The sequence below is a fragment of the Cognatiluteimonas profundi genome (assembly GCF_009792795.1).
GTDB classification, from domain to species: domain Bacteria; phylum Pseudomonadota; class Gammaproteobacteria; order Xanthomonadales; family Xanthomonadaceae; genus Cognatiluteimonas; species Cognatiluteimonas profundi.
In genome coordinates this window covers 288,003-345,673 of the sequence record NZ_VKHQ01000003.1, presented here as the reverse complement: position 1 = coordinate 345,673, position 57,671 = coordinate 288,003, and the positions used below count along the sequence as shown (strand labels likewise).

At 65.6% G+C, this 57,671-nt stretch carries 50 protein-coding genes and 2 tRNA genes (2 of these 52 cut by a window edge); 30 read left to right on the top strand and 22 right to left on the bottom strand.

What is annotated here, in order from left to right:
• Positions 1-2,606 carry the 3' portion of an efflux RND transporter permease subunit gene (locus tag GST15_RS03550; RefSeq protein ID WP_159016431.1) on the top strand. 871 nt of this gene lie to the left of the window's left edge, so 2,606 of the gene's 3,477 nt are visible here — the last part of the coding sequence; its start codon lies off the left edge, out of view; its stop codon occupies positions 2,604-2,606.
• A gap of 37 nt (positions 2,607-2,643) precedes the next feature.
• Positions 2,644-5,757, top strand: coding sequence for an efflux RND transporter permease subunit (locus tag GST15_RS03545; RefSeq protein ID WP_159015876.1), 3,114 nt, complete (start codon positions 2,644-2,646; stop codon positions 5,755-5,757).
• A gap of 50 nt (positions 5,758-5,807) precedes the next feature.
• On the opposite strand, the gene GST15_RS03540 is transcribed toward GST15_RS03545, so the two are convergent.
• From GST15_RS03540 to ykgO, 5 genes are all read right to left on the bottom strand, one after another.
• Positions 5,808-7,031 (bottom strand): TraB/GumN family protein, encoded by a 1,224-nt coding sequence (locus GST15_RS03540; RefSeq protein ID WP_159015875.1) that lies wholly within the window; start codon positions 7,029-7,031, stop codon positions 5,808-5,810.
• Positions 7,032-7,142: 111 nt separating this feature from the next.
• Positions 7,143-8,033 carry a carbon-nitrogen hydrolase gene (locus tag GST15_RS03535; protein WP_159015874.1) on the bottom strand — a complete coding sequence of 297 codons (891 nt, stop codon included), beginning with the start codon at positions 8,031-8,033 and terminating at the stop codon, positions 7,143-7,145.
• On the bottom strand, positions 8,033-9,061 hold the full coding sequence (locus tag GST15_RS03530) for an agmatine deiminase family protein (protein ID WP_159015873.1): 1,029 nt from the start codon (positions 9,059-9,061) through the stop codon (positions 8,033-8,035). Before GST15_RS03530 ends, GST15_RS03535 begins: the two co-directional genes overlap by 1 nt.
• A 19-nt stretch (positions 9,062-9,080) precedes the next feature.
• Positions 9,081-9,407, bottom strand: coding sequence for a hypothetical protein (locus GST15_RS03525; protein WP_159015872.1), 327 nt, complete (start codon positions 9,405-9,407; stop codon positions 9,081-9,083).
• A gap of 151 nt (positions 9,408-9,558) precedes the next feature.
• Positions 9,559-9,684, bottom strand: coding sequence for a type B 50S ribosomal protein L36 (ykgO, locus tag GST15_RS03520; protein ID WP_005913193.1), 126 nt, complete (start codon positions 9,682-9,684; stop codon positions 9,559-9,561).
• 143 nt (positions 9,685-9,827) lie between these two features.
• Here ykgO and cmk point away from each other — a divergent pair, with 143 nt between their 5' ends.
• The 8 genes from cmk to galU all read left to right on the top strand — a co-directional run bounded on the left by cmk (position 9,828) and on the right by galU (position 18,145).
• A complete protein-coding gene (gene cmk, locus GST15_RS03515; RefSeq protein ID WP_159015871.1) occupies positions 9,828-10,532 on the top strand; it encodes a (d)CMP kinase in 705 nt (234 codons plus the stop codon).
• 156 nt (positions 10,533-10,688) lie between these two features.
• Positions 10,689-12,377 carry a 30S ribosomal protein S1 gene (rpsA, locus tag GST15_RS03510; RefSeq protein ID WP_159015870.1) on the top strand — a complete coding sequence of 563 codons (1,689 nt, stop codon included), beginning with the start codon at positions 10,689-10,691 and terminating at the stop codon, positions 12,375-12,377.
• A gap of 65 nt (positions 12,378-12,442) precedes the next feature.
• A complete protein-coding gene (locus tag GST15_RS03505; RefSeq protein WP_159015869.1) occupies positions 12,443-12,745 on the top strand; it encodes an integration host factor subunit beta in 303 nt (100 codons plus the stop codon).
• 75 nt (positions 12,746-12,820) lie between these two features.
• Complete coding sequence (locus GST15_RS03500) at positions 12,821-13,090, top strand: lipopolysaccharide assembly protein LapA domain-containing protein (protein WP_159015868.1); 270 nt, start codon at positions 12,821-12,823, stop codon at positions 13,088-13,090.
• Positions 13,091-13,092: 2 nt separating this feature from the next.
• On the top strand, positions 13,093-14,271 hold the full coding sequence (lapB, locus tag GST15_RS03495; RefSeq protein ID WP_159015867.1) for a lipopolysaccharide assembly protein LapB: 1,179 nt from the start codon (positions 13,093-13,095) through the stop codon (positions 14,269-14,271).
• Positions 14,272-14,309: 38 nt separating this feature from the next.
• On the top strand, positions 14,310-15,302 hold the full coding sequence (locus GST15_RS03490; RefSeq protein WP_159016430.1) for an MraY family glycosyltransferase: 993 nt from the start codon (positions 14,310-14,312) through the stop codon (positions 15,300-15,302).
• Between the two features lie 6 nt (positions 15,303-15,308).
• Positions 15,309-17,216, top strand: coding sequence for a polysaccharide biosynthesis protein (locus GST15_RS03485; protein ID WP_159015866.1), 1,908 nt, complete (start codon positions 15,309-15,311; stop codon positions 17,214-17,216).
• Positions 17,216-18,145 (top strand): UTP--glucose-1-phosphate uridylyltransferase GalU, encoded by a 930-nt coding sequence (galU, locus tag GST15_RS03480; RefSeq protein WP_159015865.1) that lies wholly within the window; start codon positions 17,216-17,218, stop codon positions 18,143-18,145. Before GST15_RS03485 ends, galU begins: the two co-directional genes overlap by 1 nt.
• 245 nt (positions 18,146-18,390) lie before the next feature.
• Here galU and GST15_RS03475 read toward each other — a convergent pair whose 3' ends face one another.
• The 3 genes from GST15_RS03475 to GST15_RS03465 form a co-directional block, all read right to left on the bottom strand.
• Entirely contained in the window at positions 18,391-19,593 is a 1,203-nt protein-coding gene (locus tag GST15_RS03475) for an acetyl-CoA C-acyltransferase (RefSeq protein WP_159015864.1), read from the bottom strand.
• Between the two features lie 68 nt (positions 19,594-19,661).
• Positions 19,662-22,034, bottom strand: coding sequence for a 3-hydroxyacyl-CoA dehydrogenase/enoyl-CoA hydratase family protein (locus GST15_RS03470; protein WP_159015863.1), 2,373 nt, complete (start codon positions 22,032-22,034; stop codon positions 19,662-19,664).
• Positions 22,035-22,053: 19 nt separating this feature from the next.
• Complete coding sequence (locus GST15_RS03465; protein WP_159015862.1) at positions 22,054-22,683, bottom strand: TetR/AcrR family transcriptional regulator; 630 nt, start codon at positions 22,681-22,683, stop codon at positions 22,054-22,056.
• Between the two features lie 215 nt (positions 22,684-22,898).
• Here GST15_RS03465 and ndk point away from each other — a divergent pair, with 215 nt between their 5' ends.
• From ndk to moeB, 10 genes are all read left to right on the top strand, one after another.
• The gene (gene ndk, locus GST15_RS03460) at positions 22,899-23,324 is read left to right on the top strand and encodes a nucleoside-diphosphate kinase (protein WP_159015861.1); all 426 of its coding nucleotides are present in this window, start codon (positions 22,899-22,901) and stop codon (positions 23,322-23,324) included.
• A 13-nt stretch (positions 23,325-23,337) separates the two neighbouring features.
• Entirely contained in the window at positions 23,338-24,573 is a 1,236-nt protein-coding gene (rlmN, locus tag GST15_RS03455) for a dual-specificity RNA methyltransferase RlmN (RefSeq protein ID WP_159015860.1), read from the top strand.
• Positions 24,560-25,378, top strand: a complete 819-nt coding sequence (pilW, locus tag GST15_RS03450; protein ID WP_159015859.1) for a type IV pilus biogenesis/stability protein PilW — start codon at positions 24,560-24,562, stop codon at positions 25,376-25,378. The genes rlmN and pilW overlap by 14 nt, the downstream gene beginning before the upstream one ends.
• Entirely contained in the window at positions 25,375-26,202 is an 828-nt protein-coding gene (locus tag GST15_RS03445) for a helix-turn-helix domain-containing protein (protein ID WP_233263036.1), read from the top strand. The genes pilW and GST15_RS03445 overlap by 4 nt, the downstream gene beginning before the upstream one ends.
• 83 nt (positions 26,203-26,285) lie before the next feature.
• Positions 26,286-26,921 (top strand): YfgM family protein, encoded by a 636-nt coding sequence (locus GST15_RS03440; RefSeq protein ID WP_159015858.1) that lies wholly within the window; start codon positions 26,286-26,288, stop codon positions 26,919-26,921.
• 74 nt (positions 26,922-26,995) lie between these two features.
• On the top strand, positions 26,996-28,171 hold the full coding sequence (bamB, locus tag GST15_RS03435) for an outer membrane protein assembly factor BamB (RefSeq protein ID WP_159015857.1): 1,176 nt from the start codon (positions 26,996-26,998) through the stop codon (positions 28,169-28,171).
• Between the two features lie 130 nt (positions 28,172-28,301).
• Positions 28,302-29,702, top strand: a complete 1,401-nt coding sequence (gene der, locus GST15_RS03430; RefSeq protein ID WP_159015856.1) for a ribosome biogenesis GTPase Der — start codon at positions 28,302-28,304, stop codon at positions 29,700-29,702.
• On the top strand, positions 29,699-30,277 hold the full coding sequence (gene mobA, locus GST15_RS03425; protein ID WP_159015855.1) for a molybdenum cofactor guanylyltransferase: 579 nt from the start codon (positions 29,699-29,701) through the stop codon (positions 30,275-30,277). Before der ends, mobA begins: the two co-directional genes overlap by 4 nt.
• Positions 30,274-31,491 (top strand): molybdopterin molybdotransferase MoeA, encoded by a 1,218-nt coding sequence (locus tag GST15_RS03420; protein WP_159015854.1) that lies wholly within the window; start codon positions 30,274-30,276, stop codon positions 31,489-31,491. Before mobA ends, GST15_RS03420 begins: the two co-directional genes overlap by 4 nt.
• A 23-nt stretch (positions 31,492-31,514) precedes the next feature.
• Positions 31,515-32,642, top strand: a complete 1,128-nt coding sequence (gene moeB, locus GST15_RS03415; protein ID WP_159015853.1) for a molybdopterin-synthase adenylyltransferase MoeB — start codon at positions 31,515-31,517, stop codon at positions 32,640-32,642.
• Positions 32,643-32,651: 9 nt separating this feature from the next.
• On the opposite strand, the gene GST15_RS03410 is transcribed toward moeB, so the two are convergent.
• Positions 32,652-32,966 carry a DUF1244 domain-containing protein gene (locus GST15_RS03410; RefSeq protein WP_159015852.1) on the bottom strand — a complete coding sequence of 105 codons (315 nt, stop codon included), beginning with the start codon at positions 32,964-32,966 and terminating at the stop codon, positions 32,652-32,654.
• Between the two features lie 70 nt (positions 32,967-33,036).
• On the opposite strand from GST15_RS03410, the gene folD reads away from it, so the two are divergent.
• The 5 genes from folD to orn all read left to right on the top strand — a co-directional run bounded on the left by folD (position 33,037) and on the right by orn (position 38,299).
• Positions 33,037-33,921: a bifunctional methylenetetrahydrofolate dehydrogenase/methenyltetrahydrofolate cyclohydrolase FolD gene (gene folD, locus GST15_RS03405; RefSeq protein WP_159015851.1), complete on the top strand. Its 885-nt coding sequence runs from the start codon at positions 33,037-33,039 to the stop codon at positions 33,919-33,921.
• Positions 33,922-34,087: 166 nt separating this feature from the next.
• Positions 34,088-35,548 (top strand): IMP dehydrogenase, encoded by a 1,461-nt coding sequence (gene guaB, locus GST15_RS03400; RefSeq protein WP_159015850.1) that lies wholly within the window; start codon positions 34,088-34,090, stop codon positions 35,546-35,548.
• Between the two features lie 41 nt (positions 35,549-35,589).
• A complete protein-coding gene (gene guaA, locus GST15_RS03395) occupies positions 35,590-37,188 on the top strand; it encodes a glutamine-hydrolyzing GMP synthase (RefSeq protein ID WP_159015849.1) in 1,599 nt (532 codons plus the stop codon).
• Positions 37,185-37,658 (top strand): tRNA adenosine(34) deaminase TadA, encoded by a 474-nt coding sequence (gene tadA, locus GST15_RS03390; protein ID WP_159015848.1) that lies wholly within the window; start codon positions 37,185-37,187, stop codon positions 37,656-37,658. Before guaA ends, tadA begins: the two co-directional genes overlap by 4 nt.
• A 74-nt stretch (positions 37,659-37,732) precedes the next feature.
• Positions 37,733-38,299: an oligoribonuclease gene (gene orn, locus GST15_RS03385; RefSeq protein WP_159015847.1), complete on the top strand. Its 567-nt coding sequence runs from the start codon at positions 37,733-37,735 to the stop codon at positions 38,297-38,299.
• A gap of 66 nt (positions 38,300-38,365) precedes the next feature.
• Here the strand turns inward: orn and ppsA are convergent, their stop codons facing one another.
• Positions 38,366-40,735, bottom strand: coding sequence for a phosphoenolpyruvate synthase (gene ppsA, locus GST15_RS03380; RefSeq protein ID WP_159015846.1), 2,370 nt, complete (start codon positions 40,733-40,735; stop codon positions 38,366-38,368).
• Positions 40,736-40,846: 111 nt separating this feature from the next.
• Between ppsA and ppsR the strand changes: the two genes are divergently transcribed.
• The gene (gene ppsR / locus GST15_RS03375) at positions 40,847-41,668 is read left to right on the top strand and encodes a posphoenolpyruvate synthetase regulatory kinase/phosphorylase PpsR (RefSeq protein ID WP_159015845.1); all 822 of its coding nucleotides are present in this window, start codon (positions 40,847-40,849) and stop codon (positions 41,666-41,668) included.
• 119 nt (positions 41,669-41,787) lie between these two features.
• A complete protein-coding gene (locus tag GST15_RS03370; protein ID WP_159015844.1) occupies positions 41,788-42,288 on the top strand; it encodes a DUF1249 domain-containing protein in 501 nt (166 codons plus the stop codon).
• Positions 42,289-42,408: 120 nt separating this feature from the next.
• On the opposite strand, the gene GST15_RS03365 is transcribed toward GST15_RS03370, so the two are convergent.
• Both GST15_RS03365 and GST15_RS03360 read right to left on the bottom strand, forming a co-directional pair.
• Positions 42,409-42,484, bottom strand: a tRNA-Glu gene (locus GST15_RS03365).
• A 23-nt stretch (positions 42,485-42,507) separates the two neighbouring features.
• Positions 42,508-42,583 (bottom strand) — tRNA-Ala (locus GST15_RS03360).
• A gap of 240 nt (positions 42,584-42,823) precedes the next feature.
• On the opposite strand from GST15_RS03360, the gene GST15_RS03355 reads away from it, so the two are divergent.
• Positions 42,824-44,776 carry an LTA synthase family protein gene (locus tag GST15_RS03355; protein ID WP_159015843.1) on the top strand — a complete coding sequence of 651 codons (1,953 nt, stop codon included), beginning with the start codon at positions 42,824-42,826 and terminating at the stop codon, positions 44,774-44,776.
• 96 nt (positions 44,777-44,872) lie between these two features.
• Here GST15_RS03355 and GST15_RS03350 read toward each other — a convergent pair whose 3' ends face one another.
• The 9 genes from GST15_RS03350 to GST15_RS03310 form a co-directional block, all read right to left on the bottom strand.
• Positions 44,873-45,322 carry a hypothetical protein gene (locus GST15_RS03350; protein ID WP_159015842.1) on the bottom strand — a complete coding sequence of 150 codons (450 nt, stop codon included), beginning with the start codon at positions 45,320-45,322 and terminating at the stop codon, positions 44,873-44,875.
• 95 nt (positions 45,323-45,417) lie between these two features.
• Complete coding sequence (locus GST15_RS03345) at positions 45,418-45,741, bottom strand: DUF190 domain-containing protein (protein ID WP_159015841.1); 324 nt, start codon at positions 45,739-45,741, stop codon at positions 45,418-45,420.
• Between the two features lie 3 nt (positions 45,742-45,744).
• Positions 45,745-46,128, bottom strand: a complete 384-nt coding sequence (crcB, locus tag GST15_RS03340) for a fluoride efflux transporter CrcB (RefSeq protein WP_159015840.1) — start codon at positions 46,126-46,128, stop codon at positions 45,745-45,747.
• Positions 46,129-46,210: 82 nt separating this feature from the next.
• A complete protein-coding gene (locus tag GST15_RS03335; RefSeq protein WP_159016428.1) occupies positions 46,211-47,488 on the bottom strand; it encodes a replication-associated recombination protein A in 1,278 nt (425 codons plus the stop codon).
• A gap of 153 nt (positions 47,489-47,641) precedes the next feature.
• Positions 47,642-48,349: a hypothetical protein gene (locus tag GST15_RS03330; protein ID WP_159015839.1), complete on the bottom strand. Its 708-nt coding sequence runs from the start codon at positions 48,347-48,349 to the stop codon at positions 47,642-47,644.
• A gap of 164 nt (positions 48,350-48,513) precedes the next feature.
• A complete protein-coding gene (gene lolA / locus GST15_RS03325; protein ID WP_159015838.1) occupies positions 48,514-49,134 on the bottom strand; it encodes an outer membrane lipoprotein periplasmic chaperone LolA in 621 nt (206 codons plus the stop codon).
• Between the two features lie 95 nt (positions 49,135-49,229).
• Positions 49,230-50,543, bottom strand: a complete 1,314-nt coding sequence (gene aroA / locus GST15_RS03320; protein ID WP_159015837.1) for a 3-phosphoshikimate 1-carboxyvinyltransferase — start codon at positions 50,541-50,543, stop codon at positions 49,230-49,232.
• A gap of 44 nt (positions 50,544-50,587) precedes the next feature.
• Positions 50,588-51,670, bottom strand: a complete 1,083-nt coding sequence (gene serC / locus GST15_RS03315; protein ID WP_159015836.1) for a 3-phosphoserine/phosphohydroxythreonine transaminase — start codon at positions 51,668-51,670, stop codon at positions 50,588-50,590.
• Between the two features lie 94 nt (positions 51,671-51,764).
• Positions 51,765-52,517, bottom strand: a complete 753-nt coding sequence (locus GST15_RS03310; RefSeq protein WP_425482203.1) for an FHA domain-containing protein — start codon at positions 52,515-52,517, stop codon at positions 51,765-51,767.
• Between the two features lie 181 nt (positions 52,518-52,698).
• Between GST15_RS03310 and GST15_RS03305 the strand changes: the two genes are divergently transcribed.
• Both GST15_RS03305 and GST15_RS03300 read left to right on the top strand, forming a co-directional pair.
• A complete protein-coding gene (locus GST15_RS03305) occupies positions 52,699-52,974 on the top strand; it encodes a polyhydroxyalkanoic acid system family protein (RefSeq protein ID WP_159015834.1) in 276 nt (91 codons plus the stop codon).
• 123 nt (positions 52,975-53,097) lie between these two features.
• Positions 53,098-54,018: a restriction endonuclease gene (locus GST15_RS03300; protein ID WP_159015833.1), complete on the top strand. Its 921-nt coding sequence runs from the start codon at positions 53,098-53,100 to the stop codon at positions 54,016-54,018.
• A gap of 137 nt (positions 54,019-54,155) precedes the next feature.
• Here the strand turns inward: GST15_RS03300 and GST15_RS03295 are convergent, their stop codons facing one another.
• Positions 54,156-57,671, bottom strand: the 3' portion of a protein-coding gene (locus tag GST15_RS03295; RefSeq protein ID WP_159015832.1) for a glycoside hydrolase family 94 protein. The gene runs 5,181 nt beyond the window's last position; only the last 3,516 of its 8,697 coding nucleotides appear in the window; its start codon lies off the right edge, out of view; the stop codon is at positions 54,156-54,158.

The window sequence follows — 57,671 nt, the reverse complement described above, 5'->3', positions numbered from 1 at the left end:
CGGTCCAGAGCGCCTCGTCCTCCTCGTCGAGCATCGCCGATGGCATGCCGGTGCGGCTGAGGGACGTCGCGACGATCCGCCAGGGCTACAAGGAGCGCGAGGCGATCATCCGCCTGGCCGGGAAGGAAGCGGTCGAGCTGGCGATCTACAAGGAAGGCGACGCGAACACCGTGGCGACCGCGGACGCGATCGGCAAACGCCTGGAACAGATCAAGGACCAGATTCCATCGGACATGGAGCTGACGACGATCGATGACCAGTCGCAGTTCATCCGCAATGCGATCCGAGACGTGAAGGTCGACGCGATCATCGGTGGGATGCTCGCGATCCTGATCATCTTCCTGTTCCTGCGCGATGGCTGGAGCACCTTCGTTGTCGGGCTGTCGCTGCCGGTGTCGATCATCGCGACGTTCTTCTTCATGGGCCGGTTCGGCCTCAGCCTCAATGTCATGTCGCTGGGCGGCCTCGCGCTGGCGACCGGACTGGTGGTCGACGACTCGATCGTCGTGCTGGAGTCGATCGCCAAGGCACGCGAACGCGGGCTGGGCATCCTGGATGCCGCGATCGCCGGCACCCGCGAGGTCAGCATGGCGGTCGTGGCGTCCACGCTGACGACGATCGCGGTATTCCTTCCGCTGGTGTTCGTGCAAGGCATCGCTGGCCAACTGTTCCGCGACCAGGCGTTGACGGTCGCGCTGGCGATCGGCATCTCGCTCGTGGTCGCGATGACGCTGATCCCGATGTTGAGTTCGCTCAAGGGACGTCCGCCGCTGGCATTCCCCGAAGAGCCGCCACATCCGAAATGGCAGCCGACCTCCCGCCTGCAGAAGCCGTTGGCGGCCGTGGAGCACGGCATGGGTGCTGGCGTGCGCGGTGGATTCTTCGGCATCGCCTGGCTGGTGGTACGGAGCTGGCGTGGCCTGTGCGCCGTGGTCGGTCCGGTCATGCGCAAGGCGAGCGACCTGGCCATGGCACCGTACGGACGCGCCGAGCGCGCATACATGAAATTGTTGCCGGCAGCGCTCGGCAAGCGTGGCCTGGTCCTCGGAACCGCAGCCGCCGCCTTTGCGCTGACGCTGCTGATGGTGCCGTTCCTCGGCGCCGACCTGATCCCGCAACTGGCGCAGGACCGTTTCGACATGACGGTGAAGTTGCCGCCTGGGACGCCCTTGCGTGAAACCGACGCGCTGGTTCGCCAACTGCAGGGCGCCCATGCGAAGGACGACGGCATCCGCGTGCTGTATGGCGTCAGTGGCAGCGGCACCCGCCTGGATGCGAATCCAACCGAGAGTGGCGAGAACATCGGCAGGGTCAGCGTGATCATGGCCGATGGCGGCAGCAAGGCGGTGGAGGCGCGGGAAACCGAGAGCCTGCGTCGGAGCATGCAGGCGCATCGCAATGCGCAGGTCGATTTCAGCCGGCCCGAGCTGTTCAGTTTTTCCGCGCCGCTGGAAATAGAAATCACCGGCCAGGACCTCGCTTCGATCGAGCACGCCGGCCGGCGGCTGGCGACGCTGCTGCGCGGCAACTCGCACTACGCCGACGTCAAGTCGACCGTCGAGCAGGGCTTCCCCGAGATCCAGATCCGCTTCGACCAGGAGCGCGCGGCGGCCCTGGGCATGACTACGCGCCAGATCGCCGACGTGGTCGTCAGCAAGGTCCGCGGTGACGTGGCCACCGAATACAGCTATCGCGACCGAAAGATCGACGTGCTGGTACGTGCCCGCCAATCCGATCGTGCATCCGTCGACAACATCCGCCACCTCATCGTCAACCCGGGCAACAGCCGCCCGGTGACGCTGGACGCCGTCGCCGACGTCGTCGCCACGACCGGGCCAAGCGAAATCCATCGTGCCGACCAGGTTCGCGTGGCCGTGGTTTCGGCCAACCTGCGGGGTATCGACCTGGGTGGCGCCGTGCAGGAAGTGCGCGACATGGTCGCCGCGCATCCCCTGGGAACCGACACCGGCATGCATATTGGCGGGCAGGGCGAGGAACTGTCCGACTCGGTGAAGTCGCTGCTGTTCGCGTTCGGCCTGGCGATCTTCCTGGTCTACCTGGTGATGGCTTCCCAGTTCGAATCGCTGCTGCATCCCTTCGTGATCCTGTTCACCATCCCGTTGGCGATGGTTGGCGCGGTCCTGGCCCTGTTCCTGACAGGCTCCACGGTGTCGGTGGTGGTCTTCATTGGCCTGATCCTGCTCGTTGGTCTTGTTGTCAAGAACGCAATCATCCTGATCGACAAGGTCAACCAGTTGCGCGAGCAGGGCGTCGCCAAGCGCGAGGCGTTGGTGGAGGGCGCGCGGTCTCGCCTGCGCCCGATCATCATGACAACGCTATGTACGCTCTTCGGGTTCCTGCCGCTGGCGATCGCCACCGGCGAAGGCGCCGAAGTGCGCTCGCCCATGGCGATCACTGTGATTGGCGGGCTGCTGATGTCGACGCTGCTGACGCTCGTCGTGATCCCGGTGGTCTACGACCTGCTGGACAAGCGCGCCGACGCTTATTACCGCGAACGCGGGCGCCGTGCGCGCCGCGAGAACGCGGAAGTGGAGGCAGGCATCCATGGCGAACAGTCGCCCCTGACCGACGCAGGCCAGCCATGAGCCGGCCGCTTGCAGGCGCCGGTTCCGGAGCGCGCGCATGACGATCGCCGAGCTGAGCATCAAGCGCCCGGTCACGACGGTCATGTTCTTCGTGTCGTTGTTCGTGATCGGCTTGATCGCGGCGTTCCGCCTGCCACTGGAAGCGTTCCCGTCGGTGACGCCGCCGCTGATCTTCGTGCAGTTGCCGTATACGGGGTCGACGCCCGAGGAAGTCGAGCGTACGGTGCTGCGGCCGGTCGAAGAAGCGCTGGCGACGATGTCAGGGGTCAAGCGCACCGAGGGGACGGCGCGTGCCAACGGCGCGGATTTCATGGTGGTCTTCAGCGACTGGAGCCGCAATGTCGCCATCGCCGCCTCCGACGCGCGCGAACGCATCGATGCGATCCGCGCCGAATTGCCCGAGGCGTTGCAGCGCTACGTCGTGCAGAAGATCGATACCGCCGACCAGCCCGTGCTGCGCGTGCGCCTGGCCAGCCAGACCCAGGACCTGCAGGGTGCCTACGACCTGATCGACCGGGAATTCAAGCGTCCCCTGGAGCGGCTTCCGGGCGTAGCCAAGGTCGAGGTATCGGGCGCGACGCCCAATGAAGTCGAGATCGCCATCGCCCCCGATCGCCTGACCGCGAATGGCATCAACCTCAACGACCTGACCAGGACCCTGCAGGCGGTGAATTTCTCGGTGTCCGCCGGAGAGATCGACGACGGTGGACAACGGCTGCGCGTCGAGCCGGTCGGCGAGTTGACCGACCTGCAGCAACTGCGGGACCTGGTGATCGGCAGCAATGGCACTCGCCTGGGCGACATTGCCGACGTGCGCCTCAAGCCTGCGCGCATGGATTACGGTCGTCGGCTGGATGGCCGCCCCGCGGTTGGCCTGGACATCTTCAAGGAGCGCGACGCGAACCTCGTCGACGTGTCCAGCCGCGCGCTGAAGATGGTACAGGCGATCCAGAAGGATCCAGCCTTCAGCGGCGTGCAGGTCAAGGTGATCGACAACAGCGGCGAGAACGTCACGAGCTCCCTGACAAGCCTGGCCGAGGCCGGCGGCATCGGCCTGGTGCTGTCCATCGCCGTGCTGTTTTTCTTCCTGCGCCACTGGCCGTCGACCTTGATGGTGACCCTGGCGATTCCGATCTGTTTCGTGATGACGCTGGGCTTCATGTACTTCGTCGGCGTCACCCTGAACATCCTGACCATGATGGGCTTGCTGCTGGCGGTGGGCATGCTGGTGGACAACGCCGTGGTGGTGGTCGAGAGCATTTACCAGGAACGCGAGAAGAATCCCGGACAGCCGCGACTGGCCTCGATCCTGGGCACCCGGCATGTCGCCATCGCATTGTCCGCCGGCACCTTGTGCCACTGCATCGTGTTCGTTCCCAACCTGTTCGGCGAGCGCAACTTCCTGGCGATCTACCTGTCGCAGATCGCCATCACGATCTCGGTCTCGCTGCTGGCCTCGTGGCTGGTTGCGGTAAGCCTCATCCCGATGATTTCGGCGCGGCTGAAAACCCCGCCGACCGTCGCCAACCAGGCGTCGTCGAAAGGACTGATCCCGCGCCTGCAACGCCGTTACGCTTCGTTGTTGCGCTGGACGCTGGAGCACCGTGGCAAGTCGGTCCTGGGCATCGTCCTGATCATCGCGGTCAGCATCGTCCCGGTGATGCTGACCAAGAAGAACATGTTCGGCGGCGACGGCGGCGAGCAGGCCTACGTCAGTTACCAGTGGAACGGCAGTTACACCAAGGAGCAGATGTCGGACGAGGTGCTGCGCGTCGAGCGATTCCTGGACGCGAACCGGAAGAAATTCCACGTCAAGCAGATCTACTCGTATTACAGCGAGCAGGGCGACGCCAATACGGTCGTGACGTTCGACAGCAAGGACGCCAAGGTGACCAAGCCGATCAGCGACCAGATCAGCAAGGCCCTGCCGAAGTCCGCGCGCGCCCAGATCACCCTGGGCAACGGTGGCGGCGACAGCGGTCCGGGCCAGAACGTGGAGGTGCAGCTGGTCGGCGACTCCACCCGGACCCTGACCGACCTTGCGAACGACATCGTTCCGATCCTCGCGCGGCGAAAGGAGCTACGCGATGTCCGCCTCGACGCGGGCGACCGCAACAGCGAATTGACGGTGCGGGTCGACCGCGAACGGGCGGCCGCGTTCGGATTCAGCGTGCAGGACGTCTCGCGCTTCGTGGAACTCGCGCTGAGGGGCGCTCCGCTGCGCGAATTCCGCCGCGGCGAAACCGAAGTGCCGGTCTGGGTGCGTTTCGCCGGCGCCGAGAAGTTCGGAATGAACCAGATCAATTCCTTCACCGTCCGCGCGCCGGACGGCCGGTCCGTGCCGCTGGCGTCGATGGTGGACGTCAGCATGGTGCCGGCGGCGAGCGAGATCAAACGCGTCAATCGCCAGACCGCCGTCAAGATCGTCGCCAGGCTCCCCGACAAGGTGACGATGCCTGACGCGCGCAAGGCGATGGAGGACACGCTGAAGAGCATCGAGTTCCCTGCCGGATACAGCTACACGTTTGAAGGCAGCGCGTTCCAGGACGACGGAGAAGCCACGTCGCAGATGATGTTCAACCTGCTGATCGCGCTGGTCATGATCTACATCGTGATGGCGGCCGTCTTCGAGTCGCTGCTGTTCCCCGCCGCGATCATGAGTGGCGTCCTGTTCTCGGTGTTCGGGGTCTTCTGGCTGTTCTGGCTCACCGGCACCGAGTTCAACATCATGGCCTTCATCGGCATCCTGGTGCTGATGGGCGTGGTGGTGAACAACGGCATCGTCATGATCGAGCACATCAACAACCTGCGCCGCCGCGGACTGTCGCGCACGGATGCACTGGTCGAAGGTAGTCGCGAACGCCTGCGTCCGATCATGATGACGATGGGCACGGCGATCCTCGCCATGGTCCCGATCGCGTTGTCCACCAGCGACAGCGGGCAGAACATGCCAGCGTATTACCCGATGGCGCGCGCGATCGCGGGTGGGCTGGCGTTCTCGACGGTCGTGAGCCTGCTGTTCCTGCCGACGATCTACGCGATCCTCGACGACATGCGCCATGGCACGTCACGACTCATCGCGCGGGCACGGCGCAGGCGAGGCGAGGGCGGCATGCCGGCGGCAACGGTGGCTGCCATCGCCGCGGAGTGAACACTGTGGATCGGCTTCAGTTCCCGAAGCCGACCCACCAGCTCACGCAATCAGGCGAGCACCTTGCTCAGGATCTTCGCGCCACCGATCCAGACGCCGATCGCGGTGCCCAGGTTGGTGAGCATGAAGTTGACCAGCACGCGTGCGACCCGGTTGCGATACCAGCCACCGACCGATTGCACGTCGTCGCGCAACGCGAGGAAATCGCCGTAGGTCGGCTTGCGGATCCGCGCCTCGACCAGTCCGCTGAACGTCCCGGCCGGGACACCCGGATGGAACGGCTTGAGCGGCGCGGCGACGAACGCGGTGAGGATGCTCAGCGGATGGCCTCCAGCCAGCAGGCATCCCAGTGCGCCCAGCCCGCCGGTGAACAACACCCACTGGATGACCAGCGATGCGCCCAGGTCGAGTCCGCCGTGCCAGAAGCCGTAGGCGACGCTGCCAACGATCAGCGTCGTGATGGCGAGCGTGAACCACGGAATCGACGACTTCTTCGGCACCGCCTCCAGCTGCTCGAGCATCGGCGCGGGTGCTTCGGTGTCGTCGCGCAGGTGGCGTGACAGCCCCTGCAGGTGTCCGGCGCCCACCACGGCGAGTACGCGCGTTCCCGCTTGTCCGCAGGCGCGCAGTTTGGCCGCCATGTAGCGATCGCGCTCGGCGATGATCGCCTCGTACAACGCCGGCGTCCGTTCGGCGAACTCACCGAATGCCGACTCGAGCATGTCGCCTTCCTTGAGGCGTTCGATCTCGTCTTCGTCGACTTCCTCGCTGGCGACCATTCCCGCAACCAGTCCGGCGCTGATCTTGGCGCGTCCCCACCAGCCCAGGCTGCGCATGGCGCGCCGGAAGGTGATGCCGACGTCGCGGTCAATCAGGTGCAGGGGCAGGCCGAGCGACCTGGCCTCGAGCGCCGCGTATTTCAGTTCCGCGCCGGGCTCGATCCCCAGTTTTTCAGCCAGCCGGCGCTGGTAGCCGGCGAGGGCGAGGTTGGCCGCGAACAGTGCCGTCTTGCCCTCGCGCAGCACCTTGATCAGATCCAGCTTCGCCAGTGCGTCCGGGTCGGTCAGTGCCTGCAGCCGCTGGGGGTCGAGTTCGATCGCGATCTGGTCGTATTCGCCACTGGCGATCGCGGCGCGCACGGCCTCGACGCTGGCGTGGGAGACATGCGCCGTGCCGAGCAGCGTGTAGTGCACGCCATCGCGCTCCACGATGGCCACCGGCTGGCCGGCGAGCACGTTGGCGGGAGATGTCGCAGCGGGGGTGGTGTCGGTCATCGTCGGTCGCTTGTGGGTCGCCGTGGATTCGCCATCGGCGACGCAGGATTAAGGCAATGGAGGCGTTGTGCCGGATACCGCCAGGGTGCCTGGCGCATGCCCGGTGGCCGATCAGTCGCGATAGCGTTTCAGCAGGTCGCCGTAGGCGTCGATGCGTCGATCACGCAGGAATGGCCAGATGCGGCGGACGTGTTCGCTGCGCTGCAGGTCGACTTCGGCCATGAGGATTTCCGGATCGCCGATGCCGGCTTCGGCCAGGAATTCCCCCTGCGGGCCAAGCACGTGGCTCGACCCCCAGAAGTCGATCCCGGAGGCCCCGATCGGCGACGGCTCGTGGCCGACGCGATTGCAGCTGAGCACCGGCAATCCGTTGGCGACCGCATGACCGCGATGGCTGAGGATCCAGGCATTGCGCTGGCGGTCCTTCTCGGCCTGGTCGTCGTCCGGATCCCAACCGATGGCGGTCGGATACAGCAGCAGTTCGGCACCGGCCAGCGCCATCAGCCGCGCGCCTTCCGGATACCACTGGTCCCAGCACACGAGCACCCCGAGCCGGCCGACAGAGGTATCGATCGGATTGAAGCCGAGGTCGCCGGGAGTGAAGTAGAACTTCTCGTTGAAGCCGGGATCGTCCGGGATGTGCATCTTGCGGTACTTGCCCGCGATCGAGCCGTCGGATTCGAAGACCACGGCGGTGTTGTGGTACAGCCCGGCGCCGCGGCGCTCGAACAGCGAACCCACGAGCACGATGCCGTGCGCCTTTGCCAGTTGCGCCAGGCGCTCGGTGCTGGGGCCGGGGATCGGCTCGGCCAGGTCGAATTCACGAACGTCCTGGTGCTGGCAGAAGTACGCCCCGTTGTGCAACTCCTGCAGCAGCACGAGCCGTGCTCCGCGCTTTGTCGCCTCGGCAACCCGCTGCTCGATGATCGCGAGGTTCGCATCCGCGTCCCCGTGGTTGCGCTCCTGGATCAGCGCGACCGGCAGGGTCTTCAAGGTGGCCATCAGACGACTCCTTCCGGCAACTGCATGGTGATGCAATGCAGGCTGCCGTTCTGCCAGATCAATGACCGGCATGGGACCGGGATGACGTCGCGATCGGGAAATGCCGCGGCCAGCACGGCCTGCGCGCCCGCATCGGCCGCATCGCCGTAAGCCGGCATCAGCACGGCGCCATTGATGATGAGGAAGTTGGCGTAACTGGCAGCCAGCCTTCGGTTTTCATCGACGATTGGTTTGGGCCAGGGCAATGCGAACAGTCGATACGGCTGGCCATTGCGGGTGACGAGCGCGGCCAGTTCCGCAGCCATCTCCTGCAGTTCGGTGAAATGCGGGTCGTCGGAATCGTTGCAGTCCTGGTAGACGATGGCGTTGGCGTCGGCAAAGCGGGCCAGGGTGTCGATGTGGGCGTCGGTGTCGTCGCCTTCGAGGTAGCCGTGGTCGAGCCACAGCACGCGATCCTGGTGCAGCCAGCCCGCCAGCTTGTCGGCGAGGGTGTCGCGGTCGAGGTCCGGATGACGCTCATGCAGGCACTGCCAGGTTGCCAGCAGGGTGCCCGCGCCGTCGGTCTCGATGGCGCCACCTTCCAATGCAAAATCAATAGGTTGGCGGACACTCTTGAGAAATGTTCCGGATTCGTCGAGGCGTGCGATCAACTGGTCGTCGCGGCTGGCTTCGAACTTTCCGCCCCAGCCGGTGAAGCGGAAATCGAGAAGTCGGAAGCCGTCGCCATCCCGGAGCGAGATCGGTCCGGAGTCGCGCAGCCAGGTGTCGTCGTATGCGACCTCGACGAAACGAACGCGGCCCATGTCGACACGGGCCGACGCCAGCCGCGCGCGCGCATAGGCCTGGACGTCGTCGTCCGGGACACAGATGACGACGGGTTCGAAGCGGGTGATCGCAACAACCAGCGCGATGTAAGTCTCTTCGACTTCGCCCAGATGCGCCGCCCAGTCGGTGTCGGCGTGCGGCCAGGCAATCAGCACGGCCGACTGCGGCTCCCATTCGGCGGGGAAGCGGATGCTGTCGCTCATCAACGGACGGACCTCGCGATCACCGGATTGCCGGCTTGGGACCGATCTCTTCCGCGTCGACCTTGTTGGCGACGGCATCGATCACCTTGTCGTGTTCGAAGTACACGGTGAAGCCCGGATAGCTCCAGCGGTTGATGGTCGGCCACTGGTGTTTCTGGCCGCCACGCGGGTCCAGCCGGCTGGTGGGAGCGCCGAACCGGGCCTGCACCTGGGCCATGGACAGGCCGCGTCGCGGCATCGCCGACGGCTCCTGCTGCACGCGGTCCACCAGCAGGGTTTCGGCCGACGCGATCCCGGCGAAGGCCAGTAGGGCAACCAGCGGCAAGGCTTGATAGCGGAAGGTCATGGCGCGACTCCTCGGGAGCGGTGGATAGGTCCTGCCTTGTAGCAGATCGGCTGCCCGGCGAGCGACCATGACGGGCCGACCGGGAGCGGCGGGTCCAAACGAAAAAGGCCGCATCGCTGCGGCCTTTCCTTCGCGCGCCTGCAATCGCAGGTCAGCGCTGACGCGCCTTGAAACGCGGATTGGACTTGCAGATCACGAAAACCTTGCCACGGCGACGGACCACCTTGCAGTCGCGGTGACGGGTCTTCGCCGACTTCAGGGAGGACAGGACCTTCATGGCAAACCTCGGCAGGAAACGGTTGGGAAAAGTGACGACACAATTGAGCCGCGCATTTTAGCGGCTTTTTCTCCACCGATTCAAGTGCTTGCAACGAGGGACGGGCGTCGCCCGCTACAATCGCCCGATTCAAGGGAGTCCACATGGCTGACGAACACCCCGCCGGCGCCGTCCCGGTGCTCACGATCGATGGCCCATCGGGGTCGGGCAAGGGCACCATCAGCCGCCGGGTCGCGGAAACGCTGGGGTGGCATTACCTGGACTCGGGCGCACTGTATCGGGCGGTGGGACTGGCCGCCGGCTGGTCGGACATCGACCTGTCCGACGCTTCGGCGCTGGTCCGCTGCACCTTCGATACCCGGATCGCGTTCCGCGGGGACGGGCACGCCGAGCCGCGGGTCATCGTCAACGGCACCGATGCCACGGACGAGATCCGGACCGAGACGGCCGGCGCCGCCGCATCGGCCATCGCCGCCATTGCCGAGGTCCGCGCCGCGCTTCGGGATCGCCAGCGTGCGTTCCGGCAGGCCCCGGGCCTGGTCGCCGACGGGCGCGACATGGGGACGGTCATCTTCCCCGACGCGCACCCCAAGGTTTTCCTCACCGCCAGCGCCGACGAAAGGGCCGAAAGGCGCTATAAGCAGTTGAAGGACAAAGGGGTTTCCGTTACATTGGCGGGTCTGCTGCGAGAGATCCTCGCCCGCGACGCCCGCGATGCCAATCGCGCGGTGGCTCCGTTGCGCCCGGCGCCCGACGCCGTGTGCATCGACACCACCGGCCTTGGGATCGATGCGGTCGTCGAGCGCGTGCTGGCTTTGCTGCCGGCACGCCAGGGCCAGGGGTTCTAGCGACAGAAGACACCACCGGCAATCCCGCAGGTGGACCATCCACAACACATGGCGCCAGCTTGCCCGCAAGCGCGCGCCATACCCAGGGTGGGTCGACGTGCGCCCCAGTGGCGGCGCCGGCTCGTGTATCCACAGAGATATTCCATGAATGCTGCAATGACCGAATCCTTTGCCGAGCTGTTCGAACAGAGCCAGTCCCACCTGGCCAAGCTGAAGCCGGGCTCCATCGTCACCGGCACGATCGTCGAGGTCCGCACCGACGTCGTCGTGATCAATGCCGGCCTGAAGTCCGAAGGCATCGTGCCGATCGAACAGTTCCGCAACGACGCCGGCGAGATCGATGTCGCCGTTGGCGATATCGTCAAGGTCGCGCTGGACAGCCTCGAGAATGGCTTTGGCGAGACCGTGCTGTCGCGTGAGAAGGCCAAGCGTTCCATGGTGTGGGACGAGCTCGAGGAAGCGCTCGAGAAGAACGAAACCATCGTTGGTCGCATCAGCGGCAAGGTCAAGGGCGGCTTCACCGTCGACATCAAGGACGTCCGTGCATTCCTGCCGGGCTCCCTGGTCGATGTCCGTCCGGTCCGCGACCCGGTGTACCTGGAAGGCAAGGAGCTCGAGTTCAAGCTCATCAAGCTCGACCGCAAGCGCAACAACGTGGTGGTTTCGCGTCGCGCGGTGGTCGAGAGCGAGCATTCGGAAGAGCGCGAGCAGCTGCTCGAGAAGCTCGTCGAGGGCGCGGTGCTGAAGGGTGTGGTCAAGAACCTCACCGACTACGGCGCGTTCGTCGACCTCGGCGGCATCGATGGCCTGCTGCACATCACCGACATGGCCTGGAAGCGCGTGCGCCATCCGTCCGAAGTCGTGGAAGTGGGCGCGGAGCTCGATGTCCGCGTGCTCAAGTACGACAAGGAGCGCAACCGCGTCAGCCTCGGCCTCAAGCAACTGGGCGAGGATCCGTGGGACAACATCGCGCGTCGCTACCCGGCCAACACCCGCGTGTTCGGCAAGGTTTCCAACGTCACCGATTACGGCGCGTTCGTCGAGATCGAGCCGGGCGTCGAAGGCCTGGTCCACGTGTCCGAAATGGACTGGACAAACAAGAACGTCAACCCGTCCAAGGTCGTGCAGGTCGGTGACGAGCTGCAGGTCATGGTGCTGGACGTCGATGAGGAGCGTCGCCGGATTTCGCTGGGCATCAAGCAGGTCACCAGCAATCCGTGGGAAACCTTCGCCGCCATCCACAAGAAGGGCGACAAGGTCGACGGCCAGATCAAGTCGATCACCGACTTCGGCATCTTCATCGGCCTGGACGGCGGTATCGATGGCCTGATCCACCTGTCGGACATCTCGTGGAATTCCACCGGCGAGGACATCGCCCGCAACTACAAGAAGGGCGACACGCTGGAAGCCGTCGTGCTGGCAGTGGACCCGGAGCGCGAGCGCATCAGCCTTGGCGTCAAGCAGATGGAGCAGGATCCGTTCGGCCAGTACGTGGCGTCGAACACCAAGGGTTCGATCGTCAAGGGCACGGTCAAGGAAGTCGACGCCAAGGGTGCGACCATCGACCTGGGTGAAGGCGTCGAGGGTTACCTCGCCGCGCGCGACATCGCCAAGGAGCGCATCGACGATGCGACCCAGCACCTGAAGGTCGGCGACGAAGTCGAAGCCCGTTTCATCGGCATGGATCGCAAGGGCCGCGTCATGCAGCTCTCGATCAAGGCCAAGGACGAGGCTGAGGAGCAGGAAGCCATGAGCGACTACAACCGCTCCGCCGCCGATGCCTCCAGTGGCACCACCAAGCTGGGTGCGCTGTTGCGCGAACAGCTCAACAGCAAGGCCGAGTAAGCGATTGGCATCAACGGCCCGGCATCCGCCGGGCCGTTGTCGATGCCCGCACGGACCGCCATCCCATGACAAAGTCCGAATTGATCGAAATCCTCACCCAGCGTCAGGGCCACCTGAAGGGAGAGGACGTTGATCTCGCCGTCAAATCCCTGCTGGAGATGATGGGAGGCGCGCTGGCCCATGGCGAGCGCATCGAGATTCGCGGCTTTGGCAGTTTTTCCCTGCATTTCCGCCCGCCGCGCACCGGCCGCAACCCCAAGACGGGTGATGCGGTTGCACTGCCGGGCAAGCATGTACCGCATTTCAAGCCTGGCAAGGAATTGCGCGAGCGCGTCAGCACCGCCATTCCGCTGCCCGCCGACGACTGATCGGCCTCATCCGCCAGCTGCTGAACAATCCTGGGTCCGTCGGCTAAGCTAGCCCTTGCGTCCGGAGCCTGACCCATGCGCCTGATTCGATTGCTGGTTGCACTCTCGTGCCTCGCTGTTGGCATCGCCATCGGCGCACTCAATGCACAGCCGGTTGCACTGGATATGGGATTCACGACATGGCATGCCACGCTGGGTGTCTGCGTGCTGGTTGCCCTGCTGATCGGCGTCCTGATCGGCGGACTGGTGATCAGCGCCAGTGTCGTATTGCCGCTACGCAGGCGCCTGCGGCTGGCCGGGCGTCCCGTGGCTGATGCGACCGCGGCCGAGCCACTGGAACGCTGAGCGTGGACTTCATCAACCAGTGGTTCTGGTTCTTCCTGTTGCTGCCGCTGGCTGCCCTCAGTGGCTGGGTCATCGGCAGGCGTGGTGGCGAGCGCCATAGCGACAGCCAGGTCAGCAAGCTGTCGACCACTTACTTCCGCGGCCTCAATTACCTGTTGAACGAGCAGCCGGACAAGGCAATCGAACTGTTCCTGCATATCGCCGAACTGGACAAGGAGACGTTCGAAACCCAGGTCGCTCTGGGTCACCTGTTCCGCCGTCGCGGCGAGGTCGACCGCGCCATCCGCCTGCACCAGGCGCTGGTCCAGCGTGCCGATCTCAACGATGCGCAGAAGGTGCAGGCGCTGCTGGCGCTTGGCGAGGACTACATGCGATCCGGACTGCTGGATCGCGCGGAGACCGTCTTCTCCGACCTGGCGAAAATCGACCAGCGCGCACCGCAGGCACTCAAGCATCTCATCGGCATCTACCAGGCCGAACGCGACTGGCCCAAGGCGATTGAAAACGCCACCCGCTTCGAAGCGGCCACCGGCGAACCGATGGGAAAGCTGATCGGGCAATTCGAGTGCGAACTTGCAGAGCGCCAGCGAGCCTCCGGCGACACCGACGCAGCCCGCGAGTCGATCGCACGCGCCTACGCCGCCGACTCGACATCCGTGCGCGCAGGCATGCTCGAGGGCAGGATCGAGATCGAGTCGGGCCATGACAGTGCCGCCATCCGCGCCTACGAGCGCGCCGCGCGGCACGATCCTGATTACCTTCCCGAAATCCTGCCGCAACTGTTGTCCAGTTACGAGCGCGTTGGCGACAGCCCGGGCGCGCGCGCATTCCTGAGCGAGATGAGCGAACACTACCGTGGCATCGCGCCGGTGCTGGCGTTGACGCGGCTGGTGGAAGTGGAGGAGGGGACCGCCGCCGCGCGAACCTACCTGGCCCAGCAACTCAAGGACCGTCCATCGGTCCGTGGGGAGGCCGCATTGATCGACCTGACGCTGGCCGAAGACGCCGATGCCACGGCGACTTTGCAGGACCTCAAGCACATCACCGACCAGTTGCTGGTCAGGAATCCGAGCTACCGCTGCAGCCGCTGTGGTTTCGGCGCCCGCAGCCACCATTGGCAATGCCCCAGCTGCAAGGAATGGGGCACGGTCAAGCCACTGCTGAATTACGCCGTCGTGTGAACATGGCTGACGCGAGCTGGGAGCAGGCGAGCTCGAACATGTTGGTGCTCGGCTTGATGTTCGTCGGCGTGCTGTTTGTCATTGCCTTCATCGGAACATGGCTCGCCCGCCGCTATGCCGTGCACCGACGCCTGCTCGACGAGCCCGGGGATCGTCGCAGCCATGCAACGGCAACACCCCGCGGCGGTGGCATCTCGATCGTCGTTGCGATGTTGCTGGCGATCGCGTGGCTGGCATGGCGTGCACCGACCGACGCACCACTCTTGCTCGCCATTGGCGCTGGCCTTTGCCTGGTGGCCGGGATTGGCTGGGTCGACGACCACCGTCCGCTGTCGCCACTGCTTCGATTGGTCGTGCAGGCCTTCGCGTCGCTGCTTCTCGGCGGGGCGGTTGCAGACGCCGGCGGTGGGATTCCGGCGGCGTTGGCAACCATCCTGCTGTCGATGGTGCTGGTCAATGTCTGGAATTTCATGGACGGCATCAATGGTCTTGCCGCCAGCCAGGCACTGCTGGTGGCCTTGGGCTACGCGATGCTGGCAGCTCCGGGTGTTGCCACATGGCTGGCGCTGGCGCTGGCGACAGCGTGCGCGGGTTTCCTTCCTTTCAATGCGCCGAGGGCAAGGGTGTTCCTGGGTGACGTGGGCAGCGGAGCGCTTGGGTACCTGCTTGCCGCGCTCGTGGCATTGATCGCCTTCGTTCACCGGGACTGGGCGCGCGCACCGGCGCTCCTGCTTCCCCTCTCGGCATTCCTGGTCGATTCCTCGCTGACCCTGCTGGCGCGGATGGCGGACCGGCAGCGCTGGTGGCTCCCGCACACTGAGCACGCTTATCAGCACTGGGCGAGACGGTTGCAGCGCCATGGGCCGGTCACCGCAGCCTATGCCGTATGGACCCTTGCCATGGTCATCATCATGCTCGCGGCAAACACGCAGCGCCTTGCGGTTACCATGACAGCGCTGGCGGTGACGGGTTTTGCCGGATTGGCGGCCTGGTCGGCACTGCGGACCGCGACGAAGGACCGGACGAGGTAACAGGGAATGAATGGATTGAGGGATCGCGTGAGTGTGGGACTGCCTCGTGCGGCTGTCGTCCTGCACGACTTGTTCATGGTGTGGGTCGCCTGGACGGGGCTGCATCAGTTCCGATACGCGATCGAGGCCCTGCCGCCCGTGCTGCCCTTGTGGTCGATGACCACCGCGATCGTGCTGGTCGCACAGGGACTTGTCCTCTGGCAAATCGGTCTTTACCGCGGGATCTGGCGATTCGCCAGTGTCCCCGACCTGTTGAACATCCTCAAGGCAAGTGTCGTTGGCCTGCTTGCCATCGTCATCGGATTGTTCCTCTACAACCGCCTGTACCAGGTTCCGCGCACGGTCCTCGTGCTCTATCCGGTGTTGCTCACCGCATTGCTGGGCATGCCGCGATTGTTGTATCGGGCCTGGATGGACCATCGGCTCAGCGGGAGCGAGAAGGCGGTCCTGCGGGTATTGATCCTGGGCGCAGGACAAGCTGGCGAGGCGCTCGTCCGCGACCTGCGACGCGGCGGGCACTACCAGCCGGTCGGCTTCCTGGACGATGCTCCCAAGCTTCGTGGGAGCCACCTGCAGGGCGTCCCGATCCTCGGACGCATCGACGAAGTCGAGCGCATTGCGCCCGAGACCGCCGCGCGATTGCTGGTCATCGCGATCCCGTCGATCGACGCGGCGTCGATGCGACGGATCGTGGCCGCCTGCGAGCGGACCGGGATTCCCTTCAGGACGGTGCCGCGACTGGATGACCTGCTGGAAGGGCGCTCACTGCCGGGCGAACTCAAGGAAGTGGCCATCGAGGATCTCCTCGGGCGCCAGCCGGTCACCCCCGACTGGAAGGCGATCCGCGGCTGGCTTGGTGGTCGCAGCGTGCTGGTGACCGGCGCCGGCGGCTCGATCGGTTCCGAACTCAGCCGGCAGTGCGCGCGGCATGGTGCGCGCCAGATCGCCCTGCTGGAAATCGACGAACTGGCGCTCACGACAACAGAGGCGCAGTTGCGGCGCGACTTCCCCAACGTCATCTGCGTGCCGGTGCTGGGCGACTGCGGTGATCCGGCCGTCATCCGCCATGCGCTTGCGTTGTCCGCGCCCGAAGCCGTCTTCCACGCAGCCGCGTACAAGCAGGTACCGCTGCTCCAGACACAACTGCGCGAAGCGATCCGCAACAACGTGCTTGCCACCGAAACGGTCGCCCGGGAGAGCCAGAAGGCCGGGGTAGGGACCTTCGTCCTGATCTCGACCGACAAGGCCGTCGACCCGGTCAACGTCCTGGGAGCGAGCAAGCGATTGGCCGAGATGATCTGCCAGGCAATGGCCGATCCAAGGTCGACCCGCTGCGTCACGGTCCGCTTCGGAAACGTGCTGGATTCGGCGGGCAGCGTGGTGCCGCTGTTCCGGGAACAGATCCGCAGCGGTGGTCCCGTCACTGTCACCGACCCCGAGGTGACGCGCTATTTCATGACGATTCCCGAAGCCTGCCAATTGATCCTGCAGGCCGCGGCAATCGGCTCGCAACACGCGGTCTATACGCTGGACATGGGCGAGCCGGTGTCGATCCGCCTGCTCGCCGAGCAGATGATCCACCTCGCCGGCAAGACCCCTGGGCGGGACATCGCCATCGTCTACACCGGCTTGCGTTCGGGCGAGAAACTGCACGAAACGCTGTTCCATGCCGACGAACGCTACCGCCCGACGTCGCACCCGAAGATCCTGCAGGCGGACGCTCGCGTCATCGCGACCGAGAAAATCGAACTGCTGAGCTCACGCCTGCGTGATGCGGTGGGCCGCTACGATGTAGAGCAACTGGCGTTGCTGTTGCGGGAGTCCGTACCGGAGTTTTCCCCGGCCGGTGCTCCGATGGAAACGCCATCCGCCACCATCGTGGCTTTCCCCGCCCGCAATGCAAGGAAGATTTGATGAGCCCATCGACGATCGCCACGACCGGCGGCAATCGCCGTATCCGCAAGGCCGTGTTTCCTGTTGCCGGCCTGGGCACGCGGTTCCTGCCAGCGACGAAGACCGTCCCCAAGGAGATGCTGCCGATCATCGACAAGCCGCTGATCCAGTACGCAGTCGATGAAGCGATCGAGGCCGGCTGCGACACGCTGGTGTTCGTCACCAATCGCTACAAGCACGCCGTCGCCGATTATTTCGACAAGGCCTACGAGCTGGAACAAAAGCTGGAGCGGGCCGGCAAGCTCGAGCAGCTGGAACTGGTGCGCAGCGTGCTGCCGCCGGGCGTGCGAGCCATCTTCGTCACCCAGACCGAAGCACTGGGATTGGGCCATGCAGTCCTGTGCGCGAAGCCGGTGATCGGCGACGAGCCATTCGCGGTCGTGCTGCCTGACGACCTCATCTGGAACCGAGGCCCCGGCGCGTTGCGGCAGATGGCTGACGTGGCCGAATCAACGGGCGCGAGCGTCATCGCTACCCAGGATGTCCCCCGTTCGCAGACCGCCAGTTACGGCATCGTCGCGACCGAAGACTTCAACCAGCGCCAGGGAAGGATCAACGCGATCGTCGAGAAGCCGCAACCCGACGTGGCGCCCAGCACCCTGGCCGTCGTTGGACGCTACATCCTGTCACCGCGGATCTTCGAGTTGCTGGAGACGACGACTCCTGGCGCAGGCGGCGAGATCCAGCTGACCGACGCGATCTCCACGCTGTTGCAGGAGCAACCGGTGCTCGCCTATCGCTTCCAGGGCACGCGTTTCGATTGCGGCACCCACATCGGCCTGGTCGAGGCGACGATCCGCTATGCGCTGGACCACGAGGCGCTGAGCGATGCCGCCCGCCGGATGATGCAGGACGCACTCAGCGAACTGGGCGTGATCGAAGTGGCCTGAGTTGTTCCAGCCTGATCGGCGCTGGCCGGTCGGGCGAAATGCCAGAACACCCACGACACCCACAGCGTCAGGGCCGCACCGAGGGCCAGTGCCATTGCGCCGAGGGGGCGGGTTCGTGCAGCCCACCGTGTTGCGCCATCGCCGCGCAGGCCGCGGACATCGCGCAGGGTCTCCTAGCTTCCAGGCGTCCCCGCCGCGCTTGTCCAACCGGCCAGTCAGCGAACAGCTGCCATCGATGGGCCTGGTCAGAGCGCCTCGAAGATTCCTGCCGCGCCCATGCCGGTCCCGATGCACATCGTGACCATGCCGTACTTGTGGCCATGGCGACGCATGCCGTGGACGATGGTGGCCGTGCGCACCGCGCCGGTCGCACCGAGTGGGTGCCCGAGTGCAATGGCGCCGCCCAGCGGATTCACCTTGGCGGGGTCGAGTTCGCAATCACGAATGACGGCCAGCGCCTGCGCGGCGAAGGCCTCGTTGAGCTCGATCCAGTCCAGCTGCTCCCTGGTGATGCCAGCCTGTTTCAGGGCTTTTGGAATGGCTGCGATCGGGCCGATGCCCATGATCTCGGGAGGCACCCCTGCGACCGAAAAACTGACCAGCCGCGCCAGCGGCGTCAAGCCGTAATCCTTGATTGCCTGCTCCGACGCAAGCAGCACGCCGGCGGCGCCGTCGCTCATCTGGGAGCTGTTTCCGGCAGTGACCGTGCCGCCGAACTGGCCATTGCGGAACACGGGCTTGAGGCGCGCCAGGCTTTCCGGCGAGGAATCCGCGCGCGGCCCTTCGTCGGTATCGACGACGGCGCGACGCAACAGGATGCTGCCGCTGGCACCGGGCACGTGCGAATCGATCGAATAGGGGCTGATCTCCTGCGCGAACTCACCCGCCCCGATGGCCGCGATCGCCTTCTGGTGGGAGGCGAGGGCGAAGGCATCCTGCTCCTCACGCGACACCTTCCATTGTTCGGCGACCTTTTCGGCGGTGATGCCCATGCCATAGGCGATGGCGACGTTGTCGGTGCTGAAGACGGACGGCGCCAGCGCGACCTTGTTGCCCATCATCGGCACCATGGACATCGACTCGGTTCCGCCCGCGAGCATCAGGTCGGCATGGCCCAGCCGGATCTGGTCGGCGGCAAGCGACACCGCCTGCAATCCCGACGAACAGAAGCGATTGATCGTCTGCGCCGCGATGGTGTGGGGCAGGCCCGCGAGCAGAACGCCGATGCGGGCGACATTCATGCCTTGCTCGCCCTCGGGCATCGCGCAGCCGATGATCGCGTCGTCGATGCGGCCGACATCGATCCCGGGCGCCTGGGCGACGACCGAACGCAGGACGTGCGCGAGCATGTCGTCCGGGCGCGTATTGCGGAACATGCCGCGCGGCGCCTTGCCCACCGGTGTGCGGGTGGCGGCGACGATGTAGGCCTCTTGTACTTGTCTGGACATCCGCTTGTTCCTCGATGGGTGTCGCTGGTTCGTGTCTGGGGGGAATCGACCTGCGTGGTGCGATCCGGTCAATTCCGCAGTGGCTTGCCCGTCTTGAGCATGTGGGCGATGCGCTCCTGGGTCTTCGGCATCTGCGCCAGCGCCACGAATTCCCTCCGTTCCAGCGTCAACAACCAGTCTTCGTCCACCAGCGTGCCGCGATCGACCTCGCCGCCGCACAGAACGGTGGCGATGCGTGTCGCGATCTCGAAGTCGTGTTCGGAGATGAAGCGGCCTTCGAGCATGTTGACCAGCAGCATCTTGAAGGTCGCGATCCCGACATCACCTGCCACCGCGATCCGGCGTGCGGGGAGCGGCGGGCGGTAGCCGCCGTCCGCCAGTGCCAGCGCCTGCTGCCGGGCGACGTGCAGCAGTTCGTACGCGTTGAAGGTCACCAGGTCGCCGGCGCGCAGCAGGCCAAGTTCCTTTGCCTCCATGGCGGAGGTGGATGCCTTCGCCATGGCCACCGCCTCGAATGCCGGCTTCAGGTGGGCAAAGACATCGCCCCCGGGGCCGGCTGCCTGCGAGGCCCTCACCGCGAATTCCTTCAGGCCGCCACCGGCTGGAAGCAGCCCCACGCCAGCTTCCACCAGGCCGATGTAGCTCTCCAGGTGCGCCACCGTGCGGGTGGCGTGCATCTGGAACTCGCAGCCGCCGCCCAATGCCAATCCACGCACGGCCGCCACCACGGGCACCAGCGCGTACTTGATCCGCTGGCTGGTGGCCTGGAAGTTGGCGACCATCGACTCAAAGCCAGCGATGTTGCCGGCCTGCAGCAGCCCCAGCGCGCCCGCGAGGTCGGCGCCAGCGGAGAAGGGCTCCTTCGGCTGCCACAGCACCATCGCCGTGAAGTCGCGCTCGGCGATCGCGATGGCCTGCTGCAGCCCGTCCATCACATGGTCATTGACCGTGTGCAGCTTGGTCTTGAACGAGGCCACCGCGACGCCATCGCCGTCATGCCAAAGCCGCAGACCGTCGTTTTCGAAGACGGTTTCGCCTGGATCGAAGCGCTCGCCCAGGACCGGATCGGGGAATCGCTGGCGCTTGTACACAGCCAGCCCCGAGCGGGGCAGCTTGGCATTCCGCGCCGGGCTGAAGCTGCCTTCGGCACCATGCACGCCGTCGCGTCCGTCGAACACCCAATCCGGTAGCGGCGCCGTGCTCATGGCCTCTCCCGCGACGATGTCTTCCGCGATCCAGTCGGCAACCTGTTTCCAGCCCGCGGCCTGCCAGGTCTCGAACGGTCCCTGCGACCAGCCATAACCCCAGCGGATGGCGAGGTCGACATCCCGCGCGGTGTCTGCAATCTCGCCCAGGTGGTAGGCGCTGTAATGGAACAGATCCCTGAAGACGGCCCAGAGGAATCGGGCCTGCGGGTCGCTGCTGCCGTGCAGTGCCGCCATCCGTTTGGCCGGATCGCGCTCCTTCAGGATGGCTGCAACCTCTGGATGGACGTCGCCGGCGCTGGGCCGGTAAGCGGCCGTCGCCGGGTCCAGCACGAGGATGTCCTTGCCCTGCCTGGTGTAGATGCCGGCGCCCGATTTCTGTCCAAGTGCTCCCTTCGCGACCAGTGCATCCAGCCAGGCCGGCGCCTTGAAACCGGCGTGCCATGGATCGTCCGGCAAGGTCTCTGCCATCGTCCGGATGACATGTCCCATGGTGTCCAGGCCGACGACATCCGCCGTGCGGTAGGTCGCCGACTTCGGCCGGCCGATTGCCGGGCCGGTCAATGCATCGACGGTGTCGAATCCGAGTTTCGATGCGGCCGTGTGGTGCATCGTCGCCAGGATCGAAAAGACCCCAATGCGGTTGCCGATGAAGTTGGGGGTATCGCGGGCGTACACGACGCCCTTGCCGAGCACGGTTGTCAGGAATGTCTCCAGGGCCTGGAGGACGTCGGCATCCGTCGTGCGGGCCGGGATCAGTTCCGCCAGGTGCATGTAGCGCGGCGGATTGAAGAAATGCACGCCGCAGAAGCGGTGGCGCAACTGCTCGGGCAGCACGTCGGCCAGGGCATTGATGCCCAGGCCCGATGTGTTGCTGGCCAGCACGGCGTGGTCGGGAACGAACGGCGCGATCCTGCGATACAGGTCCTGCTTCCAGTCCATCCGCTCGGCGATCGCCTCGATGACCAGATCGCAGTCGCGCAGCAGTTCCAGACCGTCGTCGTAGTTGGCCGGCGTGATCGCATCGGCCAGCGACTGGCTGGCGAGCGGGGCAGGCGACAGCCTTGCCAGGCCGGCGATGGCCTTGATCGCCACCCCGCTGGGATTCCCTTCCTTGGCTGGCAGGTCGAACAACACCGTGTCGATGCCGGCATTGGTGAGGTGGGCGGCGATCTGTGCGCCCATGACGCCGGCGCCAAGGACAGCCGCACGTTTGACGAGCAATGTCTTAAGCATGTTTGGCAAGCCTTTGTATTTAATTGGATTCAGCGTGCAGGCCAGCGGCCGCAAACGCGATCAGTTCGCGTGCGGCACGTTCGCGGTGGGCGGCCTCGGATACTCCGGAGCGCCGTTTGATCATTCCGAAATCGGCCATGGCGTAGGTCAGCGCGCCCGACAGGAAATCCAGCCGCCAGTACAGGGTTTCCTTGCCCAGCGATGGGACGCAACTGGCGATTGCCTTGGCGAATTCGCGCAGCACGTGACCGTACTGGTCCGACAGGAACCGGCGCAGGCTGTCGTTCTTCTCGGCATAGGCGCGGGCAATCACGCGAATGAACGCCCCTCCGCCATGGCGATCCTGGGCCAGCGCGAGCGCCGGCTCCACGAATGCCGCCAGCACCGCTTCGAGGTCGCAACTGCCGGATTCGACCACCGCATGCAGCCGGGCGAGGCGCTGGGCGCTCATCTCGTCCATGCGCCGCCGGAAGACCTCGTTGACGAGGTTTTCCTTGCTGCCGAAGTGGTAATTGACCGCCGCGATGTTGACGTCGGCCTTGCTCGTCACCTGGCGCAGCGACGTGCCGCTGAATCCGAACTGGGCGAAGAGCTCCTCGGCGGCGCCGAGGATGCGGTCCTTGGTGGAAAAGTGCGTGGTGGACACCATTGTCGAGCCTGAATCAAACGCTTGTTTGATCGTATGCCCGTCCTCGCCCGGGGTCAAACGAAAGGATTTGTTTTCCGGCGTGCAACGCACGCATCGCTTCCGGTAGAATCACTGCAGCCGTATCGGCTAAACCCGCGTTTTGACGCGGGTTTTTCTGTTATCCTCGGGCCGCGAACATCATGTTCCGCGGCCCGCCTTGCCCGGAGAAATTCCCCATGGCGCTGGAGCGCACCCTCTCGATCATCAAGCCCGACGGCGTTTCCAAGAACGTCATCGGTGAAATCTATTCCCGCTTCGAAAAAGCCGGCCTCAAGATCGTGGCCGCGCGGATGAAGCAGCTGTCGCGCCAGGAAGCTGAAGGCTTCTACGCAGTGCATCGCGAGCGTCCGTTCTTCAATGCCCTGGTCGACTTCATGAGCTCCGGCCCGGTCATGATCCAGGTGCTCGAAGGCGAGGGCGCCGTCGCGAAGAATCGCGACCTGATGGGAGCGACCAATCCCAAGGACGCCGCGGCGGGCACCATCCGCGCCGACTTCGCCGACAGCATCGACGCCAACGCCGTGCACGGTTCGGATTCACTGGAAAACGCCGCCGTCGAAATCGCCTATTTCTTCCCGGCGACCGACGTCCACGCACGCTGAGACAACGCAACAGATGACCGCCACGCCGACCAGGACCATCGACATCGTAGTCGCCGACAACGCGAATGCCGCGACGTCGACCGTGGCGGACAGGCCGGAAATCGCGGTGGGGTCGGGGAGGAATCTCTTCGACCTCGACCGCATCCAGCTCGAGGATTTCTTCGAGCAGGTGCTGGGCGAGAAGCGCTATCGGGCCCACCAGGTCATGAAGTGGATCCATCATCGGTACGTCACCGATTTCGCGGACATGACGGATCTTGGCAAGGCCTTGCGTGCGAAGCTCGAGCAGCAGGCGCACGTCCAGCCGCCAATGGTCGTCTTCGACAAGGCGTCGACCGACGGCACCCACAAATGGTTGCTGGGAATGGACCCGCGCAATGCGATCGAGACGGTTTACATCCCGGACAAGGGGCGAGGGACGCTTTGCGTCTCATCGCAGGTTGGCTGCGCGTTGAATTGCCAGTTCTGTTCCACCGCGACCCAGGGATTCAACCGCAACCTGTCCACGGCCGAGATCATCGGCCAGGTCTGGGTGGCCGCGCGCCACCTGGGCAACGTGCCGCACCAGCGGCGCAAGCTCACCAACGTCGTGATGATGGGCATGGGCGAGCCGCTCATGAACTTCGACAATGTCGTGCGCGCCATGAGCATCATGCGCGACGACCTCGGTTACGGCCTGGCCAACAAACGCGTCACCCTGTCCACGGCAGGGATGGTTCCGATGATCGATCGGCTCGGCGAGGAGAGCGATGTCTCGCTTGCGGTGTCGCTGCACGCGGCAGACGATGACCTGCGCAGCGAACTCGTCCCGCTCAACAGGAAATACCCGATCGCGGAACTCATGGCGGCCTGCCAGCGCTACGTGGCACGCAAGCCGCGCTCCTCGATCACCTTCGAGTACACGCTGATGAAGGGCGTCAACGACCAGCCGCAGCATGCCCTCAAGCTGGCAAGCCTCATGCGCCAGTTCGGCAACGCCGCACAGATGAAGGATGCGGCGAAGGTCAACCTCATTCCGTTCAATCCGTTTCCCGGAACCCGTTTCGAACGATCCACCGACGACGACATCCGGGCATTCCAGCAGGCGTTGCAGGCGAAGAATATCCTCACCACGGTGCGGCGCACGCGTGGCGACGACATCGACGCGGCATGCGGGCAACTGAAAGGGCAGGTCAATGATCGCACCCGGCGCCAGGCTGAATTCCGCAAGACCTTGCAGGCGCAGGGAGTCGGCGATGCGGCTGCTTGAGCGCATTGCCCTGTTGCTGCTGGTCACGCTGGCCGCCGGAAGCTGTTCGCGGCTGACCTTCGTCAAGCCGAATCTGAAGCGCCACAACTACCAGCAGGTGACGCCTGATTACAACATCCGCGACGACCCGCGCGACGCGCAGCGGGTGGCAGCGATCGACCATGTCGCCGTCGCCGAGCAGCATCTTGGTGCGGGCCAGCTGGACGAGGCGCAGACCGAGGTCCAGGCGGCGCTGAAATCCGATCCGAAGTCCGTCAACGCCTACATCCTGATGGGGATGATCGCGGAGCAGCGGGGCAACAATGCCGCGGCCGGCGGCTACTACGCGAAGGCCGTGGCATTGGCCCCCACTCGTGGGACGGCACTCAACAACTATGGCGCGTGGTTATGCGGCAATGGTCGGGCGGCCGAGTCCCTCGCCATGTTCGATCGAACCCTCGCTGACCCGGAATACAGGACTCCTGCGGGGGCACTGGCAAACGCCGGGTCCTGCGCCATCACGGCCGGACAGGACCAGGCCGCGGCCAGATATCTCCAGGGTGCATTGCAGATGGATCCGGCCAGCCCGGTGGCGCTTGCGGCGATGGCAAGCCTGCAGTTCAAGCAGGGCAACTACCTCCAGGCCCGGGCTTTTTCGGAGAGGCGGCTGTCCGTAGCGCCCGCCAGCGTCACAGTGTTACAACTTGCGTCACAAATCGAACAGAAACTCGGCGACACCGCTGCAGCGGCCCGATATGTTCAGCGCATCGGGCAGGAATTTCCGCAAGCGCGGCCCGTCTCGCCAGGGGATGCGAGCCAACGATGATGCAGGCCAATCCATTGCTGCCTGACAACTCCATGCCGGAAGGCGACAGGGGTTGCGGGGTTCGGTTGCGCCGGGCGCGGGAAGCCGCGGGCCTGACCCAGTCCGACGTCGCCAGCCGGCTGAAGATGCCGGTCAGCGTGGTTCAGTCCCTCGAAATCGAGGACTGGAGTCGCCTGGGCGCTCCGGTATTCGTCCGGGGCCAGCTGCGCAGCTACTCGCGCCTCCTGGGACTCATGACGGCGCCGATGGTTGCAGCCTCGGGCGTCGGTACGGTCGAGCCGCCGGTACTGGTCCCGAGAACCTATACGCCTCCGATGCAGCGCCTCGCCGAACAGCTGGCCAGGCGACTGGTCTATGTCGTGCTGACCGCTGCGATCATCGTCCCGGTCTGGCTGGCGACGCGCCCGCACCTGGGCATCGTCGCGCATGATTCGGCTCCGCTGGACGTACCGGTCGATCCCAGGGCGATCAATATCGGCGCCGCGGATGAGGCGGCCGCCACGCAGGATCCGCGACCGCTCGTCGCCTCGCTGGCACCCATGGGGTCGACAGCTTCCGACGGTGAACTGTCGTTGCGCCTGAGCGCCGACAGCTGGGTGCAGGTCACCGCGCCGGACGGGCATCTGGTTCGGAAGTCGCTGGTGCGGGCCGGAGAAGAACTGCGCTATCCGCTCGAGGATGTCGGTGGCGTCGTGCTCGGAAACGCCTCGGCTGTCACGGTGCGCCGCAACGGCACGCCAGTGGACCTCACGCCGTACCTGCGCTCGAATGTGGCGCGCTTTACGGTATCCTCTGCCGGTTCCCTCTCGCCTGTCGCCGACTGATTGCCCGTCGGCCCTCGGGCCGCGAGGCAGTCCACCCACCGGCGCCTGTCCTGGCGTCCGGCAACAGGCAGCAAGACACCGGCATGGCAATCGACGACCTGCTCGACGAGCATGAGCAAAGTGAAAAAGTCCGAAGCTGGCTGAGAGCCAACGGCGCCGGCCTGATTGGTGGCGTGGTCCTCGGCCTGGCTTTGATAGGCGGATGGCAATGGTGGCAGGGACAGCAGCAGCAGGCGCGCATCCAGACCGCCGAGCATTACCAGGCCGCCCTGGACATGATCCAGGCAAGGCAGTTCAAGCCAGCGCAGGCACGGTTGGCATCGCTGTCCAATCCCGCATTCTCGACGATGGCCGCCCTCGAGCTCGCCAAGGCGCAGCTCGATGCAGGACAACGCGATGCGGCGATCGCGACGCTGCGCGCGGCCAAGCCGGCCGAGCCGGCGTTGGCCGCTGTCGTGTCGCAACGACTTGCGCGCCTGCTGATTGACTCAGGCAAGGCGGCGGATGCCCTCAAGCTGTTGCCCGCCGACACCGTCGATCCCGAAGCGCTGCAGGTTCGCGGAGACGCTGAGTTCGCGCTTGGCCATGTCGACCGCGCGCGCGCATCGTACGCCCTGGCCCTGACTCACCTGGATGTCGCTGCACCACAGCGCCGCCTGATCGAATTGAAACTCTCCGAAGTCGGCGGCGCGCCCGCACAGCCCGAGGCAAAGACTTGATGAAGCTCGCTGATGACACATCCGTAACCCGCACGAATACCGCTCGCGTCGCGCATTCGACGCCTGTCGCCACGATGCATCGCCGTGGATGGCAGTTCGGTGCCGTCGTGCTCGCCGCAGCCGTGGCGCTGGGCGGCTGCAGCAGCGTCAAGAACCTGTTTACGAGCAAGAAGGACGCTGCACTGAAGCCGGCGAAGCTGGTGGAGTTCACTCCGTCGGCGACAGTCGTGCGCCTGTGGTCGGCCAAGGCCGGGAAGGGCGAGGGACTCATCGGCGCCAGGCAAGGGCCGGTCATTGCCGATGGCCATGTATACGCCGCCGCCATCCGTGGTGGCGTGCATGCGTTCGATCTCCAGACCGGTGCGTCCCTGTGGCATTTCGACTCGAAGCTGCCGTTGTCCGGCGGCCCGGGCGTGGGCGACGGGCTTGTCGTCGCCGGCAGCCTGGAAGGCGACGTGGTTGCCCTGGATGCGGCCACCGGTGCGCAGAAGTGGACGGCCAAGGTCGCCAATGAAGTCATCGCCGCTCCGACCGTCGGGCAGGGCCTTGTGTTTGTCCATTCCAACGACGGCCGCGTGACGGCATTCGACGAAGCGAGCGGCCAGCGTCGCTGGTTCTGGGAGCACGAAATGCCACCGCTGACCGTGCGCGGCAACGATGCACCGGTGCTGGGGCCAGGCTACGTGTTCGTTGGCAACGATGACGGCACGATGACTGCCCTGGCGGTTTCCGATGGCCACCCGGTCTGGCAGCAGACCGTTGCCGAAGCGGAAGGTCGCACCGAACTCGAACGGATGGCCGATGTGGACGGCAGCCCCGTGCTGGAAGGCACAACGCTGTACGCCACCAGCTTCAAGGGCGAGACCGTAGCCCTGGACGCGCCGACCGGCCGCCCGTCGTGGACACACGATGCGGGCGGCCCGGGCCGGCCGGGTGTCTCCGCTGACCGCGTCGTCGTCTCCGGTGCCTCCGGCACGGTCTGGGGCCTGGACAAGGCGAGCGGCAGTGGCCTCTGGCAGCAGGACGGACTGCTTCGCCGCAACGCCACGGCTCCCGCCATCCAGGGGGACTACGCCGTCGTCGGTGACTACGATGGCTACCTGCATTGGCTCAAGCTGTCAGATGGCGCCTTTGCCGCGCGCATGCGCATGGGCAAGGATGCCGTCCGCGCCGCGCCTGTCGTGTCCGACGGTATCCTTGTCGTCCAGGATACCGATGGCCGCATCAACGCTTATCGCCTGGGCCAATAGGAACCGGCGTAGCGACGGACGCGACGCCGAACCGGTGTTGCGCAGTAGTCGTCCTGCTGCCAACACCTGCCCCGGCACTGCCATCCCATCCGGGCTGGCTCGCAGTCCTGCAACCTGATTCCGGCCACCAATGCTCCCTCTCGTCGCGCTCGTCGGTCGTCCCAACGTTGGTAAATCGACGTTGTTCAATGCGTTGACGCGCACCCGCGACGCGCTCGTCCATGACGAGCCCGGCGTGACCCGCGACCGCAATTACGGCGTGTGCCGCCTGGATCCCGAGCATCCCTTCGTGCTGGTCGATACCGGCGGTATCGATGGCAGCGACGAGGGCCTTGCGGGCGCGACAGCGCGCCAGTCGCGGGCAGCAGCGACCGAGGCCGACCTGATCCTGTTCATCGTCGACGGCCGCGAAGGCCCATCGACGCTCGATGACGACATCCTGGCGTGGCTTCGCAAGATCGACACGCCGACATTCCTGGTCGTCAACAAGACCGACGGCATCGATGCGCAGACCGCGGTCGCGGAATTCGCGCGTTACGGCATCAAGGACGTGCTGCCGGTGTCGTCGGCGCACCGGCAGGGCGTCGATACGCTACTCGCACGAGTCATCGCCCAGTTGCCGGCGGACGGCGATGCGGAGATCCTCGACAACGATCCGGAGCGCATCCGGATTGCATTCGTCGGCAGGCCAAACGTCGGCAAGTCGACCTTGGTGAATCGCATCCTCGGCGAGGACCGCATGATCGCGTCGGACGTGCCGGGCACGACCCGCGACTCGATCGCGGTCGACCTGGAACGCGACGGACACAAATATCGCCTGATCGATACCGCCGGCCTGCGACGCCGCGGAAAGGTCGAGGAGGCAATCGAGAAATTCTCGGTCGTGAAGACCCTGCAGGCGATCGAACACTGCCAGGTGGCCGTGATCATGCTCGATGCGGGCGAAGGCGTCACCGACCAGGATGCGACGGTGCTGGGCGCGGTGCTGGATGCCGGCCGCGCACTCGTCATCGCCGTCAACAAATGGGACGGCCAGAGCGACTACCAGCGCAAGCAGACAGACTCACTGGTGGAGCGCAAGCTCGGATTCGTCAATTGGGCGGAGTCCATGCACATCTCGGCCCTGCATGGATCAGGTCTTCGCGAACTGTTCAAGGCGATCCATCGCGCGCACAGGTCGGCCACGCACAAGTTCAGCACCGCCGAAGTCACCAAGGCGCTCGAGGTTGCCTACGAGACCAACCCGCCGCCCGTGGTGCGCGGTCATGTCGCCAAGTTGCGTTTCGCGCATCCGGGCGGCGAGAACCCGCCCACGTTCATCGTGCATGGCAATCGCCTGCGGACCTTGTCCGACACCTACCGGCGATACCTCGAGAATTTCTTCCGCAAGCGCTTCAAGCTGGTCGGGACGCCCGTGCGTTTCGTCTTCAAGGAAGGCGAGAATCCGTACAAGGACAAGAAGAACGTCCTGTCCGAGAAGCAGATCGCGAAGAAGCGCCGCCTGATCCGGCACGTCAAACGCGGGAAGTGAACGTCGCCGACGTCAGCCTCGGCATCCTGGCCGGCGGCCGCGCCACGCGGCTGGGCGGAATCGACAAAGCCTGGCTGCAACGTGACGGCAAGGCGCAGGTGTCGCGGATCGCCCAGAGGTTCGAAGGACGGGTCGCGTCATTGCTTGTCAGCGCAAACCAGCAACTGCATCGCCATGCCGCGCTGGGGCTGGCAGTCATTGTCGACACGCATCGTGATATCGGCCCGATGGGCGGGCTGGATGCATTGGTCTCGAACTGCCGCACGCCGTGGTTGCTCACCGTTCCGGTCGACCTGGTCGACGTCAACGACTGCCTGCTGCCGACGCTGTGGGCCCATGCTGGCGGCGCCGGGGCATTCGCCATCGATGATGACGGCCCACAGCCGCTGGTGGCGCTGTGGCGCGTCGACGGCGTTCATTCGACAGTCGCGGACGCGATTTCCCGCAAGGACTTCAGCATGCACGCCCTGCAGTCGCGATTGCGCATGACAGCGGTGCGTTGCGCCGGCGTTCGATTCGGCAACCTCAACACGCCGTCGGACCTGGCGACGGCGAACATCGACGCCTCCCCATGACCGGTTTCCCGACCCGGGTGACGTTTGCGCAGGCGCAATCGATCGTCGACACCGTCGCCCGACTGCACCCGATGCCGACGGAAACTGTCGGCCTGTCGGATGCCCACGGCAGGATCGCATCCCGGGACGTCGTCTCACCGTTGCCATTGCCGCCGTTCGACAACAGCGCGATGGATGGTTTTGCGTTCCGGCACGCGGATCTTGGCGATGCGTCGACGAGCGGGTTGAAGATCGTCGGTGAACAATTCGCAGGCCCCGCAAACGCAGGCCGGATCGGCGCGGGCGAATGCATCCGCATCACCACGGGGGCGCCGATCCCCGAGGGCGCGGATACCGTCGTCATGCGGGAAATGACACGTCTGGAAGGCGGGCGGATCCACATCGCCGATCCGGTGCGGCAGGGGGCACACATCCGGCGCGCGGGCGAGGATGTGCGCCCCGGCGACCTGGTCGTCCCACGTGGCACGCTGCTGACGCCCGCCCGCGTCTCCATGCTCGCGGCGATGGGGCAGCCGCAGGTCATGGTGTCGCAACGACCCACCGTGGCGGTGTTCACCACCGGCGACGAACTCGTCGAACCAGGATTGCCGTTGCGGATCGGCGAGATCTACAACAGCAATCGTGCATTGCTGATGGGCCTGCTCCGCGACGAAGGACTGCAGCCGGTGGCCTGGCCGACCTTGCCCGATGACCCGGCACGGATGGCGTCGGCATTGCTGGATGCCGCCTCCAGTTTCGACCTCGTCCTGACCTGCGGCGCGGTGTCGGCGGGCGAGAAGGACTTCATCCCCGGGTTGCTGCGATCGCAGGGCGCCGTGCACCTGTGGAAGGTGCTGATGAAGCCGGGCATGCCGCTCTTGTTCGGCTCGATGCGGCGCGCGCGCTTCCTCGGGCTGCCGGGCAATCCGGTATCGGTGCTGGCGACCTGGCTCACGCTGGGGCGCACGTTGCTCGACGGGTTGCAGGGCAGGGAAGGCCCGCGTGACGTCTGGCATGCGCGCCTGACCGATGCCTTCGACAAGCGCCACGCGCGACGCGAGTTCCTGCGTGGCCGCCTGCGTTCGGGCGCGGACGGCAGCCTGCAGGTCACGCCAGAGCCGGCCGACGGGTCGCACCGGCTTGGCGCCGCCGCCCGGTCGGATGCATTGATCGTGTTGCCGGAGGGTGAGCGCCTGTTCGAGGCCGGCTGTGTCGTCGATGTGCTGCCTTACTGAGCGCATCGACCGATAATGACGCGATGAGCCCTCGCGAAATCAGCCCGGAGGATGCGCAGGCGCGACTGGACGCCGGTGCGATCCTGATCGACGTCCGCGAGGACCACGAGCGCGCACTGGGTTCGGCGAAGGGCGCGCGCGGCATCGACCATGCATCGATCGCCGCCGCACCAAATGTCCATTTGCCCGATCGCGCCGCCGAAGTGCTGCTGATCTGCCAGGGTGGCCGCAGGTCGCTGATGACGGCGCAACTGCTGGCCGACAACGGCTATGCGAACGTCGTTTCGATCACGGGCGGAACGTCGGCATGGGAAGCCCGCGGCCTGCCGATGAGCCGTCCGGATATCGACGCCGACTTCTCCGATCGCTACTCGCGGCATCTCGTCCTGCCCGAAGTCGGCCTCGCGGGGCAGCAGCGGCTCGCCGAGGCAAGCATCCTGCTGGTCGGGGCCGGCGGGCTGGGCTCACCCGCCGCCCTGTACCTGGCCGCGGCAGGTGTCGGCACGCTGCGCCTGGTGGATGACGACGTCGTGGATCGCAGCAACCTGCAACGCCAGGTGCTGCACACCGAAGCGCGCATCGGCCAGCTGAAGGTCGCGTCGGCCGCCGTTGCACTGTCGGCCCTGAATCCGCGCACGCGCATCGAAGCCATCGGCGAGCGCCTGACCAGCGCCAACGTCGAGCAACACCTGCAGGGCGTCGACGTCGCCATCGATGGCGCCGACAACTTCCCGGCCCGCTACCTGCTCAATGACGCCTGCGTGCATCTTGGCGTGCCGCTGGTGTACGGGGCGGTGCATCGCTTCCACGGACAGGCGAGCGTGTTCGATGCCGGACGACGACGCGGAATCGCCCCCTGCTATCGCTGTCTCTTCGCCGAGCCGCCGTCCGCGGATGCGGCCCCCAACTGCGCGCAGGCCGGCGTGCTGGGAGTGCTGCCAGGCGTTATTGGCCTGCTGCAGGCAACCGAGGCGATCAAGCTGATCCTTGGCATCGGCGAGTCGCTGGCCGGGCGATTGCTGCAGTTCGACGCATTGACGATGCGTTTCCGCGAGACCCGGCTGGCGCCGGACCCGGAATGTGCGGTGTGCGCCCCCGGACGGAAATGGCAGGGCTATGTCGACTACCAGCGTTTCTGCACCGCTGGCTGATCCGCGCGGTCAGCCCTTCGGCTGATGCTGCTGGACGGAGGCGAACGCGGCAAGTTGCTCGGGCGTGGCCTGCGTCTGGTGCAGATCCTTCCATTGCGCGAATGGCATCCCGTAGACGGCTTCCCGCGCATCGTCCCGCGTCAGCGCCCTGCCTTGTGCCTCGGCTGCTTCCCGGTACCAGTCGGACAGGCAATTGCGACAGAACCCGGCAAGGATCATCAGCTCGATGTTCTGCACGTCGGGTCGGTCGCGCATCAGGTGGACGAGCAGGCGACGGAACACGGCGGCTTCAATGGCCGTGGTGTCGGAATCAGGGGTGTTCATGGCGGCAGGGTCGGGTCAGGATCGGCGATAATGCGCGGCCCGACTCTAGCGCAGCATCGGCCCCGACCGCATGACAGCCATCGCGCACGAAGCCCCATCGGCCCGGATCCTCGACGGCAAGCGTATTGCCGATGCGTTGCTGGATTCCCTGAAGGCACAGGTCGACGCGCGCATCGCCGCCGGCAAGTCGCGGCCGGGCCTTGCGGTGGTGCTGGTCGGCAATGATCCCGCCTCGGGCGTCTACGTGCGCAACAAGCGCCGCGCGGCGGAAAAGGTCGGCATCCGTGCGATCGACTACGACCTGCCCGCAGACACCAGCGACGCCGACCTGCTGGCGTTGATCGACGAACTCAACGCCGATCCCGCCGTCCACGGCATTTTGGTGCAATTGCCCTTGCCCGACCGGCGCGATGCGACCGCATTGATCCACCGTATCCATCCGGGCAAGGACGTCGATGGTTTCCATCCGGAAAACGTCGGACACCTGGCGCTGCGCCAGTTCGGGCTGCGCCCGTGCACGCCGCGCGGGATCACCACGCTGCTCGGGTGGACCGACCGACCGGTCCGCGGCGCCAGCGCGACCATTGTGGGCGTCAGCAACCACGTCGGCCGGCCGATGGCGCTGGAACTGCTGATTGCCGGCTGCACGGTGACCTGCTGCCACAAGTTCACCCCGCCAGCGGTCCTGGAAGCCAGTGTGCGCGGTGCCGACATCCTGGTGGTGGCGGTCGGCCGCCCTGCGCTGATTCCGGGAGAGTGGGTCAAGCCGGGGGCAGTCGTGATCGACGTCGGCATCAACCGGCTCGACGACGGTCGCCTGGTGGGCGATGTCGGCTTCGCGGCCGCCGCGCAGCGCGCCAGCTGGATCACGCCCGTCCCGGGCGGCGTTGGACCGATGACGGTTGCGACGCTGATGCAGAACACGCTGGAAGCGGCGCAGGCGGCGGACCGGTAGGGGGTTTGCGGGTCGCGGCGCGGCTTGGGAATGGGGTGCTGGGTGTCCGACTGTTACCGCTCGTTTCCAGGTTTCCATGGCGCGCGGCGGCGCGGCCTGCTTGGCTGTAATCCATAGGTTCTCGCGGCGCGCTACAATGGCGCGCTTCATTCCCCCGGACCGGCCCATGCTGCGCATCCAGGCTGAAGCACTGACGTACGACGATGTTTCCCTCGTCCCAGCGCATTCGGTCGTCCTGCCCAAGGACGTCTCGCTTTCCACCCAGCTGACCCGCGACCTGCGGCTCAACCTGCCGATCCTCGCCGCGGCCATGGATACCGTGACCGAAGCACGCCTGGCCATCGCCATGGCGCAATTGGGCGGCATCGGCATCATCCACAAGAACATGTCGCTCGAACGCCAGGCGGCGGAAGTCGCGCGGGTCAAGAAGTTCGAGGCCGGCGTGATCCGGGAGCCGTTCACCGTCGGTCCCGAAACGACCATCGGCGAAGTCCTCAAATTGACGCGGGCCCGCAACATCTCCGGGGTGCCGGTCGTGGACGACGATGGCCACCTGGTGGGCATCGTCACCGGTCGCGACATGCGCTTCGAGAAGAAGCTCGATGATCCGGTCCGCCACATCATGACCAAGAAGGATCGCCTGGTGACCGTGCGCGAAGGCGCCACGGACGACGAGGTCATCCAGCTGCTGCACAGGCACCGCATCGAGAAAGTCCTTGTCGTGAACGATGACTTCGCGTTGCGCGGCCTCATCACCGTCAAGGACATCCAGAAGAAGTCCGACAACCCCAATGCCGCCTACGACAGCAGCGAGCGGTTGCTGGTCGGCGCGGCGGTCGGGGTGGGCGGCGACACCGAGCAGCGCATCGAGGCACTCGTCGCCGCTGGCGTGGATGTGATCATCGTCGACACCGCGCATGGCCATTCGCAGGGCGTGATCGATCGCGTCGCCTGGGCGACGAAGCGCTTCCCGAAACTGCAGGTCGTCGGTGGCAACATCGTCACCGGCGATGCCGCGCTCGCGTTGATGGATGCCGGTGCTGGCGCGGTCAAGGTCGGCGTGGGCCCAGGCTCGATCTGCACGACGCGCATCGTCGCCGGGGTCGGCGTTCCGCAGATCACGGCGGTGGCGATGGTGGCCAACGCACTGCAGGACCGCATCCCGCTGATCGCCGATGGCGGCATCCGGTTTTCCGGCGACATCGGCAAGGCACTCGTTGCCGGCGCCTCCACGGTCATGGTCGGCGGGCTCTTCGCCGGCACCGAGGAAGCTCCCGGCGAAATCGAACTGTTCCAGGGCCGCAGCTACAAGAGCTATCGCGGCATGGGCTCGCTCGGCGCCATGGAAAAGGGATCCAAGGATCGCTACTTCCAGGATGCGTCCGACGCCGACAAGCTCGTCCCCGAAGGCATCGAAGGCCGGGTGCCGTATCGCGGTCCGCTGGGCGGCGTCGTGCACCAGCTCGCGGGCGGATTGCGCGCGACCATGGGCTACGTTGGCTGCGCGACCATCGAGGAGATGCGGACCAAGCCGTCGTTCGTGAAGGTCACCGGGGCAGGGCAGCAGGAAAGCCACGTCCACGACGTGCAGATCACCAAGGAACCGCCGAATTACCGCATGGGTTGATTGCCGGCTCCACTGTTGAACGCTTTTTTTGACGGAACACCATGACCGACCTGCACAGCGACGACATCCATGCTGACCGCATCCTGATCCTGGATTTCGGCGCGCAATACACCCAATTGATCGCCCGGCGCATCCGCGAAATCGGCGTGTACTGCGAAGTCTGGGCGTGGGACCACGACCCGGACGAGATCGCCAGGTTCGCACCAAAGGGCGTGATCCTGTCCGGTGGCCCGGAATCGACCACCGAGTTCGGTTCGCCCAGGGCGCCGCAGCAGGTCTTCGACTCCGGCGTTCCGATCCTGGGCATCTGCTACGGCATGCAGACGCTGGCCATGCAACTGGGCGGCGCGACCGAGGCGGCGGACGCGCGCGAGTTCGGCCACGCGCAGGTCGAGCTCATCGCGCACGACGCGTTGCTGGACGGACTGAAGGACCATCCGGGCTCGCCACCGCGGCTCGACGTCTGGATGAGCCATGGCGACCACGTGTCGGTCGCACCGCCCGGCTTCGTCGTGACGGCGCGCACCGATCGCATTCCCGTCGCGGCGATGGCCGACGACGAACGTCGCTGGTACGGCGTGCAGTTCCATCCCGAAGTCACCCACACCAAGTCCGGCCAGGCGTTGTTGCGGCGATTCGTCGTCGATATCTGCGGCTGCAAGACGCTGTGGACGGCCGAACACATCATCGACGACCAGATCGCGCGCGTGCGCGGGAAGGTCGGCAAGGATGAGGTCATCCTCGGTCTGTCGGGCGGTGTGGATTCCTCCGTGGTCGCGGCGCTGCTGCACAAGGCGATCGGTAACCAGCTGACCTGCGTGTTCGTCGATACCGGCCTGCTGCGCTGGCAGGAAGGCGACCAGGTCATGGCGACGTTCGCCGGGGCATCCGACACGCACGGCCTGGGCATCAAGGTGATCCGCGTCGATGCCGCCGATCGCTACTTCGCCGCATTGCAGGGCGTCGCCGATCCGGAGGCCAAGCGCAAGATCATCGGCAGGCTCTTCGTGGAGATCTTCGACGAGGAGTCGCGCAAGCTGGGCAATGCCAAATGGCTGGCGCAGGGCACCATCTATCCCGATGTCATCGAGTCGGCCGGCAGCAAGACCGGCAAGGCGCATGTCATCAAGAGCCACCACAACGTTGGCGGCCTGCCCGCCGACATGGCGCTGGGGCTGATCGAGCCCTTGCGCGAGTTGTTCAAGGACGAGGTCCGCCGGCTGGGCGTGGAACTCGGGTTGCCGGAAGCGATGGTGCATCGCCATCCGTTCCCCGGACCCGGACTCGGCGTTCGCATCCTGGGCGAAGTCAAACCCGAATATGCGCAACTGCTCGCGCGCGCTGACGCCATCTTCATCGATGAACTGCGCGCTGCTGGCCTGTACGACAAGACCAGCCAGGCGTTCGCCGTCTTCCTGCCGGTGAAGTCGGTCGGCGTCGTCGGCGATGCCCGCGCATACGAATGGGTGATCGCGCTGCGCGCCGTGGAGACGGTCGACTTCATGACGGCGCACTGGGCCCACCTGCCGTACGAATTCCTGGGCAAGGTATCCAACCGCATCATCAATGAGATCCGCGGGATTTCGCGCGTCGTGTACGACATCAGCGGAAAGCCGCCCGCAACCATCGAGTGGGAATGAGCGACGGCGCCGACGAGCGCTGGATGCGGCGTGCGCTTGAACTTGCCGGCAGCGCCGAACAGGCCGACGAGGTTCCGGTCGGCGCGGTCCTGCTGTCGCCTGCTGGCGATGTCATCGGCGAAGGCTGGAACCGCAACATCAGCGACCACGATCCCACCGCGCATGCCGAGATCATCGCCATGCGCCAAGCTGGCATGCGCCTCGGCAATCATCGGCTGGTCGGCTGCACCCTGTACGTGACGCTCGAGCCCTGCGCGATGTGCGCCATGGCCATGATCCATGCCCGCATCGCACGACTGGTCTTCGGCGCCGCCGATCCGAAGACAGGAGCCGCGGGAAGCGTGTTCGACCTGCTGGCCGATCCGCGCCACAACCACCGTGTGCTGGTGCAGGGCGGGGTACTCGCGCAGGAAACAGGCGCGCGCCTGACCAATTACTTCCGCAGCAAGCGCGGCAAGCCGGTCGAATGACATCGCGTCGTCACCAATGCGGATTCGATCGAATGTCCTGGGCTATGATCGCCCGACACAACTAGTCCAAGCGCATGGCAGCCAACCCTGAAACAGAAGGACGACTGATCTGGATCGACCTGGAGATGACCGGGCTCGACACGGACCAGGATTCGATCCTCGAGATCGCCACGATCGTCACCGATTCGCAGCTCAACATCCTCGCGACCGGTCCCGAGTTGTCGATCGCGCAGTCGCTGTCCACGCTCGAGTCGATGGACGACTGGAACCGGAAGCAGCACATGAAGTCCGGCCTCTGGCACCGCGTGCTGGAGGAGGGCGTCGGCATGGCGGACGCCGAAGCTCGCACGCTGTCGTTCCTGCAGGAATGGGTGCCGGCGAATGCGTCGCCGATGTGCGGCAATTCGATCTGCCAGGACCGCCGCTTCCTGCATCGGCTGATGCCGAAACTCGAGCAGCACTTCCACTACCGCAACCTGGATGTCAGCACGCTGAAGGAACTGGCGCGACGCTGGGCCCCGCAGGTACTGGCGGGCATGCGCAAGGAATCCGCGCACACCGCATTGAGCGATGTCCGCGATTCGATCGATGAGTTGCGCTACTACCGCAAGAACCTGGCCGCGCTCGTCGGCATTCCCTGATCGGCAGGCCCTGATCGGAAGTCCGTGAACTGCCGGCCCGCGATATCGCGGGCCGGCGTTGACCGCTTACCGCGCCTTGGACTTGGCCAGCTGCAACCATGTGTCGACGACGGTGTCGGGGTTGAGCGACATCGATTCGATGCCTTGCTCCATCAGCCACTCGGCCAGGTCGGGATGGTCCGAGGGCCCCTGGCCGCAGATGCCGATGTATTTGCCCTTGGCGCGCGCGGCGCTGATCGCCATCGAGAGCATCTTCTTGACGGCCGGATCGCGCTCGTCGAAGAGGCTCGCGACGATCGCCGAATCGCGGTCCAGGCCCAGGGTCAGTTGCGTCAGGTCGTTGGAGCCGATCGAGAAACCGTCGAACAATTCCAGGAATTCGTCGGCCAGCAATGCATTGGACGGGACTTCGCACATCATGATGACCTTGAGTCCATCCATGCCCTTCTGAAGGCCGTTCTCCGCCAGCACGTCGAGCACCTTGCGGCCTTCGCCAAGGGTGCGCACGAAGGGGATCATCACCCACAGGTTGTCGAGCCCCATCTCGTTGCGCACCTTGCGCACGGCGCGGCATTCCAGCGCGAAGGCGTCCTTGAACGACGGGTCGACGTAACGGCTGGCGCCGCGGAAGCCGATCATCGGGTTTTCTTCGTGCGGCTCGTAGCGACTGCCACCGATCAGGTTGGCGTATTCGTTGGTCTTGAAGTCCGACAGGCGGACGATGACCGGGTTCGGCGCGACCGATGCGGTGATCGTCGCGATGCCTTCGGCGAGCCTGTCGACGTAGAAATCGACTGGCGTGGAATAACCCGCCATGCGCTCGTCGATTTTCTTTTTCGTCGCCGCATCCTGTTGCGCATATTCGAGCAGGGCCTTGGGATGCACGCCGATGTGGCTGGCGATGATCATTTCCAGTCGCGCCAGGCCGATGCCGGCGTTGGGCAGCATGCCGAAGTCGAAGGCGCGATCCGGATTGGCGACATTCATCATGATCTTGAGCGGGGCGGGCGGCATGTTGCCCAGGTCGGTCGTGGTGCGGTCGAAGGGCAGGGCGCCTTCGAAGATGAAACCCGTGTCGCCCTCCGCGCAGCTGATCGTGACCAGGCTGCCGTCGACGATCCGGTCCAGCGCATCGCCGGTCCCGACCACTGCCGGCACGCCCAGTTCGCGCGCGATGATCGCGGCATGGCAGGTACGCCCGCCACGGTTGGTGACAATGGCCGACGCGCGCTTCATGACCGGTTCCCAGTCGGGATCGGTCATGTCGGCAACGAGCACGTCGCCGGGCTGCACATGGTTCATGTCGCTCAGCTTGCGCACCACGCGTGCGACACCGCTGCCGATCTTCTGGCCGATCGCGCGACCCTCTGCAATGACCTTGCCGCGCTCGAGCAGCGTATAGCGCTCGATCTGCGTCGCGTGGCCGCGCGACTTCACCGTTTCCGGGCGCGCCTGCACGATGAACAATTTCCCGGTGACACCGTCCTTCGCCCATTCGATATCCATCGGGCGATCGTAGTGCTGCTCGATCACCAGCGCCTGTCGCGCCAGTTCGTGCACATCTTCGTCGGAGATGGAGAAACGGCTGCACAACTCCGGCGGCGTCGCCTCGTTGCGCACGCGCTCGCCAGCCTGGTCCGAATACACCATGCGGATCTGCTTGGTCCCAAGTGATCGACGCAAAATGGCGGGTTTTCCAAGGCGCAGCGTCGGCTTGTAGACGTAGAACTCGTCCGGATTGACCGCGCCCTGGACCACGTTCTCGCCAAGGCCGTAGCTGGAGGTGATGAACACCACATCGCGGAAGCCCGACTCGGTATCCAGGGTGAACAACACGCCCGAGGCGCCGATATCGGAGCGCACCATCAGCTGCACGCCGGCCGACAGGAAGACGTCCTCGTGCTTGAAGCCGTGATGGACCCGGTAGGCGATCGCACGATCGTTGTAGAGGCTGGCGAACACCTCCCTGACCTTCAATGCCACGTCGGCGGCGCCGGTGACATTGAGATAGGTTTCCTGCTGGCCGGCGAATGACGCATCCGGCAGGTCCTCCGCAGTCGCCGAGGAACGCACGGCAACGGCGATCTCGCCTCCGTTCTCGTCGCACAGCCGGCGGTAGGCGGTTTCGAGGTCGCGCTCAAGATCGGGCTGCAGCGGCGACTCGATCACCCAGCGGCGGATTTCCGCGCCAGCCGCACTCAGTGCGGGGACGTCCTCGACATCCAGCGGCGCCAGTCGATCGAAGATTCGATGCTCGAGATCATTGTGGGCGATGAAGGCCCGGAAGGCGTCGGCAGTAGTGGCGAATCCCCCGGGGACCGAGACGCCGAGGCCGGCCAACTCGCCGATCATTTCACCCAGCGAGGAATTCTTGCCGCCCACCTGTGCCAGATCGGACAGTCGCAGGTCTTGCAGCCACAGGATATTGGCGCTCAAAGCGGTCACTCCGGATGTTCGGTGGGGGAGGGCGGGCAGGCTTCGGCCCAAACGCTTATTTTAGCAACCCAGCCTGCCGCGGCGCTTGCCGCATCGACGGAGTCGTCTTTCATGGTCGTCACACGCCCGGTTTTCTACGTTTCCGACGGTACCGGCATCACCGCCGAAACCATTGGCCACAGCCTGCTGACCCAGTTCGCCGGGACGCGATTCGTCACCGACCGGATCCCGTTCGTCGACACTGCCGACAAGGCCATCGAAGCCGCGGCGAAGATCCGTCGTACGGGAGAGGAGCACGGCACGCGTCCGATCGTCGTGAATTCGAGCATCGACCCGGAACTCAATTCCCTGCTCGCCGGCAGCGGGGCCTTGATGCTGGACGTGTTCGCGCCCTTCATCGAGCCGCTGGAAAGGGAGCTTGGCACGCAAAGGCAGTCGCGCGTCGGCCAGGCACACGGACTCGTCGACTTCGAAAGCTATCACCGGCGCATCAACGCGATGAACTACGCATTGACCCACGATGACGGCGTCAGCATGGATTACAGCGAAGCCGAAGTGATCCTGATCGGCGTGTCGCGCGCAGGCAAGACACCGACCTGCGTGTACCTGGCCCTGCATCACGGCGTGCGCGCCGCGAACTATCCATTGACCGAGGAAGACCTCGATTCCGACCGGTTGCCGGCCAAGTTGCGACCATATCGATCCAAGCTGTTCGGCCTGACGATCGAGCCGTTCCGCCTGCAGCAGATCCGGCAGGAACGCCGTCCCAATTCACGCTATTCGCGCATCGAGACCTGCAAGCACGAAGTGGCTGCAGCGGAAGCGCTGTTGCGCGGCGAGGGTATCCCGATGCTGAGCACGACCCATGCGTCGATCGAGGAGATTTCGAGTCGCGTGCTGGAGGAACTGGGGATCAACCGCGAGATGTACTAGCGCGACGCTCGCTGAACGGGCGCCAAAATCCGGAACCCCGTGGACCGCTCACGTTAGGCCTGTGACGGCACGTCGGTCAATGCCTCCACCTTCGCGTTTCCGGCGTGTAGGATCGAGCCATGACCCAGCTCGTCACCCGCATCACCCGCATTCCCAGGCTGAGCCGCTTTGGGTGGTTGATGGGGTTGTATGCGGAAAACTTCGGCCGTCTCACCCGGCTGTTCCACCCGGACCACCTGGCTCCGGGAGTTTATGTGTCGTCCATCGGGGATGGACTGGACCTGCGCATCGACGTCATGCAGCAGCACCCGTACACGACGGAGTTGCGCATGACCTATGCCATGCAGGACCCGAGGACGGGCGAGCCGGATCCGTCCGCATTCCTGCGCGTGTACCACGATGCGCGCCAGGTCGAGGCGACGCACTGTTACGTCGGACGACGCTGGCAGGATGTCATCGGCATGTACCCGCCGCCCGCGCGACTGATCGATCACCGGATGCGGATGAACACATTCCTTGGGAAGTGGCTGCTGTACCTGGGGGAGGGCGGCCACGGCGTCGCCACGCTGGCGCCCGCGGACGCATCGCTGGAGGTCGCGGAGCTCAAGAACGTGCGCTGAGCACCGCACCGCCCGTAGCAAATGCGATGCGTCTGCATGCGCGGTGACCGCACGCCATCGCCGGCGAGCCGGACGCGCAAAAAAAAGCCCGCCGAAGCGGGCCAGAAACTGTCTTGAAGATGGCGTCCCCAAGGGGATTCGAACCCCTGTCGCTACCGTGAAAGGGTAATGTCCTGGGCCTCTAGACGATGGGGACGTGTCACGTGCCAGCATATCGATTGGTGGAGCCAGCCGGGATCGAACCGGCGACCTCTACAATGCCATTGTAGCGCTCTCCCAGCTGAGCTATGGCCCCACGCGCTGGAAAGTCGGAAAGTCTAGCGGCCGACCAGCGGTAGCGCAAGGCTTCCGGCGCATCCCTGATCGCCGCGCCACGGCGCGAGTCCGGAAACGTGCCTGGCTCCATGGTGAAATCGTGCCGGAACGCTAGGATGGCGACCCTTGCGCGCGATGCGTTTTGTTCCACTTGACTGTGACGTCATTGACGTACGCGCCGCTGCCACCGATACCCACGCTCCAAAGGATTCCGTTTCCGATGCAGTTGCGCCCGATGTCCACGCGTTACCGTCCGCTCGCATGGCTGCTGGCAATGTTCCTTGCCATCTCGACGCTCACACGCATCGTCCTGCTCGGGGCGGCAGGAAGCGGCGTCCCGGCCAATCCCCGGTACTGGCTCGATGTCTTCGCCATCGGCCTGGGCTTCGACATGTTGACGTTCGTCTATTTCGCCTGGCCGCTGGTCCTGTTGCTGTGGGCGCTGCCGCATCGTTGGTTCAATGGACGCCCCGCACGCTGGCTGCTCATGGCCACGATGTGGGTATTGCTGGCGATCCTGTTTTTCGTCGCGGCTTCGGAATGGACCTTCTGGGAGGAATTCCAGACGCGCTTCAACTTCATTGCGGTCGACTATCTCGTCTACACCACCGAAGTCATCGGCAACATCCGCGAGTCGTATCCGGTACCAGCGATCCTGGCCGGGCTGTTCGCCCTGACGACCGCCACCTACTGGCTCGGACGGCGCTGGGTGCTGCCGGGGCAGGGCGACGATGTCCGCTTTGCCGGCCGCAGCCTGGTGACGCTGAGCTGGCTTGCGATCAGCGTGCTCGGGACCTGGCTGGTCAGCGCCGACTGGAAGGATCAATCCCGGAATGAGTACGTCAACGAGCTTGCCGGAAACGGCATCTATCAGTTCTTTGCCGCCTATCGAAGCGCTGGGCTGGATTACGGCCGTTTCTACCTGAGCGAACCAACGCGGGATGCGTTCGCGGGATTGCGGCCGCTGCTGAAGACGCCGGACGCGACCTTCGTCAGCAACGATCCGCTGGATATCACGCGGAGGATTTCGGCCCATCGGCCGATGCGCAGGTTGAACGTCGTCCTGATCAGCGTGGAGAGCCTTTCCGCGGAATATTCACGCACATACGGCAGCACGAAGAACCTGACCCCCGAGCTCGACAAGCTGACCGCAGGCAGCCTGGTGTTTGGCAACCTGTATGCCACCGGCACGCGAACCGTGCGCGGCCTGGAAGCCTTGTCGCTCTCGGTGCCGCCAACGCCCGGCGAATCCATCGTCAAACGGCCGCACAACGAGAATCTCTTCAGCCTTGCCAGCGTCTTCAATGCCCGGGGCTACGTTTCGGAATTCCTGTACGGAGGCTACGGCGCCTTCGACAACATGAATGATTTCTTTTCCCATAACGGTTACGTGGTGAAGGATCGCGCCGATATTCCCAAGGACACGATCCACGCCGCGAACATATGGGGCGTCGCGGACGAAGACCTCTACACGATGGCGCTGGGGGAATTCGACCGGGTGCACGCCAGTGGCAAACCGTTCTTCGCCCACATCATGACGACGTCGAACCATCGTCCGTACACGTTCCCGAAGGGACGGGTGCGGATGCCGCAGGGCCGGCGCGATAGTGCGGTGGCCTACACCGACTGGGCGATCGGTGACCTGCTGCGGCGGGCCCGCAGCAAACCGTGGTTCGCCGATACCGTTTTCGTGATCTCGGCCGACCATTGCGCGTCCAGCGGCGGCATCGCTGCATTGCCGACGTTCCGGTACCACATTCCCTTGTGGATCTATGCGCCCGGCCGCATCGAGCCAGCCCGCGTCGACCGGATGATGAGCCAGATCGACATACCGCCGACCCTGCTCGGGCTTCTCGGATTCAGTTACGACAGCCAGTTCTACGGCCAGGACCTGTTCACGCTCGAGGCCGGCCGGGAGCGCGCTTTCATTGGCAACTACCAGAAGCTTGGCTACCTGAAGCAGGATCGCCTGGTTGAACTCGGTCCCAAGCGCTCCGTGGAGGAAGTCATCCCGGCGTTCGATTCCGACCGGGCGCAGCCGCCGGTCAAGCCCGACCCGACGCTGGTCAACGAGGCCGTGCGCTACTACCAGACGGCGAGTTACCGGTTCCAGCATGGGCTGATGCAGGCCGGCAGCAGGGGAACGGCGGCCGGGGCCGTCGCTTCGCCCTGACGTCCAATGCGCTTCCTTACATAATAGGCATTATGCGAAGTGTTGGATTGACCATGAAGGTGGCGAGCTAACGCCTTCGCGGACCCAGGCCCGGGCTCAGCCACGGCTACAGGCCGCCCGCACGCTCTCGTCCAGTCGCTGCAAGTCGTTGTACGTCCGCCCGAGGCCCAAGGCCTTCCTGGCAGCATTGCTGGCGATCCTGGCTGCCTCGCAGCTGTCGCCGTCGCGGGAACGACCGGACGTCTGGCGACGCGGCAAACGGTGGCTGGCGGACCGACGGCTGACGCTCGCCTGGTCCGTTCCCGCCTGATGCGACAGGAAGGCTGATTCGGCGCGGTCCTGTTCGGCCTTGTCGAGCCGCCGTCGGCGTTCGACATCTGTCGGGGGCGCCTCGGGAGCCACCTCGGTGGCGCTGACCGTCCTCGACGATGGCGGACAGGGAGATTGCTGGTAGCTGTCGATGCCGCCGTGGACGCATCGGTACAACGTCTGGCAGTGCGCGGTGCCAGCCAGGCACAGCGCGACGGCGAGCGTGATCCTTCTCATGCTGGTCTCCATCCTTGGAGTGCCCACGTTACCCACGACGGCTGCACCGGTGCATCCCCGGCAACGTGTAGCTGAAATCCCACAAGCCCTGCCGCTCAGCTCCCGCCGGTGGTTCCGGACTGGGCGGGCATCATGTAATAAAACAGCGACAGGCCCGCGGCTGCGACTTGTGCGATGAGGCGCTCGGCGTTGTCCCGGTCCACCACGAACACGATCTCCATCGGCAGCTCTCCGGCGAGTTCGTAGAAGCGCGCCTCATGCAGCACGTGATGGCGACCGAATCCGGCGACGGCGCGGAATGCGGAACCTCCGGGCAAGCCCATCGAACTGGCCTCGCGCAACAACCACTGGTACAGCAATTGTCCGGAGTGGCGCTGGCTCTCGACCACGAAGAACTTCAGATACACACAGTCCTGCATGCCCTACCCCTTCAGCAGCCGCAAGGTGATGAATCCAAGGGTCGTGGCCGACAACGATCCGACCAGGTGCGCGCCGATGTGCGTGGCTGCCCACGCATATTGCTGGCGTGACAGCAGGCCGACGGCCTCCGCGGAGAACGTCGAGAATGTCGTCAATCCACCCAGGAACCCGGTGACCACCAGCAGGCGCGCTTCCGGAGGCACGCCTTCATTGAGCGCGAACCAGGCCAGCGCCAGGCCAATGAGGTAACCGCCGATCAGGTTTGCCGCGAGGGTGCCCAACGGCAATTGCGGCAGAACGGCATTGAGCAGCAGCCCCAGGCCCCAGCGGGCCCATGCGCCGAATGCGGCGCCAATACCCACTGCAAGAACGGCCGCAAGGTTCATGCGGGCGATGATCACATCGCCCGACGGTTCCTGTACAGGGCCGCCCTGCCCCGTGCACGGCTACCGCAAGGACCGGCCAATCTCAATCTTGCTCGCCATCCCGGGCTTGCCGACGGGCGGCGCGCAGCGCGTCGAGTTTTTCCTTGAGCTTGATTTCCAGGCCGCGCGCGACCGGCTCGTAGTACACGCGCTCGCCCATCGCGTCCGGAAACCCGGTCTGCTCCAGGGCAATCCCGCCGTCGGCATCGTGGTCGTAACGATAGCCCTTGCCGTAACCGAGTTGCTTCATCAATGTCGTCGGCGCGTTGCGGATGTGCATCGGGACGTCCTGCGTGCCGTACTCGCGAACATCGTTCCTCGCCGCGTTGAATGCCATGTACGCGGCATTGGACTTGGCGGTACTGGACAGATAGATGACCAGCTGTGCGAGCGCGAGGTCGCCTTCCGGGCTCCCGAGCCGGTCGTAGGTCTCCCATGCATCGATCGCCATCTGCAGCGCCCGTGGATCGGCCAGCCCGACGTCCTCGACGGCCATGCGCGTCAGTCGCCGCGCAAGGTAATTGGGATCCACACCGCCATCGAGCATGCGCGCGAACCAGTACAGCGCGGCATCCGGGTTGGAACTGCGCATCGATTTGTGCAGCGCGGAGATCTGGTCGTAGAACTGGTCGCCGCCCTTGTCGAAGCGACGGGTGCGGTCGGCCAGCACCTGGGCCAGCGTCGCCTCGCTGATGCTGCCGCCCTCGCCCTCCGCCAGCTCGGCCGCGATCTCGAGCAGCGTCAGGCCGCGGCGAACGTCTCCGTCGGCGGCGCCGGCGATTTCACGCAAGGCCGGCTCGCTGATCGACAGGCCACGATCGCCGAGACCGCGTTCCGGATCGGCGAGGGCCTGCTGCAATGCGAGGGTGATGTCGTCGACCGACACGGCGTCCATCACGTGGACACGGCAGCGCGAGAGCAGTGCCGAGTTCAATTCAAACGACGGATTCTCGGTAGTGGCGCCGACGAACAGGATCGTCCCGCGTTCGATGTGCGGGAGGAAGGCGTCCTGCTGGGCCTTGTTGAACCGATGCACCTCGTCGACGAACAACACCGTGCGCCTGCCATCCGCGAACCGGTGCCCGGCTGCGGCAAGCACCTGCCGCACTTCCGGAAGGCCGGACAACACGGCGGAGATGGCGCGGAACTCGGCATCGCAATACTTCGCCAGCAGAAGGGCCAGCGTTGTCTTGCCGCAGCCCGGCGGGCCCCAGAGGATCATCGAATGGACGTGGCCCGACTCGACGGCGCGACGCAACGCGGAGCCCGGGGACAGCAATCGCCGCTGCCCGACCATCTCGTCCAGCGTCCGCGGCCGCATGCGCTCGGCGAGCGGACGCAGCGCGTCGTGATCGGCGCTCAGCAGATCGGGCTCATTGCCTGCAGGAGGAGTCGGGTTGCGCCGCGGCACTTGGATCGCACTGTCGGGGAAAGTCCGGGCACGATAGCAAGCTCACCCCCAGGGCACGAATGCTCAGCGGCTCGCGACGGCCTTTACAGCGGGGGCGCTGCCCGCGCGATTGGCTGTTGCGCCCAGTTCGTACGTCAGGCGGAGCCATTGCTGCGTTCGCGGGTCGTACAGGGCATGGACGCCGGCGCTGGTGTTTCCATCAGGCCCGAAGTCGGCCGTACCGATCGCATCGATGCGGACGTACCGTCCACCCGCAGGCACCGACTGGATGGAGTCGACGGCGAATTGCGACGGCTGCGAACCGAACTCGGAATGCAGGCGCTGGTCGACCTGCGAGCTGAGCGCCCGCGCCAGCGATGAGGTCACCGGGACTGCCTGGCCGGGCTCGGCACCGCCGAGCGTCAGGTCGGGATGGCCGACACTGGCTTGCTCGGTGTCGTAGAGCGCCGTGAAATGGAAGGGAATCCATTCGGCGTCCTTGCCGATGAGCAGGCGACCTCGCCCGGTGATTTCCCGCTGGACGATGCCAGCCGGTTCGACGTCGACCGCGTCCAGTTTGACGGCGACGTTGCGCTCGGCGAACTGGCCGGAAATTGCCCCGATCAGGGCCGCTGCGGTAGCGTCGTCCACTGCCTGGTTGCCTTCCGCGCGGGACTGCGGTGCCGCCTGCAGCGCCGTGCCAACAACCGCCGGCGGCGGTGATGCCGACACCACGCTGCCGAGCAGGCCAGTGCCAGCCAACAAAGCGATGGTGAGAATCGGTCGACCCATGCCTGCCTCTCCTTCAGCGCCGCGGAAGGCTGCATGCCTTCGATGGCTCAACATTGGAGATGCCTTCGTGCATGCGCCGTGAGATGGCGCGTCGAAGCTGAATGCCGGGGAAAGCGCCTTGGCCGGAACACGATGCGGGCCGGCCAGGGATGGCGCAGGGTGTTCTATCCCTCGCCGACCACATCGACGCCCTTGCCCGGGACGAAGCGGAACGTATCGCCGGAAAACACCGGGTTCCGCTTCCATCCGTGGAAGGCGATCGTGGTCTTCTGCCCAAGCGAATCGACGACCTGCATCTTCGCCAGGCCCTCGCCGTCAAAGCCGAGCCGCGCGGACGCAAAGCCATTCTGCGTGGCGGACTTCGGAACCAGCGTCAGCCAATCAAGGCCGTCCTGCTTGCCGGCTTCGCTGATAACGTACTGACTGTCGAGTCGCGAGGGATTGATCAGTGCGGCCAACGGGCTGTTCTGTTCCTCGGTGCCCTGCGGTCGGCGGGTCGCCTGCTGCAGGTCCGGGTCGTACACCCACACGCGCTTGCCGTCCGCGATGATCAACTGCGCATAGGGCTTGGTGTATTCCCATCGAAACAGGCGCGGTGCCGACAGTGCTACCCGGCCACTCGAGGATTCCTTGAGCTTGCCGTTGGCATCGAGCACCTGCTGCGTGAACTGACCATCCAGCCCCTTGAGCCCCTTGGTGAAGGCGGACAGGTCGTCGCGGGCGCCGGCAAAGGCGCTGGTGCTGAGCAATGCCAGCGCAAGGCCGGCGAATCGAAGCAAACGCATGGTGGTCTCCTGTGCAACGTTCGCCGGCAGTCTGCGGGCAGCCAGCTGAATGCGCTTTCGACAAGTGGCCGCCTGGCAAAAGCGCGGATGAACGATCAGGCGGGCTGCAGCGAGAATCCCGCCCGCATCGCCAGGGCTTCGAATCCGGGAAACGACGTCGCGACATTGGCGACATCGCCAATTTGAACGCCGTCGTCCGCGCATTGGCCAGCAACGGCGAAGGCCATGGCCACGCGGTGATCGCCATGGCTGTCCACGGTGCCGCCGCGCAGGCGGCCTCCGTGGATCGTCGCACCATCGTCGGATTCGTCCACGCGGATTCCGAGCGCGCGCAGGCCTGCCGACATGGTCGCGATGCGGTCGGATTCCTTGACCCGCAATTCGGATGCGCCGGTGATGCGCGTCTGCCCAGTGGCGCACGCAGCGGCGACGAACAAAACCGGGAATTCATCGATCATGTCGGCGACATGCACGGCTGGCACGTCGATGCCGCGCAATGGCGCATGACGCACCACCAGGTCCGCGACGGCTTCGCCACCGGGCACGATAGTGTTCTCCACGCGGATATCGGCCCCCATCAAGCGCAGCACCGCGAGCAAACCCGTCCGGCGCGGATTGATACCCACGCGCTCGAGACGGATGTCCGAGCCCGGCACCAGCGTTGCCGCGACGATGAAAAATGCGGCCGAGGAAAAATCGGCCGGCACGGATACGTTCGTCGCCCGCAGGCGTTGCCGCCCGCGCAACTGCGCGTGGCCCGGGGCAAAGTCGAGCTGCGCACCAAATGCCTGCAACATCCGCTCGCTGTAGTCGCGCGTCGGCTGCGGCTCGCGGATGCGCGTCTCGCCGTTGGCGTACAGCCCTGCGAGCAGCAGGGCCGATTTGACCTGCGCGCTGGCGACCGGAAGCACGTAATCGATCGCCTCCAGCGAAGCGCCGCCGGTGATGCGCAAGGGTGGCAAACCGTGATCGGACTGGATGCGTGCGCCCATGGCACGCAGCGGATCGATGACCCGTTGCATGGGCCGCCGGGACAACGACGCGTCGCCGACCAGGGTCGCATCGAACGACTGTCCTGCCAGCAGGCCGGTGAGCAGCCGCATGGCGGTACCGGCGTTGCCGCACTCCAGTTCGGCCACCGGCCGCTGCAATCCGTCGACACCGACACCGTGGACAATTCTCACCGCGGAGTCCGGCGCCTCGATGCGCACCCCCATCGCGGCGAATGCGGCAGCCGTCGCGAGGGTGTCGGCACCTTCCAGGAATCCGTCGATGCGCGAGACACCATCGGCGATCGCCGCCAGCATGATGGCGCGGTGCGAAATCGACTTGTCGCCCGGCACGACCAGGGATCCGTGCAGGGAACGGCCACGCGCGGAAATCCAGCCCGGCACCTGGTGGTTACTCATGTGGCTGCGACATCCCGCAGGTGCACGCGCGTCGCCTCCGGCGATCAGCCGTGGCGACGCTGGAAATCGTGCATGAATCCACTCAGCGCCTCGACGCCTGCCTCGGGCATGGCGTTGTAGATCGAGGCACGCATGCCACCGAGGGCCCGATGGCCCTTGAGCGAGATCAGGCCCGCAGCGGCGGCTTCCTGCAGGAAGGGCTTGTCGAGGGCGGTGTCGTGCAGGAAGAACGGCACATTCATGCGCGAACGCACGGCGGGATCGACTTCGTTGCGATAGAAACCGCCCGACTCGTCGATCCGGCTGTAGAGCATCCGCGACTTGCGGGCATTGCGATGCGCGAACTCGGTGACGCCGCCCTCCGCGAGCATCCATTTCACCGTCAGGCCCAGCATGTACCAGTTCCAGGTCGGGGGCGTATTGAGCATCGATTCGCCCTTGACGTGCGCCCGGTAATCGAGGATGTCGGCGCGCGGCTGCCCTGCCCGTTCGAGCAGGTCGCGGCGCACGATCACCACCGTGATCCCGACCGGCCCGAGATTCTTCTGGGCGCCGGCATAGATCACGCCGAACCTGGAAACATCCAGCGGCTCGGAGGCGATGCTGGAACTGAAGTCCGCGAACAGCGGCACGTCGCCAGTGTCGGGAATGTCGGGGAACTCCACGCCGTGGATCGTCTCGTTGGCGGTGACATGGACGTAGGCCGCGCCAGGCGTCAGCTGCCAGCTGCCGCGTGCCGGGATGTTGCGAAAGCCCTCTGCCTCGCTGCTGGCGACCACGTTCGCCGCGACATAGGGCTTGACCTGTTTGATCGCGGTCTTGCCCCAATGACCTGTCAGGACGTAGTCGGCCGCCTGCCCGGGGGATGCAAAATTCAACGCGAGCAGTGCCTGCTGCGTGGTGGCACCTCCGCCGAGGAACAGCACGGCGTAATCAGCCGGGATCGACATCAGGCTGCGCAGGTCGGCTTCCGCTTCGGCCGCGACCTCCATGAACTCCGGGCCGCGATGGCTCAGCTCGACGATCGAGGCGCCCGCGTGGCGCCATTCGAGCATCTCATCCTGCGCCTGGCGCAGGACAGGCTCGGGAAGGGTCGCCGGGCCGGCGCTGAAGTTGTAAGCGCGCATGGAGCACTCCTGGAGGCCGTGGTTGGCCAAGCGCCTAGTATGCCGCAGTGCAACACCGCCGAGCCTGGCGTGGACAGGAACCTGTTGAAGTTGATCAGCTGGAGACGCCGAACAGCAGCAGCGCGCTCAGGGCGGCCGCGATCAACAGCGCTGCCAGCAACAGCCACGGCAGGCGGCGAATCGACCAGCCGGCGGCCGGCGCCGGTTGGCTCGCGTCCCCGTCGTCGGCCTCGATCGGAACCGGGGCGGTGGCGAGCGTGCGTGCCGGCGCCTCGATGATGAAGCGATGGTGTGCATCGAACATCACCTGGTCGCCGGGCATGAGCGTTGCATCGCGCACGATCACGCCATTGACGACGCTGCCCTCGGCCGAGCCAAGGTCGCGCAGCACGATGATGTCGCCCAGCAGTTCGATGCGGGCATGGCGCTCGGCGAATGCGGGATCGTCAATGCGCACGTCGGCATCGGCGCTGCGTCCGACCAGCCGCGGCTGCTCAAGGGTGAAGCTGCGGCCGTGATACCGGCCACCCACCCCGCGAAGGACAACGCGGGGGTCGGCAACGGACTCGGCCGGCGCATCGGACAACGCTGATGGGATTTCCGGGACCGGCTGGCTCGTCACCAGCATGATCTCGACGCCATCGACGTACACCGAGTCGCCGATGCGCAGCATGGCGATTCTCTGCACCGGGCGGCCGTTGACGTGTACGCCCTGGGTCTGGTCGGCAATGCTCAGCCAGACGCCACGGCGGTCGACCGAAAACAGGACGCTGGCATCGCTGGCATCGGCGACCCGGCCAAAGGCGTGGTGCCCTTCGCCGATGCGGCCAATGCCATGCTGGCCCATTCCCAGCGGGAGATCGGCGACGTCGGTGCCAGGAAAGCGCAGCTTGAATTCATCCACGCCGGCCAATCTAGCAGAAGAGCAGCGTCCCACGGAGGCCCCGGCACGACGTGCTTGGAGCGTGCGGGCGGCGAACGCACAATGCACGGGCCCGCCGCCCGGCGTCGCAATGCAGGAACAGCCCATGTCGACCATCGAGATCCGCCATCCCCACTCCCTCCCGCCAGCACAGGCACGCCAGGCCGTGGAGGACTTCGCCGTGAAGCTTGGCCAGCGCTTCGGACTGGAGCACCGCTGGGAAGGCGACGTGCTCCACTTCAAGCGCACCGGCGTGGACGGACACATCGCCCTGCAACCGGGGCAACTGCTGGTCACCGCCAAGCTGGGGCTTCTGTTCACCGCGATGAAAGGGCCGATCGAGCAGGAAATGCGACGGGTCCTGGCTGAACGCCTCGGTTGACCGGATGTCGGAGGGCCCGCGCGACCGGGATGCGCGGCAAACGATTCGACTATCCTTTCCTCCCGATTTTTCGCTTGGAGAATGCACTTGGGTGGATGGGCAGGCTGGCTGATACCGATCGCGATGCTCCTGTTGACCGGGATTGCTTTCACCTTGTACCTGCAACGCGTCCGGCTGCCTCGCGAGGAGACCGCTGCCGGTGTCGCGGCGCTGGCCGCCATGCGCTGGCGCGACTTCATCCAACTCGTCCTCGATGCGCTCATCCGCCGCGGTTACGAGCGCGTTTTCGAATCGAACTCGGGCGGAGAAAACGGCGACTATGTGCTCGAGCGGGATGGGCAGCGCTACCTGCTGTCGTCCAAGCATGGCGCGGCCTACGTGCTGGGATCGACGGCCATCGCCGAATTCGCCAGCGCCATCCGCATGCGCGGTGCCGCCGGCGGGCTGCTCGTCACGCCTGGCAAGTTCGCCGCCGAGGCGCGACCACTCGCCAGGGCCCAGCGCATCGAACTGCTCGACGGCCCGACCCTGTGGCCAGAACTGCGCCCGCTCCTGCCCGCCGAGCAGCGGGCCAGCATTTCCGCGCCATCGAAGGCGGGCGTGCGACGCAATGTCATGCTCGCCTGGGGCGCCCTGGCGATTGCCGGATTGCTGATCGCATTCGGCCGCTCCGAGCGCCCTGATTCGACACAGCCCGATGTCACCACTGCCGTCCCGCAGGCCACCGTCCGCACAAGCCCGCCCAGGCCGCCGGCTGTCGCACCGCCTGGCATGACGGCGTCGACACCCTCGGATCCGGCGCAACTGGAGGCTCGACGAGCCAGCGTGGCCGGTGCGATTTCCAGCCTCCCCGGCGTCGATCGCGCCTTGTGGCAGACGCAGTCGACACTGCTTGTGTACCTGGCCGACGGGCAGTTCGATCCCATGCTGGAGATCTGCCCGGAACTCGTGCGATACGACGAACTGGCGGCGACGCGCCTGCAACTGCAGCCGCCAGCCGGCAGCACGCGGCCGGTGCGCTTCGTGCAGTGCCGGCCGTATTGACCGGAATATCGATTCGACAGCCGCGCAAGCGCGGGCGGCCAAGCCTGACCGCCCCACCGGTGCTGCCGGAAAAGCCGATCGCCATTGCTCCGTCCCATGCGGCCGGACGCGCATCCAGTGGCTGACGGGCGACGCGATCAGGCCATTGCAGGCAAGCGCACATCGACGTCGTGCGCCACGTTGTCATCACGCAATGCAATCGAGAAGTCGTCCTGGTCGACGCCGTCAACGGACAGGCGTCGCTCCTCGTCGGCGCCTTGCGTGACGCGGATCCGGTAGACGGAATTGCGGTAGCGATAGCGGACGGTGAAGCCGGGCCATCCGGCAGGAATGCATGGCGCAAGCCGCAGGGACGCGCCTTCCAGGTGCAGTCCCAGCAGGGATTCGATGATCAACCGGTACATCCAGCCGGCCGATCCCGTGTACCAGGTCCACCCGCCGCGCCCCACGTGCGGCGCCACTGCATAGACATCGGCAGCGGCGACGTAGGGTTCCACCTTGTAGACGGCAACGGCAGCAGCATCCAGTGCGTGGTTGACCGGATTGATCATGCGGAACAGTTCCCACGCACGCTGCCGATCGCCCAGTTCGGCGAATGCCATCGTGGCCCAGACCGCCGCATGGGTGTACTGCCCGCCGTTCTCGCGAACGCCCGGGACGTAACCACGGATATAGCCCGGATCCTCTCCGGATTTGTCGAATGGCGGGTCGAGCAACCGGATCAACCCCGCTTCGCGGCTGACGAGGTGCTCGTCGAGCGATGCCATCGCCTGCCGTGCGCGTGCAGGTTCCCCGGCACCCGACAGGACCGACCAACTCTGCGCGATCGAATCGATCCTGCACTCGACGCTTGCCTTGGAGCCGAGCGGCGCGCCGTCGTCGAACCACGCCCGCCGGTACCACTCACCATCCCACGCGTGCTCTTCCAGGTTCAGGCGAAGCTGCGCGGCTGCGGCACTGCAGCGATCGGCGAATGCCGCATCGCCACGATCGCGCGCCACTGCGCTGAAGCGCGTCAACCCGTCGAACAGGAAGAATCCCAGCCAGACGCTTTCGCCCCGCCCGGCGGCGCCGACGCGATTCATGCCGTCGTTCCAGTCACCACTGCCGATGAGCGGCAGTCCGCGCTGCCCGAGCAATGACAGGCCGCGGTCCAGGCTGCGCACGCAATGCTGGTACAGGGTTTCGCGCTGCCCCGAACGCGTCGGGAGGTCGTAATAGGACTCCTCGTCCGGATTGAGCGGGCGTCCTTCGATGTAGGGGACGACCTCGTCGAGGACCGTCGCATCCTGCGTTGTCTCGAGATAGCGGCAGGCGGCCGTTGGCAACCACAGGTAATCGTCGGAACACTGCGTCCGCACACCGCGATCCGCCGGCGGATGCCACCAATGCTGGACATCGCCCTGCGGGAACTGGTGTGCGGCACTGAGCAGCAGGTGCTCGCGCAACCGCTCGGGATGCGCATGCACCATCGCCATGGTGTCCTGGAGCTGGTCACGGAACCCGAAGGCGCCACCGGACTGGTAATAACCACTGCGTGCCAGGTACCTGCATGCAATGGTCTGGTACAGTAGCCACCCATTGGCGAGCACGTCGACGCTGGGCTCGGGTGTCTCGATCTGCACGGCACCCAGTGTGCGCAACCAGTGGATGCGCACCGCATCCAGCGCGTCGTGGGCCGCGGCGACGCCACGGTGCTTCGCGGCAACCCGTGCCGCGTCGCCCAGGTCGGCTCCCATGCCGAGCCGGAACACGATCTCCGTCGACTCGCCGGGTTGCAACGTCACGGGCAACTGGATGGCGGCGCAAGGGTCCAGGCCGGCACCGACCTTCCCCGACAAGCGCTCGCGCAGCATCGCTGCCGGCGCGTGCATGCTGCCGTTGCGGCCGAGGAATTCATCCCGGTCGCCGGTGACCGTGCGAGAGCCGGTCAGCGGCGTATCGGCATCCGCATCCAGGAAGCCGACCCTGCCCTCGAATTCCGTGTTGTACGAATTGCGCGCCGTGAGCAATCCGGTGGCGGCATCGAAACCGGTCACCACGTGCATCTGCGTCTTGGCACGCAGGTCACCCAGCACCCATTCGACATAACCGGTGGCGGAAATGCGCCGCGGGCGACCGGACCTGTTGGAGAGCTTGAGGACCGAGAACTTGACCGAGTCCGCAAGCGCCACGTAGACCCATAGTTCACTCGAGATGCCAGCCTCGACATGCTCGTACACGCTGTAGCCGAAGCCATGCCGCGTGCAGTAATCGCCCTCGCCGCGCATTGGCAGCGGACTGGGCGACCAGACCCGTCCCGACTCCTCGTCCCGCAGGTAGATCGCCTCGCCGCAGGTGTCGGTGATCGGGTCGTTGGGCCAGGGCGTGAGCCGGAACTCATGCGCGTTCTCGCCCCACGTGTAACCGCATGCGCTTTCGCTGAGCACGCACCCGAAATTCTCATTCGCCAGCACGTTCGACCAGGGCGCCGGGGTCATGTCGCCGGCGGCGATCCGCACCTGGTATTCGCGTCCGTCGCGCGAAAAACCTCCGCTGCCGTTGTCGAACAGCAATGACTCATCCCTCGCCTCGAACGGCCAGGGATCCTGCCCGGACGCATCGTCCACCTCTCCTGGCTGCACGGCCTCCGGCTCGCCGTCCGATGTCGTGGCCACTGGCACCAGCAACGGGATCTCGGGTGGAAGGACGATCCGCCGTCCCACCTGGTCGACAAGCTTGCCCTGTGCGTCGCTGACGATCACCCGCGCCACCGTCTGCATGAGCACCCGGTCCTCGTGGGAAATCTGCTGTGCGGGACGCACGAAAATGCCTCCGGGACGGTCGATGAGGTTGGCTTCGACGCCCGCGGCGATCAGGCCCATGATCTGGTCCTGCAATTGCTGGCGGTAACCGGCCTGGTCCTCGTTCCAGATCACCAGGTCCACCGCCAGGCCCTTGAGCCGCCAGTACGCGTGCGCCTGCACCATCTGCCGGACGAGGTCGATGTTGGCGACGTCGGCGATCTTCAACAGGACGATCGGCAGGTCGCCCGAAATCGCCTGCCCCCACAATCCCGACTGCCCACGCCGGTTCTGCAGCAGGATCGAGGCATCCGCGCGCATGGCTGCGTTTGCGAACACCACCAGTCCAGCCAGTCGCTCGTACAGTTGTGCGTCGCCCTGCGATGCATTGATCTGGCGCCGGACGACCTGGCTGTGCGTCCAGGCCAGGTCGAACACGCGGTCCGCCATGCGTCGATCGCGATACTTGTCGATCATCTGGTCGCACTCGCCGCGCGACCCGCACGTGCCGGTCACCATGTCCACGATCGCGCTCTGGTCCGGCGCCAGCGTGATCCGGCAGCGCACGGAGACGACCGGATCGAGCACCGAGCCCTGCGAGCCGGACAGTGCCTGCGTCGCGAGCATCGCATCGGGGCTGGCGAGCGTTTGCCCACGCCCGATGAACCTGGCGCGATCCGTCTCGTAGGACACGGCGTGCGCGCCTGCGTCATGCACCGCGACCTGGTGGAACATCCATGGCTGCACCTCGTCGTGCGCCCGCGCCCGCCGGGTACAGACGATGGCCTGCTTCGCCTTGACGATCTCCGTCTGCACGAACAGGTTGCTGAAGGCCGGGTGCAGCTCGTCCGAAATCGCCGGTGCCAGCAC

Bases quoted from the DNA above. Each gene is read 5' to 3' on its own strand.
- GST15_RS03535 (WP_159015874.1), bottom strand. From the start codon at position 8,033: ATGGCCACCTTGAAGACCCTGCCGGTCGCGCTGATCCAGGAGCGCAAC.
- GST15_RS03545 (WP_159015876.1), top strand. From the start codon at position 2,644: ATGACGATCGCCGAGCTGAGCATCAAGCGCCCGGTCACGACGGTCATG.
- galU (WP_159015865.1), top strand. From the start codon at position 17,216: ATGAGCCCATCGACGATCGCCACGACCGGCGGCAATCGCCGTATCCGC.
- lolA (WP_159015838.1), bottom strand. From the start codon at position 49,134: ATGCGTTTGCTTCGATTCGCCGGCCTTGCGCTGGCATTGCTCAGCACC.
- rlmN (WP_159015860.1), top strand. From the start codon at position 23,338: ATGACCGCCACGCCGACCAGGACCATCGACATCGTAGTCGCCGACAAC.
- aroA (WP_159015837.1), bottom strand. From the start codon at position 50,543: ATGAGTAACCACCAGGTGCCGGGCTGGATTTCCGCGCGTGGCCGTTCC.
- GST15_RS03525 (WP_159015872.1), bottom strand. From the start codon at position 9,407: ATGACCTTCCGCTATCAAGCCTTGCCGCTGGTTGCCCTACTGGCCTTC.
- GST15_RS03490 (WP_159016430.1), top strand. From the start codon at position 14,310: ATGTTGGTGCTCGGCTTGATGTTCGTCGGCGTGCTGTTTGTCATTGCC.
- guaB (WP_159015850.1), top strand. From the start codon at position 34,088: ATGCTGCGCATCCAGGCTGAAGCACTGACGTACGACGATGTTTCCCTC.
- GST15_RS03410 (WP_159015852.1), bottom strand. From the start codon at position 32,966: ATGAACACCCCTGATTCCGACACCACGGCCATTGAAGCCGCCGTGTTC.
- GST15_RS03305 (WP_159015834.1), top strand. From the start codon at position 52,699: ATGTCGACCATCGAGATCCGCCATCCCCACTCCCTCCCGCCAGCACAG.
- GST15_RS03485 (WP_159015866.1), top strand. From the start codon at position 15,309: ATGAATGGATTGAGGGATCGCGTGAGTGTGGGACTGCCTCGTGCGGCT.
- tadA (WP_159015848.1), top strand. From the start codon at position 37,185: ATGAGCGACGGCGCCGACGAGCGCTGGATGCGGCGTGCGCTTGAACTT.
- GST15_RS03310 (WP_425482203.1), bottom strand. From the start codon at position 52,517: ATGGGCCAGCATGGCATTGGCCGCATCGGCGAAGGGCACCACGCCTTT.
- moeB (WP_159015853.1), top strand. From the start codon at position 31,515: ATGAGCCCTCGCGAAATCAGCCCGGAGGATGCGCAGGCGCGACTGGAC.
- cmk (WP_159015871.1), top strand. From the start codon at position 9,828: ATGGCTGACGAACACCCCGCCGGCGCCGTCCCGGTGCTCACGATCGAT.
- GST15_RS03370 (WP_159015844.1), top strand. From the start codon at position 41,788: ATGACCCAGCTCGTCACCCGCATCACCCGCATTCCCAGGCTGAGCCGC.
- GST15_RS03335 (WP_159016428.1), bottom strand. From the start codon at position 47,488: ATGCGGCCGCGGACGCTGGACGAGATGGTCGGGCAGCGGCGATTGCTG.
- GST15_RS03345 (WP_159015841.1), bottom strand. From the start codon at position 45,741: ATGCAGGACTGTGTGTATCTGAAGTTCTTCGTGGTCGAGAGCCAGCGC.
- GST15_RS03505 (WP_159015869.1), top strand. From the start codon at position 12,443: ATGACAAAGTCCGAATTGATCGAAATCCTCACCCAGCGTCAGGGCCAC.
- folD (WP_159015851.1), top strand. From the start codon at position 33,037: ATGACAGCCATCGCGCACGAAGCCCCATCGGCCCGGATCCTCGACGGC.
- GST15_RS03540 (WP_159015875.1), bottom strand. From the start codon at position 7,031: ATGACCGACACCACCCCCGCTGCGACATCTCCCGCCAACGTGCTCGCC.
- GST15_RS03445 (WP_233263036.1), top strand. From the start codon at position 25,375: ATGATGCAGGCCAATCCATTGCTGCCTGACAACTCCATGCCGGAAGGC.
- GST15_RS03530 (WP_159015873.1), bottom strand. From the start codon at position 9,061: ATGAGCGACAGCATCCGCTTCCCCGCCGAATGGGAGCCGCAGTCGGCC.
- GST15_RS03440 (WP_159015858.1), top strand. From the start codon at position 26,286: ATGGCAATCGACGACCTGCTCGACGAGCATGAGCAAAGTGAAAAAGTC.
- rpsA (WP_159015870.1), top strand. From the start codon at position 10,689: ATGACCGAATCCTTTGCCGAGCTGTTCGAACAGAGCCAGTCCCACCTG.
- bamB (WP_159015857.1), top strand. From the start codon at position 26,996: ATGCATCGCCGTGGATGGCAGTTCGGTGCCGTCGTGCTCGCCGCAGCC.
- pilW (WP_159015859.1), top strand. From the start codon at position 24,560: ATGCGGCTGCTTGAGCGCATTGCCCTGTTGCTGCTGGTCACGCTGGCC.
- ykgO (WP_005913193.1), bottom strand. From the start codon at position 9,684: ATGAAGGTCCTGTCCTCCCTGAAGTCGGCGAAGACCCGTCACCGCGAC.
- GST15_RS03500 (WP_159015868.1), top strand. From the start codon at position 12,821: ATGCGCCTGATTCGATTGCTGGTTGCACTCTCGTGCCTCGCTGTTGGC.
- GST15_RS03420 (WP_159015854.1), top strand. From the start codon at position 30,274: ATGACCGGTTTCCCGACCCGGGTGACGTTTGCGCAGGCGCAATCGATC.
- guaA (WP_159015849.1), top strand. From the start codon at position 35,590: ATGACCGACCTGCACAGCGACGACATCCATGCTGACCGCATCCTGATC.
- serC (WP_159015836.1), bottom strand. From the start codon at position 51,670: ATGCGCGCTTACAACTTCAGCGCCGGCCCGGCGACCCTTCCCGAGCCT.
- ppsR (WP_159015845.1), top strand. From the start codon at position 40,847: ATGGTCGTCACACGCCCGGTTTTCTACGTTTCCGACGGTACCGGCATC.
- GST15_RS03465 (WP_159015862.1), bottom strand. From the start codon at position 22,683: ATGGTGTCCACCACGCACTTTTCCACCAAGGACCGCATCCTCGGCGCC.
- crcB (WP_159015840.1), bottom strand. From the start codon at position 46,128: ATGAACCTTGCGGCCGTTCTTGCAGTGGGTATTGGCGCCGCATTCGGC.
- GST15_RS03475 (WP_159015864.1), bottom strand. From the start codon at position 19,593: ATGTCCAGACAAGTACAAGAGGCCTACATCGTCGCCGCCACCCGCACA.
- GST15_RS03300 (WP_159015833.1), top strand. From the start codon at position 53,098: ATGCTCCTGTTGACCGGGATTGCTTTCACCTTGTACCTGCAACGCGTC.
- orn (WP_159015847.1), top strand. From the start codon at position 37,733: ATGGCAGCCAACCCTGAAACAGAAGGACGACTGATCTGGATCGACCTG.
- der (WP_159015856.1), top strand. From the start codon at position 28,302: ATGCTCCCTCTCGTCGCGCTCGTCGGTCGTCCCAACGTTGGTAAATCG.
- ndk (WP_159015861.1), top strand. From the start codon at position 22,899: ATGGCGCTGGAGCGCACCCTCTCGATCATCAAGCCCGACGGCGTTTCC.
- GST15_RS03355 (WP_159015843.1), top strand. From the start codon at position 42,824: ATGCAGTTGCGCCCGATGTCCACGCGTTACCGTCCGCTCGCATGGCTG.
- GST15_RS03470 (WP_159015863.1), bottom strand. From the start codon at position 22,034: ATGCTTAAGACATTGCTCGTCAAACGTGCGGCTGTCCTTGGCGCCGGC.
- GST15_RS03330 (WP_159015839.1), bottom strand. From the start codon at position 48,349: ATGGGTCGACCGATTCTCACCATCGCTTTGTTGGCTGGCACTGGCCTG.
- GST15_RS03350 (WP_159015842.1), bottom strand. From the start codon at position 45,322: ATGAGAAGGATCACGCTCGCCGTCGCGCTGTGCCTGGCTGGCACCGCG.